We start from the raw sequence: 55799 nt of genomic DNA, 5'->3' as shown, positions 1-55799 counted from the left end.
CGGCGCCTGCCGCGAAGAACTCGCGGTGGGCCCGCTCGATCGCGGCCGGGTCGTCGCGCAGCAGGCGTGCCGACCAGAGGTCGCTCGACAGGTCGTGGCCGTGCTCCTCGAGCAGGGTGGCGAGGCCACCGTCGAGGACGACAGGACGTTCGGCGATGCTCTCGCGCAGGTCGCGTGGACTCATGGCTCCATGCTCGCAGGTGCGAGCACACCCGTGCGGGCGGCGCCGTGGTTGGAGGGGTCGGCGACGATCGGGGCGTGCCAGAGGGTCACACCATCCACCGCCTCGCCCGCCGCCACGCGCGCCTGCTCGTCGGCGAGCCCGTGTCCGCCGACAGCCCGCAGGGCCGCTTCGAGGACGGTGCCCGTCTCCTCGACGGTCGTGTGCTCGCTTCCACGGACGCGTGGGGCAAGCACCTCTTCCACCGCTACGACGACCTGTGGCTGCACGTGCACCTCGGTCTCTACGGCAAATTCCGCGACGGCACCCTGCCGGCGCCGGAGGCCCGCGGAGCGCTGCGGCTGCGCCTCGTGGGCGCCGGACACTGGCTGGAGCTGCGCGGTCCGACCGCCTGCGAGGTGCTGACCGAGGCGGAGCGCACGGCTGTCCTGGCGCGGCTGGGCCCGGACCCGCTGCGGCGGCGCCCAGACGGGGAGGCGTTCGTGGCCCGCGTGCTGCGCAGCCGCGCGCCGATCGCGACGCTCCTCATGGACCAGGCGGTAGTCGCCGGTGTCGGCAACGTCTACCGCGCCGAGGTGCTGTTCCGGCAGCGGCTCGACCCGTTGCGCCCGGGCCGCCTCCACGACGCGCCCGCGATGCACGCCCTGTGGGACGACCTCGTGGTGCTGCTGCGCGCCGGGGTCCGCGCGGGGCGCATCGTCACGACGCTCCCCGAGGACCGGGAGCGCCCGGCGGGCCGGCCGCGCCGGGTGGACGCCCACTACGTCTACGGCCGGGCCGGTCTGCCGTGCCGGATCTGCGGGACCGCCGTCCAGGACACGCAGATCGCTGCCCGGCGGCTGTTCTGGTGCCCGGTCTGCCAGGCCTGACCCTCAACCGCTGACGTACGCCGCGAGGTGCTTGCCGGTCAGCGTGGGCTCCTTCGCCGCCACCATGGCGGCCGGCGGACCCTCGAACACGACGGTGCCGCCGTCGTGGCCGGCGCCGGGACCGAGGTCGATGATCCAGTCGGCGTGCGCCATCACGGCCTGGTGGTGCTCGATGACGATGACCGACTTGCCCGCGTCGACGAGGCGGTCGAGCAGGCCGAGCAGGTTGGCCACGTCGGCGAGGTGGAGGCCGGTCGTGGGCTCGTCGAGGATGTAGACGTCGCCCTTGTCCCCCATCTGCGTGGCGAGCTTGAGTCGCTGGCGCTCACCGCCGGACAGCGTGGTGAGCGGCTGGCCAAGCGACAGGTAGCCCAGACCGACGTCGACCAGCCGGTCGAGGATCTTCACCGCAGCAGGGATCTTCGCCTCGCCGTCGCTGAAGAGCGCGAGGGCGTCGACGACCGACATCTCGTGCACCTCGGCGATGTCCTTGCCGCCCAGCGTGTGCTCGAGGACCTCGGCCTTGAAGCGTCGGCCCTCGCACTCCTCGCACGGCGACTCCACCGTCGCCATCGGGCCGAGCTCGGTGAAGATCACCCCGGCGCCGTTGCACGTCGGGCAGGCGCCCTCGGAGTTGGAGCTGAAGAGTGCGGGCTTGACGCCGTTGGCCTTGGCGAACGCCTTTCGGATCGGCTCGAGCAGCCCGGTGTAGGTCGCCGGGTTGCTGCGCCGGGAGCCCTTGATGGCGCCCTGGTCGATCACGACGACCTCGTCGCGCCCGGCCAGCGAGCCGTGGATGAGCGAGCTCTTGCCCGACCCTGCCACGCCGGTGACGACGGTGAGGAGCCCGAGCGGCACGTCGACGTCGACGTCGCGGAGGTTGTGGGTCGAGGCGCCGCGCACCTCCATCGCGCCGGTCGCCTCGCGCACCGTCTCCTTGAGCCGCGCGCGGTCGTCGAGGTGCCTGCCGGTGATGGTGTCGCTCGTGCGGAGGCCGTCGACGTCGCCCTCGAAGCAGATGGTGCCGCCCGCGGCCCCGGCGTCCGGACCGATGTCGACCACGTGGTCGGCGATGCCGATCGTCTCCGGCTTGTGCTCCACCACCAGCACGGTGTTGCCCTTGTCGCGCAGCTGGAGCAGGAGGTTGTTCATCCGCTCGATGTCGTGGGGGTGCAGCCCGATCGTGGGCTCGTCGAAGACGTAGGTCACGTCGGTGAGCGAGGACCCGAGGTGGCGGATCATCTTGGTGCGCTGCGCCTCACCGCCGGACAGCGTGCCGGCCGGCCGGTCGAGCGAGAGGTAGCCCAGGCCGATCTCGCTGAACGAGTCGAGCAGGTGCTGCAGGCCCTTGAGCAGCGGCGCCACCGACGGCTCGTCGAGGTCTCGGACCCAGTCCGCGAGGTCGCTGATCTGCATCTCGCACAGGTCGGCGATGGACTTGTCGGCGATCGTCGACTTCCGGGCCTCGGGCGTGAGCCGCGTGCCGTCGCAGTCGGGGCAGGTCTGGAAGGTGACGGCCCGTTCGACGAAGCGCCGGATGTGCGGCTGCATGGCCTCGGGGTCCTTGGACAGCATCGACTTCTGGATCTGGGGGATGATCCCGTTGAAGGTGAGGTTGACCCCCTCGACCTTGATCTTGGTCGGCTCGGCCCACAGCATCGTCTCGAGCTGCTTCTTGGTGAACGACCGGATCGGCTTGTCCATCGGCAGTCCCATGCCTTCGAACAACCGGCCGTACCACCCGTCCATCGAGTAGCCGGGCACCGTCAGCGCACCCTCGGAGAGCGACTTGTCCTCGTCGTAGAGAGCGGTCCGGTCGATGTCGTTGACCTTGCCCATGCCCTCACAGCGCGGACACATGCCGCCGAGGTAGACCTCCTGCTTGGCGATCCGGCGCTCGGTGTGACCACCCTTCTCCGTGGTCATCATCCCGCTCGCCTTGCGGGTCGGGACGTTGAAGGAGTACGCCGTCGGCGGGCCGACGTACGGGTCCCCGAGCCGGCTGAAGAGGATCCGCAGCATCGCGTTGGCGTCGGTGGCCGTGCCGACGGTGGACCGCGGGTTGGCACCCATGCGCTCCTGGTCGACGATGATCGCCGTCGTCAGGCCCTCGAGGTGGTCCACGTCGGGTCGCGCCAGGGTGGGCATGAAGCCCTGCACGAACGCGCTGTAGGTCTCGTTGATCATCCGCTGCGACTCCGCCGCGATCGTCGCGAAGACGAGCGAGCTCTTCCCCGAGCCCGACACCCCCGTGAAGACCGTCAGGCGGCGCTTGGGCAGCTCGACGCTGACGTTCTTGAGGTTGTTCTCCCGCGCGCCCTCGACGCGGATCAGTGCGTGGTCGTCGGCCGGGTGTGTGGTGGTCACGTGTGCGTCTCCCCTGTCGTGGCGGGTGCAATCCTGCCAGTACGACGCCCCGCGCGCCGCTGTCGTGACCGACTCCGCCCCTCGGGTGGGGTGCCGGGTTTGTCCACCGTGCCAGTGTCGAGGCATGAGCACCCACGACGAACGGACCGCGCCCGTTGCCGAGATCATGGAGGCGACCGACATCGCCGTGCTGACCTACGTGTCGCTCGACGGCCGCCTGGTCTCCACGCCGATGGGCACCCAGGACTTCGAGGACCCGGGCACCACCTGGTTCCTCACCGAGCGCAGCAGCGACAAGGTGCGCGCGATCGAAGCCGACCCGCGGGTCAACGTGTCGTACGCCAGCAAGGCCGGCTGGGTCTCGCTGACCGGCACCGCCCACGTCAGCGACGACCGGGCCAAGCTCCGCGAGCTGTGGGACGCGTCCGCCGGTGCCTTCATGTCCGGAGGTCCCGACGACCCCGACAACGTGCTGCTGCGCATCGACGGCGACACCGCGGAGTACTGGGAGTCCCCGGGCAAGGTCGCCGTCGCCGTCCAGATGGCCAAGGGGCTGCTCAGCGACGACAAGCCCGACCTCGGCGACAACGACACCGTCCGGCTCTGAGCGGGTCTTCTCGTGCTCGTCGACGCCCACGGTCCCGCCACCGCCGACGAGGCGTGGCGGCGCTTCACCACGCCCGCGACCTGGTCGTCGTGGGCCCCGCTGATCCGTGACGTCGAGGCGACCGACGACGTGCTCGCCGTCGGCACCACCGGCCGGGTGCACGGCCCGGCAGGCGTGGCCGTGGACTTCGAGGTCACCGGGGTTGACCCCGCGCTGCGGTCGTGGACCTGGCGGGCCGGTCGCGGACCGGCCGCGGTGACCATGGACCACCACGTCCTGCCCGCGCCGGGCGGCGGCAGCCGCGCCCTGCTCCGCGTGCCTGCCCCGACGGCCGCCGTGCTGCAGCCCTACCGCGTCCCTGCCGGCGCGGCGCTGCGGGGTCTGGTGCGCGAGCCCGGCGGCGAGGGCGCTCCGCAGGCGGTGGAGTCCTTTGACTTCGCCTTCGCGCCGACGTACGTCCCTCCGGCGCGTGCCTTCGGCATCACTCCCGCCACGACCACGGTCGAGGTCGGCCCGGAGTGGCTGTTCGTGCGGTACGGGCCGTGGCGCCTGGTCACGCCCCGCTCCAACATCGCCTCGGCCGAGCTCACGGGTGGCTTCGCGTGGCACCGGACCGCCGGTCCCCCGCACCTGTCGTTGACCGACCGCGGCGTCTCGTTCACGACGAACGGCGACCGCGCCCTCTGCCTGACCTTCCACGAGCCCGTCCCGGCGATCGACCCCACTGGGACGATCACCCACCCCGGCGTCACGCTCGCCGTCGCCGACCCGCGCCGGCTCGCCGCGTCGCTCGGCCTCGAGCTGGGCTGACGCCGTCGCGGGTCAGGGCCGGGCGACCTCGAGCCCGAGCCACTCCCCCAGCGCGTCGAGCTCAGCGTGCACGCGCCGGCGTCGCGCCGCGGACCAGTCACCGTCCTCGTGCACCGCGTCGACCACGAGCACGGCCGCCTCTCGGTCGGCCGTCGCGTCGACCTTCCCGACCAGCTCGTCGCCGTCGAGCACCGGCATCGCCCAGTAGCCCCACTGCCGCTTCGCTGCGGGCTTGTACATCTCCAGCTGGTAGTCGAAGCCGAACACGTCCTCCATCCGCTTCCGGTCGAAGACCAGCCGGTCCAGGGGCGAGAGGATCGCGGTGCGCCCCTCGAAGGCGTCGAGGTCGGCCAGCCGGTCGGGGTCCACCCGCCACACCCCGCGTACGCCCTCGACGCGGGCGGCCGCACCGGTGCCGCGGACGTCGTACCTCTCGTCCCAGGCCTCCAGCGCCCGTGGTCGGGCGATGCCGAGCGCCCGCAGGCGCCGCGCGGCGAGGACGTGGTGGGCCTCCTCGGCGGGCACCGCCGGGTCACCGGGGTGGACGCGCTCGGCGAGGTCCCAGCGTCTCTCCCTGCCCTCGCGCGAGGCGACCGCCACCTCGCCGCGCGCCTCGAGGCACTCGAGCAGCTTCATCACGTTCTTGTCGTTGGTCCACCCCGTCGAGCGCCACGGCACGTCGCACGTGTCCGGCAGGTCGCGGGCGGCGGTCGGTCCCTCCGCGCGCAGCAGCGCGAGCACGTCGCGGCGACAGCCGTGGTTGGCAGCCACCCAGTCGGCGAGGTCCTCCTGCCACTCCTTGAGCGGCGGCTCGCCGGGCCAGGCGTCCATGTCGGCGCGGTGCAGCGCGACATCCTCGCTGGGCAGCAGCATGGCCCGGAGCTCGACCAGGGCGCCGTCGCCCACCAGCTCCTCGAGGTCCTCCGGCGCGTAGGCCGCCCCGAGCCGGGTCCACAGGGCGAGGTCGGCATGCTGCGCCACGACGCGGGTGAGGTCGACCTGGAGGAACCCGAGGTGTCGGACCACCTCCAGCACGTCGGTGGGGCGCGGCGCGGCGAGCAGCTGGGCGCGTACGGCGATGCGCCGGGCCTGCCTCGGTGTGAGCTCCAGGCTCGGTGGGGCGCCCATGGCGCGATCCTAGGACCCGAGCCCGGTGTGTCGGGGTCACGTCGGCATGACCCGAACGGGTCATTCCTGCCCCAGATCGGTCATTCCCGGCGGGTTCGCGCCCGTCGGGCGCGTTCCGGTGGGACCGTGGACGGCATGTGGGACACCGTCGAGACCAGCTCGGTCCACCTCTCTCACGACCTGCCGTGCAGCGCGTGCGGCCACGGTCGTCACACCTACCTGCCGTGCTCGGACACGTGCAGCTGCGCCCACGGGCGCGACCGCGTGCTCAGCAACGCCTGAGACCCCGGCGCCGCTCTCCTCAGCGCTCGCGGACCGAGTCGTCCTTCGCGCGCCGCGTGACCCTGCGGCGCACCTTGGACACGAAGTGCTCGCGCGGGGGCGGGTTGCCGTCCTCGTCGAGCTCGTAGGACTCCACCTTCGCCAGCCGCGGCCGGTCGTGGTCGTCGACGACCTCGCCGGTGACCCACCACATGCGCAGGCTCGGGCCGGCCAGCCGGAGGAAGGCCAGGTTGTTGTCGAACCACGGCCCCTCGGCGTAGGTCCAGGTGAGCGGCGCGTCAGGCACGTGAGCCGACTTCGACGCGAGGCGTCCCATCGGGCCGGCGACGCCGTAGGAGAGCGCGGCGGTCGCGAAGCGCATGTTGCGCGAGAGCGGGTTGCGGATCGGTGAGCACACGGCCTGGAGGACCGTCGAGCGCAGGACCGGCCCGCCGTGTGTCGTACGCGCCTCGCTGACGTAGCTGTGGTGCACGTCGCCCGAGAGGAACGTGACGGTGGACGGGGCTCGTCCCCGCTCCCCCGCCGCGACCGCCATGACCTGACGCGCGACCTGCTGGAAGCTGTTCTGGAAGGCGCCCCAGTGCTCGAGGTCGACCAGCTGGCGCAGCTTCTCCCCCATCCGGCCGCCACGCTCGCCCCACGCTCCCTGGGCGAGCGCCTCGCTGAACGCCTCGAGGTGGTGCAGCCCGCGCGCGAGCAGGAAGGGCAGGGACGTGCCGACCAGCAGGTGGTCGACGTCGCCGCGCAGCTGCTCGTCGAGCCAGGCGGCCTCGTCGTCGTCGAGCATCGCCCGGTCGTCCGGGTCGAGCTTGCGGGCCGCGCGCGAGTCGACCACCACCAGCCGAGCCTGGGTGTCGAAGTCGCGGGTGTAGCTCCAGCGGTAGGTCTGTGGCTCCTGGTCGACCCTGGCGGCGAACTCGTCGAGGAACGGACCGAGGTCCTGCTCGGCGTCACCCCGGTGCGCGCGCACCTTCGCGTAGACCTCATCCTGCTCCCGCTCGGCGGGCGACATGTTGCCCAGGTGCTGGTAGACCCAGTAGGACGCCAGCCCGGCGACGATGCGTCCGTGCCACCACGAGGTGGCCTCCATCTCCCGACGCCAGTCCATCGACGTGTTCCAGTCGTCGCGGATGTCGTGGTCGTCGAAGATCATCGCGCTCGGCACGGTCGACAGCAGCCACCGGTTCGCGGGATCGGACCACGCGAGCTTGTAGAGGTGGGCGTACTCCTCGTAGTCCTGGAGCTCGGTCCACGGCGGCTGCTCGATGTCGCGGCGGGACTCGATGAACTCGCGCATCGCGTCGGTGGTCTCGTCGGCGTAGACCTGGTCGCCCAGGAACAGCACCAGGTCGGGGAGACGGTCCGGGTCGAGGTCGGCATCGTCCGGGTCGGCGGCCTCGACCTGTCCGGCGACACGCAGTGCCCACGCGCGCAGGGCGTCGACGCCGTGGGTCCTGTTGCCCTTCTCGTCGTGGGAGACCGACGTGCGGCACGAGCCGAACGCCAGGTGCAGTGGCCGGCCCGCCTCGAGGGTGGCGATGACGGGGTCGGGGAACGGCGACCCGACCGGCGGCCACACCCGGTCGCCGTCGATCGTGACCGAGTAGGGCTCCGCGGTGCCCGGAGCGAGCCCGTCGAGCTCGACGAGGGCGTAGTGGTGGTCGTGGACGACGAACGTCGACGCGCTGGCGCTCGCCGTCCCCCGGGCCACCGTGACGCGACCGGGGCCGTCCGTCTCGACCCAGACCGACGCCGAGGTCTCGTCGACGTAGCGGAGCAGCGGACCGAGCAGCAGCTTGTCCTCGGGTGACGTCATGGGCGGAGGAGCACCTTGATCGCGCGACGCTCGTCCATGGCCCGGTAGCCCTCGGCCGCCTCGGCCATCGGGAGCGTCAGGTCGAAGACCCTGCCCGGGTCGATCGCACCCGACAGCACCCGGTCGAGCAGGTCAGGCAGGTAGCGGCGGACCGGGGCCATCCCGCCGGCGAGGCCGACGTTCTTCTGGAACATCCGGCGCACCGGCAGCTCGACGCCGTGCGGCACGCCCACGAAGCCGACCGTCGAGCCCGGGCGCGCGACGGTGAACGCCGTCTTCATGGCGCCGTCGGTGCCGACGCACTCGAGGACGGCGTCGGCGCCGATGCCGTCGGTGAGGTCGGCGATGCGGGCCTCCCCCTCCTTGCCGCGCTCGGCGACGACGTCGGTCGCGCCGAAGGACCGGGCGATCTCCTGACGGGGCTCGTGGCGCGACATCGCGATCACGCGCTCGGCGCCCATCTGAGAGGCCGCGAGCACCCCGCTGAGGCCGACCGCGCCGTCGCCGACCACGACGACGGTGTGCCCGGGCTGCACGCCGGCGGCGACCGCCGCGTGCCAGCCGGTGGCCATCACGTCGGTGAGCGCCAGCAGCGACGGGACCAGGTGCTCGTCAGGCATCCCGTCGGTCGCGACGAGGCTGCCGTCGGCCTGGGTCACCCGGGCGTACTCGCCCTGCCCGCTCTGGGTCATGCCGAGGTTGACGCACGCCGACTGCACCCCCGCGCGGCAGTGCGCGCAGGTGTTGTCGCAGTGGCAGAACGGGACGATCACGAAGTCGCCGACCTTGGTGGCGGAGACCTCCGAGCCCACCTCCTCCACGACGCCGATGCACTCGTGGCCGATCGTCGACCCGGCGCTCACGTCGTTCTCACCGCGGTAGGGCCAGAGGTCGGAGCCGCAGATGCAGCCGGCGACCACCTTGACGATCGCGTCGGTGGGCAGCTCGATCCGCGGGTCGGCGACCTCCTCGACGCGGATGTCACCGGGCGCATGGATGGTGGTGGCACGCATGGGCCGATCCTGCCATGCACGTGTGCACGCCATCCCTCCCTACGGGCGTCCCTCCCGCCGTCGTCGAAGGACGCCCGGGAGCGGCGAACTAGCGTTATCTCATATCTGAGATACCGTTGTCGCATGGCTGACTACAAGGGTCGCATCGGCAACCTCATCCGCGACGCCCGCAAGCACCGCGGGCTCACCCAGCACCAGCTGGCCGAGCTGCTCGGCACGAGCCAGAGTGCGATCAACCGCATCGAGAAGGGCCACCAGAACCTCTCCCTCGAGATGCTGGCCCGCATCGGCGCGGCACTCGACTCCGAGATCGTGGCCCTGGGCGCCGGACCCACGCACCTGCGCGTCGACGGTCCCACCACGCTGTCCGGCTCGATCGACGTCAAGACCTCGAAGAACGCCGGCGTCGCGCTGCTGTGTGCCTCGCTGCTCAACAAGGGTCGTACGACGTTGCGCAAGGTCGCGCGCATCGAGGAGGTCAACCGCCTGCTCGAGGTGCTCAACTCGCTCGGCGTGGCCACCCGCTGGGTCGGTGACGACAACGACCTGGAGATCATCCCGCCCGCGGACCTCAACCTCGCGGCCATCGACGAGACGGCAGCGCGACGTACGCGCTCCGTGATCATGTTCCTCGGCCCGCTGCTGCACCGCTACGACGAGTTCGACCTCCCCTACGCCGGTGGCTGCAACCTCGGCGAGCGCACGGTCGAGCCGCACATGTCGGCGCTGCGTCCCTTCGGCCTCGAGGTGAAGGCGAGCGACGGCAGCTACCACGCCAGCGTCAACCGCACCATCGAGCCGTCCCGGCCGATCGTGCTGACCGAGCGCGGCGACACGGTCACCGAGAACGCCCTCATGGCCGCGGCGCTCCACCCGGGTACGACCGTGATCCGCAACGCCTCGTCCAACTACATGGTCCAGGACCTGTGCTTCTACCTCCAGCGCCTGGGCGTGGAGGTCGAGGGCATCGGCACCACGACGCTCAAGGTCACCGGCCGGTCGTCCATCGACGTCGACGTCGACTACGCCCCCGCCGAGGACCCGATCGAGGCGATGTCGCTCCTCGCGGCCGCCATCGTGACCAAGTCGTCCATCACCATCCGTCGGGTGCCGATCGAGTTCCTCGAGATCGAGCTCGCGACGCTGGAGGAGATGGGATTCCGCTACGACCGCTCCCCCGAGTACGCCGCCCTCAACGGCGAGACCCGGCTGGTGGACATCACCACCCACCCCTCCGAGCTGCGGGCGCCGCTCGACAAGATCCACCCGATGCCGTTCCCCGGCCTCAACATCGACAACCTGCCGTTCTTCGCCGTCATCGCCGCGGTCGCCGAGGGCCAGACGCTCCTCCACGACTGGGTCTACGAGAACCGCGCGATCTACCTCACCGAGCTCAACAAGCTCGGTGCCCAGGTCAAGCTCCTCGACCCGCACCGCGTGCTGATCGAGGGCCCGACGCACTTCTCGGGCGCGGAGATCGTCTGCCCGCCCGCCCTGCGCCCGGCCGTCGTGCTGCTGATCGCGATGCTCGCCTCGAAGGGCCGCAGCGTGCTGCGCTCGACGTACGTCATCCACCGCGGCTACGAGGACCTCGCCGAGCGCCTCAACGAGCTCGGCGCCAACATCGAGACCTTCCGCGACATCTGAGACGGGCAGCCGGCGACGAGGGACGAGTCGCCGGTCGCGGTGTGACCCAGCGCAACCCTGCGGCCTCTCCATCACCCGGCGCAGGGCCATCGCCAAGAACTTGACCCCGACGAACTGCCGCGCTGCCCCGCCGGGGTAGCGATGACCTCAGCACACCTGCCGCGCTGCTCCCCATGACGTCATGAACAATGCCGGTTCGCACCGCGAGAACTCATGACGTCCTGCAAGGCCACACGTGCAGGGCGAACTCAGTCGCCCCGTGCTGATGCAGAGGTCATCCTGGAGCGGCGCAGGTGGTCCGCTCCTTCGCTACCAGCCGGCGCTGCGAGCGCCCTTGTTGACCCGTCGCTGAGCGTCACGCTGTTCATGTGCGTCCAAGCGGCGCTGCCCGTCGGGGTCCAGAGGTTCACCGTTCCTGCTGCGCACGTCACTGACGACCAGGACGAGATAGGCGACGATGACGGCAACCATGAACAGCACGGCTACGACAGCGAAGATGAACTGCAGCACTATGGGGCTCCCCTCGGTCGTCCGCGCACAGGTACGTTTCGATCAAAGCACGGCACGACGGTGCAGTCGAGGTCCGGGGGCGACGGCGTTCCGCTCATCGTCATGAGCGTGCGCTTCCCCGGGACCGATTCAGCCGGGAAGTGGGACACACCCAGTAAGGCACGCAGCGGCGACCGCTCAGCTGAACAACGTCTCGACCCAGGCCCGCGACACCTTGCCGGTCGTCGGTGGGGCGGTCATGTCGGCGGTGATGCGCGGCAGGGGTGCGGTGTGCTGGCCGGCGTTGCGGTGCCAGTCGTTCTCCGCCTCGACCAGCATCCCCAGGTCGGCGCGCGCGAGGAACACCCCGTGCCCCTCAGGGCACGAGCTGACCGTCGCCTCACCGTGGGTCCGCTGGTCCATCTCCACACCACACCGGGGACACGTCATGCTCTCCATCCCCCGACGGTACCGCTGACGTCCATACTTCTGACGTGACGTCGCCCCAACGGTCCGTACCTGCCTACCTCGACAGCGGACGGCCCCTTGCCTTCGCCCACCGTGGTGGCGCCTACCACCCCGACATCGAGGGCCTCGAGAACACGCTGGCCGCGTTCGCGCACGCGGTCGAGCTCGGCTACACCTACCTCGAGACCGACGTCCACGTCACCCGCGACGGCGTCCTGCTGGCGTTCCACGACACCGTCCTGGACCGGGTGACCGACCGCACCGGCAGCATCGCGGACTCGACGTACGCCGAGGTGCAGCAGGCCCTGATCGGCGGTCGCGAGCGGGTGCCGACCCTCGCCGACCTCTTCGACGCCTTCCCGCGGGCTCGCTTCAACATCGACCTCAAGTCCGAGGGCGCGGTCGAGGCGCTCGCGCGCTTCATCGAGGAGCGTCAGGCGTGGGACCGGGTGCTGGTCGGCTCGTTCTCCGGACGCCGGATGAACGCGTTCCGCCGGCGCACGGGTGGCCGGGTGGCCACCTCGGCCCACCCGCTGGAGGTGGTCGCCTTCGTGCTGTCCCCCAGCGCCCGGCTCGCCCGGTGGCTCACCCGCGGGCGTCCGGTGGCGCTGCAGGTCCCCCACCGGCGGGGCCGCGTCCTCGTGGTCTCGCGCGGGCTCGTACGACGGGCCCGCGCGGCCGGCGTCCAGGTGCACGTCTGGACCATCGACGATCCAATTGAGATGAACGCCCTCCTGGACCGTGGTGTCGACGGCATCATGACCGATCGCACGGACATACTCAGGGACGTGCTCCGCGCCCGCGGACAGTGGAACGGCCCCGACCAGCCATGGCAGGGGGACGGCATGGAGGGGGACGCATGACGGACGTGGAGGGCGGGATCGCCAACCTCGCGCCGCTCGAGCAGGCGCGCGAGCAGAAGGCCTGGTACTGGTACGACTGGGCCAACAGCGCCTACACGACCACCATCGGCACCGTCTTCTTCGGCCCCTACTTCATCAACCTGGCCGAGAACGCGGTCGGCGGCGAGGACGGCCGTTTCGAGGTCGGCGGGATCTCCCTGCCGCCCGACTCGCTGTTCTTCTGGCTGATCACGGTCTCCACGATCCTGTCCGCACTGGTCCTGCCCCCGCTGGGGGCCTACGCCGACCGCGTGGCCAACAAGAAGCGCCTGCTCGCGACCCTGGCCTGGATCGGCGCGTTCTTCGCCTCACTGATCTTCTTCGCGACGGGCGACAACTGGCAGCTCGCCGCGGTCGGCATCGTGCTGGGCAACCTGTTCTTCGGCGCGGCCGGCGTGGTCAACGACTCGATCCTGCCGCTCATCTCCGACGAGGACGACCGGGACCGGGTCTCCTCCCGCGGCTGGGCCTTCGGCTACCTCGGCGGCGGCCTCCTCCTCGTGCTCAACCTGGCCGTCTACCTCGGGCACGAGGCCCTCGGGCTCGACGAGGGACTCGCCGCCCGCCTGTGCATGCTGTCGGCAGCCGTGTGGTGGGCCGGGTTCACCCTGATCCCCTTCCTCAAGCTCAACGACCACCCGCCGGTCGCGGTCGAGCAGGTGGAGGGCAACGCGATCCGCCGGAGCTTCGGCCAGCTCGCGGCCACGCTGCGCGACATGCGGCAGTACCCCATGGCCCTGACGTTCCTGATCGCCTACCTGTTCTTCAACGACGGCATCCAGACCGTCATCGCGTCCGCGTCGGTCTACGGCTCGGAGGAGCTCGGCCACGGCCAGACGGTCCTCATCGCCACGATCCTGATGGTGCAGTTCGTGGCCTTCGGCGGTGCGCTGCTGTTCGGCCGGCTCGCCGGCCGGGTGGGCGCCAAGCGGACCATCCTGATGGGACTGGCCATCTGGTGCGTGATCGTCACGGCGGGCCTGTTCCTGCCGGCCGGCAACGTGGCCCTCTTCCTGGTGATGGGCGTGGCCATCGGCATCGTGCTGGGTGGCACGCAGGCCCTCGCCCGGTCCTACTTCTCCCTCCTCATCCCCCGGGGCAAGGAGGCGGAGTACTTCAGCTTCTACCACGCGATGGACCGCGGCACCTCCTGGTTCGGCACGGCCACGTTCGGCATCGTGCTCGCCCTCACCGACTCCTACCGGCCGGCGCTGTTCGCCCTGATCGCCTTCTTCGTGATCGGCGGCCTGCTGCTCACCCGGGTCGACACCGAGCGCGGCATCCGCGAGGCGGGCAACGACGTACCCGCCGTGATCTGAGCCTGCTCGGGGCCAGGTCCACCCCTGGGGGTGAAGTTCGTCTCGCCTGAGCGTGGCCGCCGGCACCATGAATCCGCGGAATTGTGCGGTCCCCGCTACCGTTGAAGATCGTAGAAGTTCCGGTGCGGTCGAGCCGCGTCGCCACGAGCGGCGTCACGAACCATTGTCTGGCTCGTTGCACTGGAAGACCCGAACAACACAACGGGTGTCAGCAACCCAATGGAGGTGGGCACGGTGGCGGAGCGCACACTACGTGGCGCACGGCTCGGCGGCCAGAGTTTCGAGGACGAGCGCGGCATCGAGTTCGCCGCTCGGCAGCAGGTCGGTTACCGGTGCAAGCAGGGGCACGACTTCGAGGTCACGATGTCGGTCGAGGCCGACATCCCGGCCAAGTGGGAGTGCCCGCGATGTGGCGAGGAGGCCCTGAGCACGGCGGGCATCCTCCCCGAGGAGAAGGTCGAGAAGCCGGTGCGCACGCACTGGGACATGCTCCTGGAGCGTCGCTCCGAGAAGGAGCTCGAGGACATCCTCAAGGAGCGGCTGGAGCTGCTGCGCGGCGGCGAGATCGGCCCCGCGCACCTGCACCGCGCCAACAAGAAGAAGCGCGTCAGCTGATCAGCTGATCAGGCTGTCGCTTCACTCGACGACGTCGCCCCGGACCACCGGGCCTCCGGGCCCAGGTCCGGGGCGTTCGTCGTCCCGGGGTCCGGGGCCCGGACCGAAGCCGGTGCCGAAACCGCTCCCGAAGCCGGGAGGGCCGAACGGGCCGCCGAGGCCGGGCGCGACCACCAGTCGCCGCTCGACCACCCGGGTGAGCAGCCGGCGCGCGAGGGGCCGGGTGAACGGCAGGATCAGCACGATGCCCGCGATGTCGAGCACGAATCCCGGGCTGAGCATCAACGTGCCGCCGATGAGGATCAGCGCGCCGTCGGCGATCTCGCGGGCCGGCATCCGACCGAGCTGCAGTGCCTCGCGCAGCGCGGTCCAGGCGCGGCCACCCTCGCGCTTGATCAGCCACGCCCCGAGCAGGCTGTCGAGCACGAGCAGCACGATCGTCCACCAGGGGCCCACGAGCTGGCCGACCTGCAGGATGGCCCAGATCTCGACCAGCGGCACCACGACGAAGGCGGCCGCGAGGACCGGGCGCACCCACCGGCGCCGACGGCGCTGTCCCGCGGCCGGGGTCGGCGTCGTCATGACCGGCCCCTGCTCCCCCGCAGTCGCCGCCGTCGCTCCGAGAGCCCCCAGCGGGTGATCTTCCGCAGCGACTCGGTCGCGACCTGGCCGCTCATCTTGGAGTCGCCCCGCTCGCGCTCGACGAACTCGATCGGGACCTCGGTCAGGCGGAGCCCGCGGCTGAGCGTGCGGTAGGCGAGATCGGTCTGGAACACGTATCCAGTAGACCTCACCGAGCCAAGGTCGATCGCCTCCAGGGTCGTGCGCCGGAACAGGCGGTAGCCGGCGGTGGCGTCCTTGACCCGGATGCCGAGCAGCAGACGGACGTAGAGGTTGCCGCCCCGCGAGAGCAGGAGCCGCTGCAGGGGCCAGTTGACCACCGAGCCGCCGGGGACGTAGCGCGAGCCGATGACGAGGTCGGCCGTGTGGAGCGCGTCGAGGAGCCGCTGGAGCTGCTCGGGCTGGTGCGACCCGTCGGCGTCCATCTCGCCGATGACGTCGTATCCCGATCGGAGCGCGACGTCGAAGCCGTGGAGGTAGGCAGCGCCCAGCCCGGCCTTCTCCGTGCGGTGCACGACGGTGACGGCGGGATCGGCGGCGGCGATCTTGTCGGCGATGTCACCGGTGCCGTCCGGGCTGTTGTCGTCGACGACCAGCACGTCCACGCCCGGCTGGGCGGCGCGCAACCGCCCCACGATCCACTCGAGGTTGTCGGCCTCGTCGTAGGTCGGGATGACCATCACGCACCGGCCGAGACCGTCGACACTCACGCGGGCGTACCTCGCTCCAGGGGCTGCAGCGGCCGGGGCGGCTGCAGGTCGTCATCGGCGGCGCGGTCGCGCCGCCGGCGACGACGATAGGTGATGAGCACGACCGCCGTGTGCACGACGAGGAAGATCAGTGCGAGTCGTCCGGGCCAGACGCCGAGACGGACGGCGAGGGTCTGGCTGGAGCTGAGACCGACGCTCTCCACCAGCACCTCCTGCCCGCGTGCGGGGACCGACGCGACCACCGTGCCGTCAGGTCGTACGACGCCGGAGATCCCGTTGATCGCGGCCACCACCACCCACCGGCCGGTCTCCTGGGCCCGCAGGCGGCTGATCTCGAACTGCTGGGCGAGCTGGCCGGTGCGGCTGAACATCGCGTTGCTCGTCTGCACCGTGACGAGCTCGGCGCCGCGGGCCACCTGGCCGGCGATCCCCTCGTCGTAGGCGACGTCGAAGCAGATCGCGTCGGCGACGAGCAGGTCGCCGATCCGGATCGGCTCCAGGCTGGTGCCGCGGACCATGTCGCGCGGCACCTCGGTGAGCCTGCCGTAGGTGGACGGCATCCAGCTGCTGCCGCGGAAGGGGATGTACTCGCCGTAGGGCACCGGGTGCCGCTTGGTGTAGCGGTCGCCGCTGCCGAGGCCGGGCTGGAAGACGATCCCCTGGTTGAGCACCTGGGTGTCGTCGAGCGGGTTGCTGTTGGTGCCGCCGACCAGGATCGGGACCCCGATGGCGTCGGACGCCGCGACGATGCCGGCGTGGACCTCGGTGTCGAGGAAGGGGTCGACCGCGGTCGAGTTCTCCGGCCACACCACGAAGTCGGGCCGTGGCTGCTCCCCCGCTGCCACCGCGTCGGCGAGCTCCTCGGTCAGCCGCACGTGGTCGGCCGTCACCTCACGGTGCACTGCGGGCACGTTGAGCCCGGTGCCCGGGACGTCTCCCTGCACCGCCGCGACCGTGGCCGTGCCGCTGCGCTCGAGCGGGAACGGCACCAGCGCGGGCGCGAGGGTGACGACGGCCAGCCCCGCCACGACGGCGTACGTCGCACGGGCCGGCGAGCGCAGCTGCAGCAGCACCCACGCGAGCGTCGTACCGGTGAGGGCCACCAGGAAGCTGACGCCCGTCATGCCGATCCACGGCAGGGCGTCGGCCCACGGGGTGTCGGCGGTGGCGAACACGAGCCGGCCGAACGGCATGCCGCTGAAGGGGAAGCCGCTGCGCAGGGTCTCGATGCCGACCCACCACAGCGCGGCGAGGACGGGCCACGCGCGCGACCGCATGCTCCACGAGATCCCGATGCCGAGCGGGACGAAGAAGGCCGCCTCCATGGCGCACATCGCCAGCCAGGCGTCGGTGCCGACCGCGCGCATCCAGACCATCACCGCGTAGACGAACGCCACCCCGAAGAGGAGGCTGGGCAGCCACGCACGACGCGGCTCGAGCCCACGCACGGACAGCACGAGGGCCGCGATCGCGGGAGGCATCACCCAGGAGTGGCCGACCGGCTCGAAAGCGGCTGCCAGCACGAGGCCGCCGACGAGGGCGAGGAGGCAGCGGAGCGGCACGCACAGACCGTAGCCGACGGGTCGGCACGGCGGAGCGCCTGCAGCGGTGCGGGAGGAACCGGGGGGCTTCGGACCAACGCGCACCCGTCTGGCTGACGAGCACGCGGAGTTGTCTACGGCCCCGGGGTCCCTCCCGCATCCAGCCCCCGCGGGGCACCGTCGACCGGTCGACGGACGGTGGGCACCGCTGGCTCCGCGTGCCCCACGTTCGTCTCCGCTCTGCCGAAGGCGCCACCCGCGAGCTGCACAGGCGGACCCGGGAACCCTCCCTCCCCGCGAGACCGGTGTCAACACGTCCCTGACCTGCGACGACGCACGTTGTCGCAGGTCAACGGCATGCACCCCGGACGAAACTCCCCGGACAAATCTCGCGTCGCTCGGCGTGTCGACGCATGACACGCCGAGGTGGCGGGTATCAGCCGCGCGGCGCGGGAGGTACGACGACCGTGCCCGTGGCGGTCGTGGCCACGACCGGCGGGTCCAGCACCTCGGCGCGGCCGGGCGCCTCGTCGCTCGGAGCGCCTCGCCCGACGACGTTCACGGCGAAGTCCATCACCCGGCTGCGGGTGCCCTCCTTGACCAGCGTCGCGGTGATCTCGAGGACGTCACCGGCGCGGACGGGGGCCCGGAACTGCACGTCGGAGTAGGAGGCGAAGAGCCCTTCGTCGCCGTCGAGCACGATGCACATCTCGGTGGCGACGTCGCCGAACAGGCCGAGGCTGTAGGCCCCGTCGACGAGGTTGCCGGCGTAGTGGGCGTGGGAGTAGGGGACGTAGCGGCGGTGGGTCACCACCGTGCCGACCCGGCTGCTGTCACTCATCGGGGTGCTCATGACGCGATCTCCTCGGCGCTCGGACGGGGGCCGGTGAGCCGGTGGACGATGAAGGACGCGACCTCGCCCGGCGTCGTACCCCTGCTGAAGACGCGGTCGACACCGAGCTCGTCGGCCATCGTCTCGTCGAAGCGGGGGCCGCCGACGACCAGGAGCGGGCGCCTGGCGGCCGGGTAGGCCTCGCGGAAGGCCGCGGACATCTCGCGGGTGTTGAGCAGGTGGGCGTCGCGCTGGGTGACGACCTGCGAGACGAGGACGGCGTCGGCCTTCTCCTCACGGGCCGCCTCGACGAGCTGCGGCACCGAGACCTGGGCGCCGAGGTTGACCACCTTGAGCTCGCGGTAGTACTCCAGCCCCTTCTCCCCCGCGAACCCCTTGATGTTGAGGATCGCGTCGATGCCGACGGTGTGGGCGTCGGTGCCGATGCAGCCGCCCACGACGACCAGTCGCCGCCGCATCGACCGCTTGATCGCCGCGTTGGCCTCCTTCGGCGTCAGCAGCGGGTAGTCGCGCTCGACGACCTCGACCGTGCTGGGGTCGACGAGGTGGTTGACCCGGCCGTAGACGACGAAGAACGTGAACCCCTCCCCCATCGGCTTCGCGTGCACGACGAGGGCCGGGTCCATGCCCATCTTGTTCGCGAGCTGCACCGCGGCGCCCTCGGCGACCTTGGAGTGCTCGATCGGGAGGGTGAAGGACAGCTGCACCATGCCGTCGCCGGTGGTGTCGCCGTACGGGCGGATCAGGCTCATGTGCGTACTCGCTTCGCTCCGTGCGCCCACGAGGCACGTGGGGCGCTGTGCTGACTGGTGAGCTCGCTGCGCTCGCTCACTTCTCCTCCAGGATCTCGGTCGCGGGGTTGTAGTAGTCGGCCGCCTTGCGGGCCACGCCCTCGAGCCCCTTGCCCTTGTCGGCGGGACGCTTCATCAGGCCGAAGGTGCCGTCGGCGATGGCGGAGAGCAGCGGCGGCTCACCGGGGACGCTGCGGTCGGCCTTGATCTCCTCGAGCAGGCCGATCGCCTCGCCGAGCACCTCGCGGGCGCGGCCGGCGATGAAGCCGTCGGGCGCGGGGCGGAAGTCCTCGTGGAGCTTGCCGGCGGCGTTCATGACGTAGCGGACGTTCTGCAGGGCCAGGTCCCGGTCGGAGATCCACGGCGTCACGACCGCCTCGGTCATCATGCCGACCAGCAGGATGCCCTGACCGGTGAGGGCGCCGACCAGGTTGAAGAAGCCGTCGAGGAGGTAGCCCTTGAAGATGTCGCCGGTCATGTGGCGCGTCGGCGGCATCCACTTGAGCGGCGCGTCGGGGAAGAGCTCGCGCGCCAGCATCGCGTGCGCCAGCTCGAGGCGGAACGAGTCGGGCACCTCGGGGTCGATCTCGAAGGCGTGGCCCAGGCCGAGCTGCCAGTCCTCGAGCCCGGCCTCCTTGGCGAAGTACTCGTTGAGGAGCTGGCTGGTGGTGACGGTGTGCGCGGCCTCGATCGCGTCGGCGGTGGTGAGGTAGTTGTCCTCGCCGGTGTTGATGATGATGCCTGCGCGGGCGTGGACCTGGCGGCTGAAGCGCTGGTCCACGAAGGTGCGGATCGGGTTGATGTCGCGGAAGAGGATGCCGTACATCGAGTCGTTGAGCATCATGTCGAGCCGCTCGAGTCCGGCGAGCGCTGCGATCTCCGGCATGCAGAGGCCGGAGGCGTAGTTGGTGAGCCGGACGTAGCGGCCGAGCTCCCTCGACGTCTCGTCGAGGGCGGCGCGCATCAGGCGGAAGTTCTCCTGGGTGGCGTAGGTGCCTGCGAAGCCCTCGCGGGTCGCACCCTCGGGCACGAAGTCGAGCAACGACTGGCCGGTCGAACGAATGACGGCGATGACGTCGGCGCCCTCGCGGGCGGCGGCCTGCGCCTGCGGGATGTCCTCGTGGATGTCGCCCGTGGCGACGATGAGGTAGATCCACGGCTTGCTGGGGGCGTCCCCGACCTTGGCGATCATCTTCTCGCGAGCGACGCGCTGGCGGTCGATCTGCTTGATGCCGGCGCCGACGGCCTTGCGGGCGGCAGCGCTCGCACGCTTCGCGTCCCTGCCCTCGGGCACCCGGAAGGTGATCGAGCCGGCCGCTGCCTTCTGCGCGAGGGTGAGCAGGTCGTCACCTTCACCGCGGGCGAGGGCGTCCCACACCGGCAGGCTGACGCCGTGCTCGAGACCGACGTCGGCGCGTACGACGTCGGCGAGCCGGTTCACCCACGGCGTGCCGTCGGGGTCGGCCCCGCCGAGGCCGGCGAGGCGCAGCGTGGCCCGCTCGACGCTGACGGTGGTGTGGTGCTGGGCGAGGTCGACGATCGGCTTGCCGACCTGGCGGGCCAACGTGCGCGCACGGCGTACGTCGGCGCGGTCGATGCCGAGGGAGCTGGTCGTGCGGGCCATGTCAGTGCCTCCGCTCGAAGAGGGCGCGGACGCCGGCGTCGCCGCGCAGCAGCTCCATCGCGTAGGCGGCGTGGCCGGGGACGTAGCCGTTGCCGACGAGCATCCGCACGTCGGCGGCCAGGCCCTCCGCGCCGAGCGCGGCGGCGCTGAAGCTGGTGGCCATGGAGAAGAAGATCACGGTGCCGCCCTCGGCGGTGGCGAGGATCGCCCCGCCCTCGCACCCCGGGACGTCGACGCACACCACGGTGACGTCTGCGGGGCCGCCGGCGGTGGTGACGGCGTCGCGCAGCGCGATCGGGTCGCGGGCGTCGGCGATCGCCACCGCGTCGGCGAGACCCGCGTCGTCGAGCAGGTCGTGCTCGTCCTGGCGGGGAACGATCCCGATCGTGCGTGCGGCACCTGCCTGCCGGGCCGCGGCCAGGCTGAGGGAGCCGGACTTCCCGGCTCCGCCGATCACGGCGACGGTCGGGGCGTGCCCGCGGGCGACGTACTCCTCCACGACGCGGGCCGTGAGCGCCGGGGCGCCGCAGACGTCCATCACGCTCAGCGAGAGGGCCGGGTCGAGGTCGTCGGGGATGACGGCTGCGATGGAGCGGCCGAAGAGCACGGCGTAGCCGTCGCACGGCACCTGCTCGCTGTCACCGTCCCAGCGCGCCAGGCCGTCCTCGATGACGAGCGGGGTCAGGGTCAGGCTGACGAGCGTCGCGACGCGGTCCCCCACGGTCAGGCCGAGAGGCGACTCGGGGCCGACCTCCTCGACGGTGCCGACGAGCATCCCGCCGGAGCCGGTCTCGGGGTTCTGCATCTTGCCCCGGGTGGCGACGATGTCGAGCACCTCCGCGCGTACGGCGTCGGGGTGCCGCTCGCCGTACTTGGTGTGCTTGCGCTCGAGCTGGCGGAACGACGCGGCGTCGAGGTTGAGCCGCTCGACGCGGATCCGCACCTCGTCGGGCCACAGCTCCGCGCGGGTGTCGAGGCGCTGGGCGGCCTGCGGCAGCACCGCGCGGTCGTCGAGGACGCGGTGCAGGCCGGTCGGGTCGCTGGTGCGGACGTCCGACCGGATGTCCGAGGAGGTGTTCATGCAGTGCATCCTTCTAGGTTTTGCATCCAGAACCGGAAATCTTGCGGCGTGGCATTGGACTGGCCGCACGTTCTCCACGTACTCTCCCAGATGTGTCGCCGCACACACAACCGGCGCGCCGTCAGTCCTGACCCGGGTGTGCCCGGGCCACTGCTAGGAGATCGCATGAGCATCGAGACCGCCACCGCGCTGGAAGGGGCACTCGCCACCGGCCAGCCCTACCCCTACCAGCGGGTCGAGCTCGTCGAGCCCGACTGGACCCGGTTCCCGGGCTGGGCCGACGTGAGCGCCGCGGACTGGGCCTCGGTGCAGTGGCAGCGCGCCCACTGCATCAAGAACCTCAAGCAGCTGCGCGAGCTGATGGGCGACCTGCTCGACGAGCGGTTCTACGCCGACCTCGAGCGCGACCAGGCCGAGCGGGCCACGATGTCGATGCTCGTGCCGCCGCAGATGATGAACACGATGGTGCCGCACGTGTCGCCGGCGGGCCCGGGCTCGCTGACCGAGGCGTTCTACACCGACCCGGTGCGCCACTACATGCTGCCGGTCTTCAGCGACCGCCGCACCGACTGGCCCTCCCACCCCCACGCCGCGCGCGACTCGCTCCACGAGCACGACATGTGGGCGACCGAGGGGCTCACCCACCGCTACCCGACCAAGGTGCTCGCCGAGCTGCTCCCGACGTGCCCGCAGTACTGCGGCCACTGCACCCGCATGGACCTCGTCGGCAACTCCACCCCGGTCATCGAGAAGCTGAAGTTCGCCGGCAAGCCCAACGACCGCCTCGGCGACATGCTCGACTACCTCCGGCGTACGCCGTCGGTGCGCGACGTCGTGGTCTCCGGCGGCGACGTCGCCAACATGCCGTGGCCCCGCCTCGAGGCGTTCCTCACCTCCGTGCTGGAGGTCGAGAACATCCGCGACATCCGGCTCGCCACCAAGGCCCTCATCGGCCTGCCGCAGCACTGGCTGCAGCCCGACGTGGTCGAGGGCGTCGGTCGCGTCGCCCAGCTCGCCCGCTCTCGCGGCGTCTCGCTGGCGATGCACACCCACGCGAACCACGCGAACTCCGTGACACCGATCGTCGCCGAGGCGACCCGGGCGATGCTCGACGCCGGCCTGCGCGACGTACGCAACCAGGGGGTGCTGCTCAACGGCGTCAACGCCGACCCGCACGCCCTTCTCGACCTGTGCTTCCGCCTGCTCGACGGCGCGCAGATCATGCCCTACTACTTCTACATGTGCGACATGATCCCGTTCTCGGAGCACTGGCGGGTCTCGCTCGCCGACGCGCAGCGCCTCCAGCACCACATCATGGGCTACCTGCCGGGCTTCGCGACGCCGCGCATCGTGTGCGACGTGCCCTTCGTCGGCAAGCGCTGGGTGCACCAGAACGCCGACTACGACACCGAGCACGGCATCTCCTACTGGACGAAGAACTACCGCACGTCCATCGAGGCCGACGACGTCGAGGCCCTCTCCCGCTACTACGAGTACTACGACCCGATCCACACCCTCCCCGAGTCCGGTCAGCAGTGGTGGGAGCAGCACGGTCGCCTCGACGAGGCCTCGCTCAAGGCTGCCGAGATGGCCGAGGCGTCCCGCCGTACCGCCGCCCTCCAGGCCTACTGACCCGCCCTCCAGCTTCTGCGCGCAGCGCGAGAACTACCTAACATCTTCAGGAATCCCCGGCCGCCCGGGGATTCCTGAAGATGTCGGCCCTTGCACGGCCTGACAGGTTCAGGAACTGACGGCGGCGGCTTGCCGAACCTGACCGCTCGCCGTCCACAGAGGGCCCGCGCCGCCCCTTCTCCACACGCAAGCGCCCGACGGTCAGCGCGGTGTGGGAGGTCACCAGCAGGCTCTCGCGTCATGGAAGCCCGACTTCGTGCCCTCGTCGACGCCAATGGCGTGTTCACCCGCAAAGAGGCCGTCGCGCTCGGCTACCACGACCACGCAATCGCGATGCTGGTGAAGGCAGGTGACTGGGTGCGCGTACGCCGCGGGGCCTATGTGCTCGGCGCCCAGTGGGCCGCGATGAGCGAGAGCCAGCGGTACGCCGCGCTGTGCCGCGCTGCCGTTCTCCAGGCCCGCACCGAGGTCGTCGTCAGCCATCTCAGCTCCGCGAACGAGTACGGCTGCCCGCTGTGGGAGTGCGACCTGACGCGCGTTCACCTGACCCGGGTCGACGCGCGTGCTGGGCGAGCCGAGTCCGGAATCGTCCAGCATCGAGGTGTCATCGCCGAGGGTGACGTGGCGGTCCAGGAGGACGGCCTTCACCTGATGTCGGCGACGCGCACTGCGCTCGAGCTGACGACGTTGCTCGACGTGGAGCATGCGCTCGTGGAGATCGACTTCCTCCTCCACGAGGGCCACACCACGATCGAGGACCTTCAACAGCGCTACGCGGCCATGATGCGCTGGCCGCGCACGCTGGCGACCGACCTGGTCCTGCGGTTGGCCGATGGCCGAAGCGAGTCGGTCGGCGAGACCCGGGCGCGTTTCCTCTGCTGGAGCCAGCACCTGCCGGCACCGGTTCCCAACTTCCCCATCCTCAACGCTCTCGGCGTCGAGATAGCGCGCGTCGACCTGGCGTGGCCCGAACTGCGCGTCTTCCTCGAGTTCGACGGCAGGGTGAAGTACGAGAGCCGGCGCCGTGAGGGCGAGTCCGTGCTTGATTGCGTGCTCCGCGAGAAGCAGCGTGAGTCGCTCATCTGCGAAGTCACCGGGTGGCGCTGCATCCGGATCACGTGGGCCGACCTCTATCGACCCGCTGAGGTCGCAGCTCGGATCCGCGCGCTCTTCGCGCCTGCTGCGGCCTGACCGTAGTCGCGGCAACCGATCCGTCCGGCTGACACGGACTTGCGCCCGACTCACCTGAACTTGTCGGCCCGTGCACGGCCTGACACCTGCAGGAAGAGCCGGCCGCCCGGGGATTCCCGAACATGTCAGGCACTCCTGCGGGCGGGGTGAAGCGGTTCCCGGGTCAGCCGCGGCCGAGGCGGGGCACGAGCGTGTCCACCCCCGGCCCGGAGAGGTCGGCGGGGGTGACGGGGCGGCCGTAGAGGAGGAGCAGCAGCACCTCGGCGGACGCCAGCACGTCGGGTCCGGTGCCGTGGGTCCAGTCGGTGTCGGTCGCCACGAGTCGTACGCCGGCCACCCGGCGTCGCGCGCTGCCCCCGACGACGGCGTTCAACGGCCACGGCGTGCCGAGGGTGAAGTCGGCGAGCGGGGCGAGCGCCTCGACCGGCACCGCACCGGGCAGGCCCAGCGGGCGGCGTACGTCGAGCCCGTGCACGACGGCGTCCGCGAGCGCGGCGACCGGAGGCATGCCGATCGGCGTCGCACCGGTGCGGGCGTTCTCACGCAGCTGCGCGAGGATCGCGTCCCGCCCGCGCTCGGACCAGGCCACCGCCGAGCGGGCGATCATCCGGTTCATCGAGAAGCCGTGCCGGACCATGGCCGCCGCTCCGGCGCCCGCACCCATCACGGGCGCCCACGCGAGGTGCGCGGCGACGTCGATGACCCGCCACTGCGAGCACAGGGACGGGGCCCACCACTGCTCCGGGTCGAGACTCTTCAGGGTCTCGATGAAGCCCTGGCGGTGCGCCCGCGTCAGCTCGGGCGCCGTCGCGGAGCCCTTCACGACGCGCCCCCGCGGAGCGCGCCGAGCATCCCGGCGGGGCGATACGCCATGCCTCACCAGTACGCCTGTCGCGAGCGCGGGTCAAGACCTCGGGCGGTGCGATCCCCGGGTGCCGACCCGCTCGTGCGCCGCGTCGGACTGCCGGGTCAGTCGACCGGGCGGTTCTCGAAGGGCGTCGAGAGGACGATCGTGGTGCGTGTGGAGACGCTGGCCGCACCGCGGATCCGGGCGAGGAGCTCCTCGAGCGCGAGGGGCGTCGCCACGCGGATCTTGAGGATGTAGGACTCCTCGCCGGCCACCGACCAGCACGACTCGATCTCCGCGATGCCCCGCAGCCGGTCGGGGTAGTCGTCGGGCTGCGACGGGTCGATCGGCGTGATGGAGATGAAGGCGGTCAGCGGTCGACCGAGCTGGTCGTGGTCGACGGTGGCGCCGTAGCCCGTGATCAACCCACGCTGCTCGAGCCGCTTGACCCGCTGGTGCACCGCGGACGTCGACAGGTCCGTCGCCTTGCCCAGGTCGGTGAACGACATGCGTCCGTCGGCGGCCAGCAGCGCGAGGATCTGCCGGTCCTTGGACTCGACCTCGGAGGAGCTCACGCGCGACACCCTAGTGGGAGCCGGACAGCGCCTCCACCAGGCGCACGGCAGACGAGCCGAGGCCCCACTTCGCGTCGAGGGCGACGACGGCCTCGTGGTCGGCAGGCGTGCGCGGACGACTCAGGTCGCGCCCGCCGAGGTCGAGGTCGCGGCGTACGGCGACCACGCGGGGTGCGACGGCCAGGTAGTCGGCGGCGGCCTTGATCTTGCCGCGCGGTCCTGGACCCATGTCGGAGTCGGGGTCGCCCGCTGCGGTGATGATCGCGTCGATGGTGCCGAATCGCTCGAGCAGCGTCGCCGCGGTCTTGTCGCCAACCCCGGCCACGCCCGGGAGCCCGTCGGAGGCGTCGCCGCGCAGCGTGGCGAGGTCGGCGTACTGGTGGGCGTCGACGCCGTACTTGCCCCGCACCCAGGCGTTGTCGACGCGCTCGTGCTTGCTGACGCCGCGGGCGACGTAGAGCACGCGGACCTCGGCGTCGTCGTCGACGAGCTGGAACAGGTCGCGGTCGCCGGTGACGATGTCGACCGGCATGCCGGCACCCGTGGCGAGGGTGCCGATCACGTCGTCGGCCTCCATCTCGGCGTGGCCGACGACGGGGATGCCGTAGGCCTCCAGCACCGACTGGATGATCGGGACCTGCGTCTCCAGCGGGTCCGGCACCTCCTCGACGTCGGGACGGGGGCCCGGGACCTCACGCACCACCCGGTGGGCCTTGTAGGACGGGAGCAGGTCGACGCGCCACTGCGGTCGCCAGTCGTCGTCCCAGCAGCACGCCAGGTGCGTCGGGTCGTACTCCCCCACCAGCCGGCTGATGAAGTCCATCAGGCCCCGCACGGCGTTCACCGGGGTGCCGTCGGGCGCCTTCACGGAGTCGGGCACGCCGAAGAACGCCCGGAAGTAGAGCGAGGCGGTGTCGAGCAGCAGGAGGCGCTGGCCGGTGTCGGCGGGCTCGGCAGTCATGGGGGTCAGCCTCTCACTCGGCGAGGACGCTGTAGGCGATCACGCCGCGCTTGAGCAGCCGGGCGGTCGCCCGCGCCGTGTCGCGCAGGTCCCGCTCCCCCGCCGCGTCGGCCACCTGGCCGCACAGGTCGAGCAGCTGCTTCATCCAGCGCACGAAGTCGCCGGCCGAGAGCCCGGTCACCATGAGCACGTCGTCGAGGTCGTCGCCCTCGGCCCAGCGCCATGCGGCCCAGGCGAAGCCCATGTCGGGCTCGCGGAGGAAGTCGAGGCGGTGGTCGCGCTCGAGCGCGTCGAGCTGGCCCCACAGACGTACGAGCTCGGCGAGCACGGGTCGCACCTGTCCGCCGGGCATCTTGGGCGACGAGGCGTCGTCGGCGCGTCGGGCCTCGAACACCAGCGCGGAGAGCACGGCGGCGAGCTCGGACGGCGCGAGGCCGTCGAACAGGCCGGCCCGGATCGCCTCGGCGGCGACGAGGTCCATGTCGGTGTAGATCCGCCGCAGGTGGGAGCCCTTCTCGGTGACCGAGTCGCCCTCGAGGTAGCCGAGCGCGGTCAGCACGTCGCAGACGCGGTCGAAGGTGCGCGCGACGGTGTTGGTGCGGTTGTCCACCCGCCGCTTGAGGGTCTCGGTGTCGCGCTCGAGCTTGAAGTAGCGCTCGGCCCACCGGGCGTGGTCCTCGCGCTCGGGGCACTGGTGGCAGGGGTGTGCCTTGAGGTCGGCGCGCAGACGCCCGATCTCGCGGTCGGTGGGGGTGTCGCTGAAGGAGTCGCGCTGCTTCGTACGCCGTTCGCCGGGGGCGTCGAGCCCGTGGGCCTTGGCGCGCAGCGCGGTCGCGAGGTCTCGGCGCATCGCGGGGTTGCGCCCGTTGAACGACTTCGGGATCCGCAGCCGGCCGACGGCCTCCACGGGGGTCGGGAAGTCCATCGGGGCGAGGCGCCGGGCCTGCCGGTCGGCGGTCAGGACGTAGGGGCGCGGCTCGTCGCCGGAGTGGCCCGGGTCGATCACGACCGCGAGGCCACTGAACTTGCCCGCCGGTACGTGGATCACGTCGCCCGGTCGGAGCTTGCCGAGCGACCGCATCGCCTCCTCGCGCCGGTCGTGCCGGCGCTCGCGCGCGGCACCCTTCTCGAGGTCGGAGATCCGGCGCCGGAGGCCGGCGTACTCCATGAAGTCGCCGACGTGGCACGTCGCGGCCTCGCGGTAGCCCTCGAGGGCCTCCTCGGCCTTGTGCACCTGTCGGGCCAGCCCGACGACGGCCTTGTCGGCCTGGAACTGGGCGAAGGACTGCTCGAGCAGCTCGCGCGAGGTGGCGCGACCGAACTGGTGGACCAGGTTGACGGCCATGTTGTAGGAGGGCCGGAACGACGAGCGGAGCGGGTAGGTGCGGGTGGAGGCGAGGCCGGCGACCTCGCGCGGGTTCATCCCGGGCTGGTAGAGCACGACGCCGTGGCCCTCGATGTCGAGACCGCGCCGACCGGCCCGCCCGGTGAGCTGGGTGTACTCCCCCGGGGTCAGGTCGGCGTGGGTCTCGCCGTTCCACTTCGACAGCTTCTCGATCACGACGGTGCGGGCCGGCATGTTGATGCCGAGGGCCAGCGTCTCGGTCGCGAAGACGACCTTGACCAGGCCCTCCTGGAACAACTCCTCCACCACCTGCTTGAACGCCGGCAGCAGCCCGGCGTGGTGCGCGGCGACGCCGCGGGTGAGGCCGTCGAGGAACTCGTGGTAGCCCAGGACGTGCAGGTCCTCCTCGGGCAGCGTGCGGGAGGCCTCCTCGACCCGCGCGAAGATCTCGTCGCGCTCCGCAGCGGTCGTCAGGCGGGTGTTGGCCTGGACGAGCTGGGTGACCGCGGCGTCGCAGCCGGCCCGGCTGAAGATGAACACGATCGCCGGCAGCAGGCCCTCGCGGTCGAGCCGCTCCACGACGTCGACGCGGCTCGGGATCCACACGCGCCGGCCGTTGCCGACGGCGCGGGGGTTCTTCGACGACCCGGGCTTGCCCTTGCGCGGCGAGCGCCGGTCGCGCATCAGCCGCGAGCTGGCCCAGTCGTCGCGGGCGATGCGGGTCAGCTCGTCGTTGACCGGCGCGCCCTCCTTGACGAAGCCCGCGCTGGCGTCGACGTCGGAGGAGGCGAACAGGTCGAGCAGGCGGCGCCCGACCATGACGTGCTGGAACAGTGGTACGGGGCGCTTCTCCTCGAGGATCGTGGTGGTCTCGCCCCGGACGGTGGCCAGCCACTCGCCGAACTCCTCGGCGTTGGAGACCGTCGCGGACAGGGACACGAGCGTCACGGACTCCGGGAGGTGGATGATGACCTCCTCCCACACCGCGCCACGCATCCGGTCGGCGAGGTAGTGCACCTCGTCCATCACCACGAAGCCGAGGCCGAGCAGCGTGCGCGAGCCGGCGTAGAGCATGTTGCGCAGGACCTCGGTGGTCATCACGACCACGGGTGCCTCGCCGTTGACGACGTTGTCGCCGGTCAGCAGGCCGACGTTGTCGGCGCCGTAGCGCTTCACCAGGTCGTGGTACTTCTGGTTGGACAGCGCCTTGATCGGCGTGGTGTAGAACGCCTTGCGCCCGGTCTGCAGGGCGAGGTGGATGGCGAACTCGCCGACGACGGTCTTGCCCGAACCCGTCGGGGCCGCGACCAGCACGCCGCGGCCGTCCTCGATCTCGCGGCACGCGCGCAGCTGGAAGTCGTCGAGCTCGAAGCCGTAGAGGCCCTCGAAGTCCTTGAGCATCGGGTAGGGCTTCTCGCGCTGGAAGGCCGCGTAGCGCTCGGCGGGCGTGGGCTGGTCGTCGGGGGTGCTCATGCGGGGTCCCTGCGGCGTTGTTCGGAGGAGCGGAGCGGAGGAGAAGAACGTCGTGGGGTGCTCATCAGGTCCTCATGCAATCACGTCGAGGGCGCCGGGGACGCACTCGATGGTCAGGGGCAGGGGTCCGAATCGTTCACCGTCGGCGTACGACACGATGCCGGGCGCCGCGACGGTCACGGTGCGGACCCGACGGTGGACGTACTCCGCCACACCGTCGATGCGGCCGGTGAACAACCGCGGGTAGGAGCGGACCAGCTTGGACTTGCTCATCCGGGTGATCACCACGACGTCGAGCAGGCCGTCGTCGAGGAGCGCGCCCTCGGTGATCCGCAGGCCGCCGCCGAACGACGGGCCGTTGCCAACGGCGACGAGCATCGCCTCGCGCTCCATCGTCTCGTCGTCGAGCTGGAGCACGTAGGGGATCGGACGGAAGGTGCGCAGCTCGGCCAGCGTGGCCAGGTTGTAACGCATCTGGCCGCGGGGCCAGGTCATCGTGTTGGCGCGTTCGTTGACGATCGCGTCGAAGCCCGCCGCCAGGACGGTGACGAACCACCGCTCGCCGCTGCGGGCGAGGTCGATCGTGCGCAGCCGGGAGGCGATGATCCGGTCGGCGGCCGCGACCGGGTCGGTGCGCGGGATGCCGAGGTAGCGGGCCACGTCGTTGCCGGTGCCGCTGGGGATGAGGCCGAGGGGCGTGCCGGTGCCGGCGACGGCCTGCACGCCGAGGTGGACCAGCCCGTCGCCGCCGCACACGACGAGGGCCTCGACCCCGTCCGTGACGCACGCGCGGGCCAGGTCGGCGGCCTCGTCTGCGTCACGGCCCTGCAGGTTGCGTACGACGAAGCCGCTCTCACGCAGCCGGGTCAGGGCGGCGTCGCGGTGGCGCGCGCCCCGGCCGCGGCCGGCCGTCGGGTTGGTCAGCAGGGCGATCTCGCGCCCCCGCACGGGGCGGTCGGGCACAGCCGGGTCGTGCATGGCGCGACCATCCCCGGCACCGACCGCGCAGCGCCGTTCGACGGCGCCGCGACGTCGGTGCCGGCCGCGGGTCAACCCAGCCGCAGCAGGGCGGCGTAGCGCTCGGCCCGAGCGCCCACCGCGCGGGCGAGCCTCGACAGCGCCTCCAGGACCAGCTCGGGTCCGAACCGGGTCCCGGGGACGGCCAGGACCATCCGCGAGTCGTGCTCTCCGATGACGACCTGGCCGTGGCGCCATGCCTGGTGCACCCGCAGCCGGGTCGCGTCGTCGACGACCGGAGCGGGGTAGGCCTCGTCGACGGCCAGCAGGTCGCAGACGATCTCCTCGGACGCGGTCGAACCGTCGGGCACCGTCTCTGCGGTCAGCCGGCCGCGGACGAGGTGGCCGGTCTGCAGACCGGCGTCGGCGCGCCACACCACGTCGCCGGTGCCGAGCCACTCCGGCAGGTCGAACGGGTCGATGTCGGTGAGGGTGGCCTGCATGGGTCCACCCTGTCAGAGCCGGTGCGTGGCCTGTCGAGGGCCGACGCCAGGGCCGACGTCAGATGGAGGACAGCTCGTCGGGCGAGAGTCCGGCGTTGGGGGCCCGGCGGGCGCGACGCCTGTCGTTGAACCGCGCGATCGCCTCGGAGGCGAAGAACAGCAGCACCATCGGCACGGCCATCAGGGTCATCGTGAAGGGGTCGGCCGAGGGGGTCGCGATCGCGGCGAAGATGAAGGTACCGATCACGATCCACGGACGGTAGGCCTTGAGGGAGGACCCCTTGACGACGCCGGCGAAGTTGAGCAGCACCACGAAGACCGGGATGTTGAAGGCCAGTCCGAACACGAATAGCGTGCGGGTGAAGAACTGGAGGTAGTCGTTGAAGTCGATGAGGTTGGTGACGCCGTCGGGGTTGAACCCGATCAGCACCTCCAGCGCGATCGGCAGCGTGACGTAACCCAGCACGATGCCGGTGAGGAAGAGCGGACCGGCCACGGCCACGAAGACGCGGCTCATCTTGCGCTCCTGGGCGTAGAGCCCCGGCAGCACGAAGGCCCAGATCTGGTAGAGCCAGTAGGGCGCGGTCACGATGGCCGCGGCGAAGCCGCACAGGGTCAACCAGAGCAGCAGGCCCGCGCCCGCGCCGCTGGTCGTGGCGATCGACGTGCCTTCGGCGAGGGTCTCCTGCGCGTCCTGGTAGGGGCCGTAGACCGCGTCGTAGATGGCGTGCCGGAACACGAACGCCACCGCCAGGGCGAGGGAGAACACCAGCAGGCAGCGCAACAGGCGCGCCCGGAACTCACGGAAGTGGTCGGCGAGCGCCATCCGGCCGTCCGGGCCCACGGCGTCGGGCGACGGCCCCTTGAACAGGCCGACGAGACCGGCGATCCTCACGCTCTTCTGGACTCCGGCGATCAGGCGGTGGTGTCGTCGCGCCGCTCGCGCAGCACCTCGCCCGAGGCCTCGTTGCGCACCTCGCCACCCTGGGCGGGGTCGTGGGCCTGGTTGCGGGCCTCGATCTCGCGCTGCTCAGGGGTCTTGTCGGCGTCCTTGTCATCGTCGCGCATGCCCTTGGTCTCGGTCTTGAAGATGCGCAGCGCCTGGCCGGAGCTGCGGGCGAGGTCGGGAAGCTTGGCGGCACCGAACACCAGCACCACGATCGCCAGGATCACGAGCCACTCGAGGCCCTGCGGCATGCCGATCATCGGGATCATCTTGGTCACTCCGTCATTGGTGGTGTGGTGGATCACGTTCAGGACGTCATTCGGAGTCTACGCCGTCGTGGTCGTAGAGGTGGAGCGCCGCCCGGGCAGCGGTCCGGAACGCCTCGGCGTACGCCGCCGGGGCGAGCAGCTCGGCGTGCGGCGCCAGGCGCAGCAGCAGGGACTTCACCCACTCCTCGCTGGCCACCTCGAGCTCGACGTCGATCGTGCCGTCGGGCCCGGGACGCCGACCGGTCACCGGGTAGTACTCGACCACCCACCGCGCGGGCGGCGCCAGGCGCAGGGTGACCGTCGTGGTCTCGGCGTCGGTGAACCAGCCGCCGGTGAGGTCGCGGGCGCGCGCGCCCGGGTCGGCCACCGGGCTGTCGAGCTCGGTGGCGGCCACGATGCGGTCCACCCGGAAGGCCCGGTCACCGCCCGCGGTGTGGCACCAGGCGTCGAGGTAGAGCAGGTCCTCGACCCGGGCGAGGCCCCGCGGGTCGACGACCCGTCGCGACTCCTGGTCGCGCGAGGGCACGTGGTAGGTGATCTCGACCTGGTGGCCGTGGGCGAGGGCCGACTCCAGCACGGGGACGACGGCGCTGCTCTCGAGCGGCGTGGGGGTCACGTGCAGGCGGAGCAGACCCTCCCCGTCCTGGCCGGCGGCCTCCTCGAGCTTGGCCAGGGTCCGCTCGATGACCTCGCGGGCCTCGGCAGGCGCGGTGTCGACCATCGTCCGGAGCGCGACGACCAGCGAGGTGGCCTCGGCGGGTGAGAAGCGCACGGGCCGGGCGAGGTAGTCGGCGTTGTCGACCCGGATGATCCGGTCGCCCTCGAGCGCCTCGAGGTCGACCTCGATCAGGTCGCCCGGCAGCCCCGGCGACACGCCGGTCATGAAGAGCAGACGCAGGTCGCGCTCGATCTGGTCGGCGTCGGTGCCGAAGTGGGCGGCGGCGTCCTCGAGCCGCACCTCGCCCCGGGCGAGCAGGTAGGGCACGAGCGCGAGCAGCCGTGCCACCTGGTCGGGGGCGGTGTCCCCCGTCTGGACCGTCACGGCGCCTCCCCCGTCGCTGCGACGGCGCGGAGCCGGGCGACCACGTCGTCGCGCAGCGACCGCGGCTCGTCCACGACCACGTCGGCGCCGTAGGTCAGGACCTCGTCGGACAGCTCGTGCACCGGCCCCTCGACGACCAGGGCGTCCCACCCGGGACTGTCCGCGATCGGGGTCACCGACTCGGCACGCCGTCGCAGGCCCACCCCGGTGCCCTGCCGCACCCGGACCTGCGCCCGGACGGAGGGGTACGACGGCGAGAGCCGCCGGGCGGTCTCGCGCACGTCGGTGCCGGCAGGGACGTCGTACGCCCCCGACCTGCCGGTCGCGCGAACGGTGCCGACGATGCGCGAGAGCCGGAAGACGCGCTCGGCGCCGCGGTCGACGTCGAAGCCGACGACGTACCACCGCCCGGAGGAGCGTGCGAGGCCCCACGGCTGGACCCGACGCGTGGTCGGCTGCGTCTCGTCGGCGCGCTGGTAGGGGAAGCTGACCTGGCGGCGCTTGCCGATGGCGTCCCACAGGGGCTCGAACGCCGGCTCGTCGGCGGTGATGGCCGGGGCGACGACCTCGAGGCGGGAGGGGTCGATCTCGACGCCCTGGCCCTTGAGCTTGGCGAGCGCGCGGCCGGTCGCCTTGGCGAGGGTCGCGTGCTGCCAGACCTGGGCCGCCAGGCCGAGCACGGCCGCCTCGTCGGACTCGAAGCGGATCTCGGGGAGCGAGGTCTGCTCGGTCGGGATGCGGTAGCCGATCTCGTCGTCGAAGAAGGCGTCAGCGCTGCCGACCTCGATGACGGCGCCGATCTGTCGCAGCGCGTCCTTGTCCCGCTCGAAGGCGCGCTCGAACGCCTCGTCGCCGGCCGGTCCGCGGGCGTGCTCGGGGTAGCACGCCTCGCGGATCGCGTCCTTGCCGATGAAGCGCTTGGCGCCGAGCAGCAGGATGTGGAGGTTCATCAGCCGCTCTGCTCGTGGCTGCACCATGCCTGCCCCCTCCCCTGCTCGTGTCGTGCGACGTCCGGTCGGCTCAGGAAGCGGCGAGGATGTCGACGACGAAGAACAGCGTGTCGGTGCCCTTGATGCCGGCCTGCTCGTTGCCCTGCTCGCCGTAGCCCTCGGCGGGCGGGATCTCCAGGATCACCCGCGAGCCGACGGTGCGACCCACGAGCCGCTCGTCCCAGCCCGCGATGACCTGGCCGACGCCGATCGGGAACTCGGCCGGCTCCCCGCTGTAGGACTCGTCGAACGGCTCGTCGGCGTTGTAGACCTGGCCGAGGTAGTCGACGGTCAGGGTCTGACCGGACTGCACCTTGGCGCCGTCGCCCTTCACCAGGGTGGTGGCGATCAGCTTGCCGGTGGGCTTGTGGGCGGTGCTGAAGTCGAGGCCGGTGATCACGCCGTCCTCCTCGATCAGCTCCGGGGCCCAGCCGGCGGGCTTCTTCTCCTCGCCCTGCGGACCGTCGAGCGGCGGCACGGTCTCCGAGCGGTCGAGGATGTCGACGACTGCGAGCACGGCGTCGCGGTTGCCGATGCCGATGTCGGGGCGACCGCCCTCGCCGAAGGCGTCCTCGGCGCTGGTGAGCAGCACGACGCGGTCGCCGACCTGGTTGCCGACGAGGGTGTCGCGCAGGAACGGCAGGATCTCCTCGGAGACCTCGAGCGACTGGGGCGCGCCGTCCTTGGTCCAGGTGCTCTGGGCCTTCTTCTCGGTGAAGCCGTTGCCGATCCACCAGTTGGCCTTGACGGTGTCGCCAGCGGCGACCTCCTCGCCGTCGCCCTCGACCAGGACCTCGGTCTCCTCCTGCGAGGCGTCGAGGCGGCCGTCGAAGGTGACCTTCGGCTCCGATCCCTGCTCGCCCTCGATGGTCACCGAGCTGAGGGACGCGCCGCCCTCCTCGGCGTCGCTCGACCCGGAGCCGCAGGCGGCCAGTCCGAGCATGCTGAGGGAGAGGACACCGCTGAGGGCAGCGGAACGTACACGAGACACGGATTCACCTGTTCGATCGGGTCGGCGTTGCCGGGACACCCTATCCAGCCCACCCACGCCGCCCGCCGCGACACTGCCGGAGGACCGGGCGGCGCCGGTCGTGGCCGGGGTCACATGCCGTCGATGAGCCGCTGCACGCGCTCGTCGTAGGCCTTGAAGGGGTCCTTGCACAGCACGGTGCGCTGCGCCTGGTCGTTGAGCTTGAGGTGCACCCAGTCGACGGTGAAGTCGCGACGGCGCTCCTGCGCCCGGCGGATGAACTCGCCCCGCAGGCGCGCCCGGGTGTTCTGCGGCGGGACGCTCTTGGCCTCGAAGATCTTGAGGTCGCTGCTGACCCGGGCCACGGCGCCGCGCTTCTCGAGGAGGTAGTAGAGCCCGCGGCCGCGGTGGATGTCGTGGTAGGCGAGGTCGAGCTGGGCGATGCGGGCGTCACCGAGGGAGAGGCCGTGCTTGGCGCGGTAGCGCTCGATGAGCTTGAGCTTGATGACCCAGTCGATCTCCCGGTCCACGAGGCCGAGGTCGTCGGACTCGACGGCCTTGAGGCCACGCTCCCACAGGTCGAGCGCCCGCTCGATCGTCGGTGTGGAGATCTGTCGGCGGTCCACGAAGTCGCGCGCCTTCGCGAGGTACTCACCCTGGATCTCGAGGGCGCTCGCCTCGCGTCCGTTGGCCAGGCGCACCTTGCGACGACCGGTGGGGTCGTGGCTGATCTCCCGGATGGCGCGGATCGGGTTCTCCATCGTGAGGTCGCGCATCACCACGCCCTCCTCGATCATCCGCAGCACGAGGTCGCAGGAGGCCACCTTGAGCAGGGTCGTGGTCTCGCTCATGTTGGAGTCGCCGACGATCACGTGGAGGCGGCGGAACCGCTCGGCGTCGGCGTGCGGCTCGTCGCGGGTGTTGATGATGGGCCGGCTCCGGGTGGTGGCGCTGCTGACGCCCTCCCAGATGTGCTCGGCGCGCTGGCTCACGCTGTACGACGCCCCGCGCGGGGTCATCACGACCTTGCCCGCACCGACCACGATCTGTCGCGTGACCAGGAAGGGGATCAGGATGTCGGCGAGCCGGCTGAACTCCCCCGCCCGGCCGACGAGGTAGTTCTCGTGGCATCCGTAGGAGTTGCCGGCGGAGTCGGTGTTGTTCTTGAACAGGTAGATGTCGCCGGCGATCCCCTCCTCGTGCAGCCGCTCCTCGGCGTCGAGCAGCAGACCTTCGAGGATCCGCTCGCCCGCCTTGTCGTGCGTGACGAGGTCGACGATGTCGTCGCACTCCGGGGTGGCGTACTCCGGGTGGCTGCCCACATCGAGGTAGAGGCGGGCACCGTTGCGGAGGAACACGTTGGAGGAGCGTCCCCAGCTGACCACCTTGCGGAAGAGGTAGCGGGCGACCTCGTCGGGGCTGAGCCGGCGCTGCCCCTTGAACGTGCACGTGACGCCGTACTCGTTCTCGATGCCGAAGATCCGACGGTCCATGGGCCCACACTAGGTGTGCGGACCACGCGTCGTACGGCAGTGCGCCCGGAATTCGTGTCCGGCGAGCCGCGCCCGGCTTGGCGCGGACGCCTAGGTTGCGGGCATGGACGACACCTCTGCCGCCCCACGCCCGCCCGCTCCGGCCGTCCCACAGCGCTCCGAGTCGACGCTGGTGGGGTCGTGGCCGTTCCACCTGCTGACGGCGGCGGTGACCGGCGTGGTCACCGCGCGGATGCCGATGCACCGCTGGTCGCGGCCGACGCGATGGGCGCTGCACGGCGGGACGGGTGCCCTCGTCGCCGCCGGCACGGCCTGGGTGGCCCGTCACCCCGGGCAGCTCGGCGGGGAGGACCAGCCGGAGGACCAGGCGGACCAGCAGGCCGAGCCGGCCGAACGGCCGCGCCCCCTCGGGGCCGCGTCGACGACGGCCCTCGCCCTGGCCGCCGGTGCGCTCGTCGCCGGGGTGAGCCGGGGCGGGCAGGCGGCGGACGGGTGGGCCGAGGGCTGGTTGCTCCGGCGCGGCGTACGCCGTCCCCGGGTGTGGTTGGGGGTGGCCGCAGCGGGTGCCTCGCTGGGGATGAGCCTGGTCGAGCGCCGGCAGGACGCCCGGTCTCGCGAAGCACGACACCACCTTGACGGTCCGGTGCTGCGCGGGTGAGCGTTCCCCCATGGGAGCCCGCCACCTCGTCGCGACCGTGCTGGCCGCGCCGGCCGTCGTCGAGGACCTCGAGCTGCGGGTGATGACCGACGACATGTGGCTGTGGCCCGTGCGCACCGCGCCCGTCGTCGTGGACGGCGCCCGGATGGAGTTCCAGCTCCGCCGGCGCCTGGTGGAGCAGCGTCAGGGCGCGTGGGACGACGCCGCCGGGTGGACGCCAGCCTGGATCGGCTTCGGCGACGCCTGGCACGAGTTCGGTCCGGACGGGAACGTGCGTCCCTCGGGTCCGCTCCCCTGGGCCGCACACCAGCGGCTGTGGACCGCCCTCGCTGAGTTCGGCCCGCTGGTGCGCTACCGCCGACGACTCAGCGGCATCCCGACCGAGCCCACGGCGGAGTGGCCGGGACTCCACCTGCCCTGACGGCCCCGGAGCGGGCGCGCAGCCGCTCAGACCTGGCCGGGCTCCGTCGGAGGCGGCGGGGTGCCGGGGGTCGGAGGTTGACCCGGCTCTCCCTGACCGGGCGCCGGCGCGGGCGGGGCGACCGGGGGTGCGACGGGCGGTGCCACCGGCGGCTCCCCCGTGACCGGGTCCTCGAGGGGCGGCGTGGCGCCGGAGACCTGGTCGGTGGGGTCGGTGGGGTCGTCCTGACCGGAGTGCCGCGGGCCGGAGCCGGCGAGGGCGTCCTCGGGAGCGGGCGCGTCGGCCTCCTCGCTGCCGCGGCCACCGAGGACCTCCGCGAGCCGCGCTGCGCGCAGGCGCAGGAACTTGCGCGGCTGGGTCCGGGTGCGGTCGAGGGCCGCGACCTCGAGGTCGCCGACCGGTATCACCCGGTCCTCGGTCTCGCTGTGTCCCAGGGCCGCCACCGCCACGCGCAGCGTCTCCTCGAGGGAGGACCCGGCGACGTAGTGCTCGGCGAGGTGGCCCGCGACGACGTCAGCGGCGCCCCCCATCACGGCATAGCCGTGCTCGTCGGCCACCTGGCCGTCGTAGGTGAGCCGGTAGAGCTGGTCGTCCTCGGGCGTGTCGCCGACCTCGGCGACGAAGATCTCGACCTCGTAGGGCTTCTCGCCGCCGGAGGAGAAGATCGTGCCGAGCGTCTGGGCGTAGGCGTTGGCCAGGCCGCGGCCGGTCACGTCGCGACGGTCGTAGGCGTAGCCGCGCATGTCGGCGAGGCGGACGCCGGCGATGCGGAGGTTCTCGAACTCGTTGTAGCGACCGACGGCCGCGAAGGCGATGCGGTCGTAGATCTCGCTGACCTTGTGCAGCGCCTGGGACGGGTTCTCCGAGACGAACAGGACGCCGTCGGCGTACTGCACGGCGATGACGGAGCGACCTCGGGCGATGCCCTTGCGGGCGAAGTCGGCCCGGTCCTTCATCAGCTGCTCGGGCGAGACGTAGAACGGCATACTCATGGGAACTGGCTCCTACGTCAGGTGAGGGGGGCGACCGGGCCGTCGGGTCGCTGCATCCGGGCGGCGATCATCCGGTCGGCGATGGCCGACACCTCGTCGTCGGGCAGCCGCCGGCCGCCGTCGGGCGTGATCACGTGGACGACCGGGAAGATGCGACGCGTCAGGTCGGGACCTCCGGTGGCCGAGTCGTCGTCGGCGGCGTCGTAGAGCGCCTGCACCAGGGCCGTGACCGCTCCCTCGGCGTCGAGGTCGTCGCGGTAGAGCTTCTTCAACGACCCGCGCGCGAACAGCGAGCCCGAGCCCACCGAGTGGAAGGCCGTCTCCTCGTAGCGCCCGCCGGTCACGTCATAGCTGAAGATCCGGCCCTGGCCGGCCGCGAGGTCGTAGCCGGCGAACAGCGGGACGACGGCGAGGCCCTGCATCGCGAGGCCGAGGTTGGCACGGATCAGCGCGGCGAGGCGGTTGGCCTTGCCGTCCATCGACAGCGTGGTGCCCTCGATCTTCTCGTAGTGCTCGAGCTCGGTCTGGAACAGCCGCACCATCTCCACGGCCAGCCCCGCGGTGCCGGCGATGCCGACCACGGAGAACTCATCGGCCGGGAAGACCTTCTCGATGTCGCGCTGGGCGATGATGTTGCCCATCGTGGCGCGGCGGTCGCCGGCCATCACGACGCCGCCCTCGAAGGTGGCCGCGACGATCGTGGTGCCGTGGGGCGCGAGCTCACCGGCGCTGCCGGTGGGGACCGCGCGCCTCGACGGCAGCAGGTCGGGGGCCTCGGCGCCGAGGAAGTCGGCGAAGCTCGAGGTGCCGGGGGTCATGAACGACGTGGGCAGGCGGGAGTCGCCCATGCGGCTCACTCGCCGCCCTTCTGGATGAACGACTTCACGAAGTCCTCGGCGTTGGTCTCGAGGACCTCGTCGATCTCGTCGAGAATCGCGTCGACGTCCTCGTCGATCATCTCCTTGCGCTCGGCGACGTCGGTCTCCACGACCTCCTCGGTCGCCGTCTCCTCCTGGGAGGACTTGCGCGGCTGCTTCTGCTCCTGGGCCATGTCCCGACCCTATCCACTCCCACCGACGCCACAAGGAGGTTCGCGGTGGGCGGACGGCTCGCGTCGTACCCCGGGACAGCGATCGACGCGGCGCCCCGCCCGGCTGCGCGGGTCCCGGGAGCCGACCTGGCGGGGAAGTCCGACACTTCGAGGGGGTTGCAACGGCCACCAGGTGCTGGAGTCCCCGCTCGAGCGGGGAGTCCCCGGACAGGCCCGGGACCGACCGCGTCAGCGGGTGATGGCGGCGACGAGCGCCTGGGCGGAGTCGCTGCGGTCGATCAGCTCCCCGACGTGGGCCCTGGTGCCGCGGAGCGGGTCGATGGTCGGCACCCGCTGGAGCGACTCGCGCCCGGGCAGGTCGAAGATGACCGAGTCCCACGACGCGGCGGCGACCGAGTCGGCGTACTTGTCGAGGCACCGGCCGCGGAAGTAGGCGCGAGTGTCTGCCGGCGGGTCGTGCATGGCCGCCTCGATGGTGGCGTCGTCGAGCAGCCGCTCGATGCGGCCGGCCGCGGCGAGGCGGTGGTAGAGCCCCTTGTCGGGACGTACGTCGGCGTACTGCAGGTCGATGAGGTGCAGCTTGGCGTCGTCCCAGTCGAGGTCGTCGCGGTCGCGGTACTGGTTGAGCAGCTTGAGCTTGGCGACCCAGTCGAGCTCGGTGGCGCACTCCATCGGGTCGCGCTCGAGGCGGGTCAGCACCGACTCCCACCGGGCGAGGACGTCGACCGTCTGCTCGTCGGCGTCGGCGCCGTAGCGGTCCTCGACGTACTTCCGGGCCAGGTCGAGGTACTCCAGCTGCAGCTGCACGGCGGTGAGCCGTCGCCCGTCGCGCAGGGTGACGAGGTGGCGCAGTGTCGGGTCGTGCGAGACGTCGCGCAGCGCCTTGACGGCCCCCTCGACGCTCAGGTCGCGGTCGACGAAGCCGTCCTCGATCATCGCGAGCACCAACGCGGTGGTGCCAGACTTGAGGTAGATGGAGACCTCGGCGAGGTTGGCGTCGCCGAGGATGACGTGAAGGCGGCGGTAGAGCGCCGGGTCGGCGTGCGGCTCGTCGCGGGTGTTGATGATCGGCCGCTTGAGGGTCGTCTCCAGACCCACCTCGACCTCGAAGTAGTCCGCGCGCTGGCTGATCTGGAAGCCGCGCTCCGGGGTGGTGTCGCGGCCGTCCTGCCCGATGCCGACCCGTCCGGCTCCGGTGACCACCTGCCGGGACACGAAGAACGGGGTGAGGTGCCGCACGATCTCGGCGAACGGCGTCGAGCGCCGCATCAGGTAGTTCTCGTGGGCGCCGTAGGACGCGCCCTTGTTGTCGGTGTTGTTCTTGTAGAGCACGATCGGCGTGCTGCCGGGCACCTGCGCCGCCATCCGCGACGCGTCGAGCATCACCTGCTCCCCCGCCTTCTCCCAGCGGACCACGTCGAGCGGTGTCGTCACCTCCGGCGAGGAGTACTCGGGATGGGCGTGGTCGACGTACAGCCGCGCGCCGTTGGTCAGGATGACGTTGGCGAGGCCGAGGTCCTCGTCGGTGAGCTGGCTCGGGTCGGCCACCTGGCGAGCCATGTCGAAGCCGCGTGCGTCACGCAGCGGGGACTCCTCCTCGAAGTCCCACCGCGCCCGCCTGGCCTTCACCGTCGAGCTGGCATAGGCGTTGACGATCTGCGAGGACGCGACCATCGGGTTGGCCGACGGCTGCCCCTGCACCGAGATGCCGTACTCGACCTCCGTGCCCATCACGCGTCGTACGCTCATGCGGTGAGCCTACGGGTGTGGGACGAGCGAGTGCTGCCGCGACTGACCGACCGGGCGCTGCGTGGGCACGAGGTGGGCGAGCTGCGCGCGGCCGCCTGCGCCGGGCTGACCGGCCGCGTGCTCGAGATCGGCTTCGGCAGCGGGCTCAACGTCCGCTGGTATCCCCCGGACGTCACGTCCGTGACGGCGATCGAGCCCTCGGACGTCGGCTGGGAGCTGTCCGAGCCGCGACGTTCGCGCAGCGACGTACACGTCCAGCGCGCCGGGCTGGACGGACAGCGTCTCGACCTGCCGGACGACTCGCACGACAGCGCGCTGGTGACGTTCAGCCTGTGCACGATCCCCGACCCGCTGGAGGCCCTGCGTGAGGCCAGGCGGGTGGTGCGTCAGGGCGGTCGGCTGCACGCGCTCGAGCACGGCATCGCGCCCGAGGAGTCCGTACGTCGCTGGCAGCGGCGCATCGAACCTCCGTGGGGCGCCGTCGCCGGCGGGTGTCACCTCACGCGCGACATGCCTGCCCTGCTGGAGTCAGCGGGGTGGCGCGTGGAGCACCGGGAGCAGGAGTACCTGGCCGGACCGGCCCTCGCCCGCCCGTGGACGTACGTCTACCGGCTGGTCGCCGGCTGACGCGACGAGCAGGCGGGGCGTCGAGAGCGGTCAGCGCCCGCGGCGGAGGAACCCGGCGAGGAACAGCACGATGACGACGATGACGACGATGATCAGAATGGTTCGCATCCGGCCAACCTAGTGCTCGAGCCGTGCCGGCAACTCCTCCGGAGGGGTGTCGCGCGCGTCAGTCGTGTCGGCGCGGACCGTTGACCGCCGAGGCGTGGGCGGCGTTGACGCCGGCGATGCCCAACCACGCCACGATGACGGCAGGAAGGCCGTTGTCCGTGGCGACCATCGGCACGATCGTGATCGGGACCCCGACGCCGACCGAGATCACGGCCAGGACGAACTGCCGGATTCGTCCGCCCTCGGTGCCAGCCGTACGACGCTGCTGCAACTCGCCGCGTTCGGCGGCCCGCCGCTCCACCGCCCGCTCGATCCTCTCGGCGAAGCCGTCCACGAGCTCGGCGTCGTAGCGGGCGCCGAGCTCGCGGCGGGCGGCGAGGGCGGCCTCGATGTCGCCGTGGCCGAGGTCGTCCTCGCGTCCCATCGCGCGCTCCGGTCCGGTCACAGGTATTGGCCGGTGTTGGCGACCGTGTCGATCGACCGCCCCGGCTCGGTGCCCTGCTTGCCCGTGATCAGCGTGCGGATGAAGACGATGCGCTCACCCTTCTTGCCCGAGATCCGCGCCCAGTCGTCGGGGTTGGTGGTGTTGGGCAGGTCCTCGTTCTCCTTGAACTCGTCCACGCACGCCTGGAGCATGTGCTGGACCCGCAGTCCACGCTGCGCCGGGTTGAGGTCGCTGTCGAGGAAGTCCTTGATCGCCATCTTCTTGGCGCGGTCGACGATGTTCTGGATCATCGCGCCGGAGTTGAAGTCCTTGAAGTAGAGGACTTCCTTGTCACCGTTGGCGTAGGTCACCTCGAGGAAGCGGTTCTCCTCCGACTCGGTGTACATCCGCTCCACGGTCGCGCGGATCATCGCGTTGACGGTGGCAGTGCGGTCCTGGCCGAACTCGGCCAGGTCCTCTGCGTGCAGGGGCAGGGTCGGGGTGAGGTACTTGGAGAAGATGTCGCGCGCCGACTCGGCGTCGGGGCGCTCGATCTTGATCTTCACGTCGAGGCGACCCGGACGCAGGATGGCGGGGTCGATCATGTCCTCGCGGTTGGACGCACCGATCACGAGGACGTTCTCGAGCGCCTCGACACCGTCGATCTCGCTCAGCAGCTGGGGCACGATCGTGTTCTCCACGTCGGAGGAGACGCCGGACCCGCGCGTGCGGAAGAGCGAGTCCATCTCGTCGAAGAACACGATGACCGGGGTGCCGAGCGACGCCTTCTCGCGCGCCCGCTGGAAGACCAGGCGGATGTGGCGCTCGGTCTCGCCGACGTACTTGTTGAGCAGCTCGGGGCCCTTGATGTTGAGGAAGTAGGACTTCCCCGACGCGCCGGTGCGCTCGGCGACCTTCTTGGCCAGCGAGTTCGCGACGGCCTTGGCGATCAGCGTCTTGCCGCACCCGGGCGGACCGTAGAGCAGCACGCCCTTGGGCGGCTTCAGCTCGTGGTCCTTGAACAGGTCGGGGTGCAGGTAGGGCAGCTCGACGGCGTCGCGGATGGCGTCGATCTGGGTGGTGAGGCCGCCGATCTGCGTGTAGTCGATGTCGGGCACCTCCTCCAGCACCAGCTCCTCGACCTCCGACTTCGGCACGACCTCGTAGACGTAGCCGGCGCGGGTGTCGAGCAGCAGCGAGTCGCCGGCCCGGATCGTGACGTCCTCGGCGCACAGCGGCTCCGCGAGGCGTACGACGCGCTCCTCGTCGGCGTTGGCGATCACCAGCGCCCGCTCGCCGTCGGCGAGGATCTCCTTGAGCATGACGACCTCGCCGACCTGCTCGAAGTCGAGGGCGGCGACCACGTTGAGCGCCTCGTTGAGCATGACCTCCTGCCCGCGGACGAGGCCGTCGAGCTCCACGGCCGGGCTCACGCTGACGCGCAGCTTGCGACCGCCGGTGAAGACGTCGACGGAGTCGTCGTCGTTGCGCCCGAGGAACGTGCCGAACCCGGCCGGCGGCTGCGCCAGGCGGTCGACCTCCTCCTTGAGCGTCGTGATCTGGTCACGGGCGTCGCGCAGCGTCTGGGCGAGCCGCTCGTTCTGGCTCGAGACGGCAGCGAGGGATCGTTGCGCGTCGGCCAGGCGGGTCTCCAGCCCCCGCGACTGACCGGGCAGGTCCTCGAGACGGCGGCGCAGGTCGGTGACCTCGGCCTCCAGGTAGCGCACCTGGGTGGCAAGTTGCTCACGTGTCGGCTCAGACATCTCGCACCTCCTGCCACATGACACTACTCATGGATCCATGGGACGGAAGTGGATATCTCGCTGTGTTGGTCACCGTTTCGCAACTCTGGCGTCGGCTCCGCGCCATGTCCCGCGCCATGTCCCGGGCCACGTCCCGCGTCAGGCGCCGTTGAGCCGCCGGATCGCGTCGAGCTCGGCCTGGGTGAGCTCGCCCGACGCCTCGAGCACCTGCTGCAGCACCGCGGACTTCCCGGCGAGGTAGGTGTCGATGTCCATGGCGGGGTCGGCCGCCAGCGCGCGCTTCACCGCGGCGTACGCCTCACGCAGGTCGTCGCGCGACCTCAGCACGTCCCGTACGGCGAGGTGGTTGCGCACGTTCGCGGTGCCGGCCACGCACACGTAGACGTTGCGTCGCGGCCCGTCGGGGGCGTGGAACGCCTCCCGACCGGTGACCCCGAGGTCGCCACGATGGACGTAGCCGACCCCCTCCAGGGCCGCGATCGCCTGGGGGACGTCGTGCGCGTCGACGATGACGTCGACGTCGAGGACCGGCTTGGCCGCCAGCCCCGGCACCGACGTCGAGCCGACGTGCTCGACCCTGGCCGAGGCCACGTCGGCGAGCGCGGTGCGCAGCACGGTCGCCACCTCGTCGAACTGCTCGGCCCAGCGCGGGGACCAGTCGACGACCTCGATGCTCACCCGTCGGTCTGGTCGAGCTCGGCGGGCTCCGGTGCAGGTACGTCGGCCGGGCGGGGGCCCGTGTAGTCGGGACCGTAGGCGCCGGGAGCGGGGCGTCGGGTCTTGCGCGGCGGCTTCTCCCCCGGCGCCATCCGCCGCGCGGTGACGAGGAAGGCGGTGTGGCCGATCATCTTGTGGCCCGGGCGCACCGCGAGGCCCTCGACGTGCCAGTCGCGCACCAGCGACTCCCACGGCTGGGGCTCGGTGAAGCCGCCGTGCACCCGCAGGGTCTCCACGACCCGGGACAGCTGCGTCGTGGTGGCGACGTAGGCGCAGACGATGCCGCCGGGCACGAGCGCGTCGGCGACCGCGTCGATGCAGTTCCACGGGTCCAGCATGTCGAGGATGACGCGATCGACCTGACCCTCGAGCGCGGGCAGGCCCTCCTTGAGGTCGCCGAGCCGCAGGTCCCAGGCCGGGTGGGTCTGGCCCTCGGGGGCGGAGAAGAACTGGTGCACGTTGCGCCGGGCGACGTCCGCGAACTCCTCACGGAGCTCGAAAGAGGTCACCCGGCCCCACGGGCCGACGGCGCGCAGCAGCGAGCAGGTCAGCGCACCCGAGCCGGCACCGGCCTCGACGACCCGTGCACCGGGGTAGATGTCGGCCAGCGCCACGATCTGGGCGGCATCCTTCGGGTAGACCACGGCCGCTCCGCGCGGCATGGAGACCACGAACTCGTTGAGCAGCGGCCGGAAGACGAGGTACTGGCCGCCCGCCGAGGAGACGAGCGTGAAGCCCTCCTCGCGGCCGATCATGTCGTCGTGGTCGAGGTGACCCTTGTTGGAGAAGAACCGCTTGCCCGCGACGAGCTCGAAGTTGTGCTTGCGCCCCTTGTTGTCGACCAGGCGGACCCACTCGCCCTCACGCAGGGGGCCGCGGTGGACGCCGGACCAGGCCTCGGCGGGGACGTCGGGAGAAGGCTCGGACATGGCGCGAACCCTAGTATCGCGACCCGCGATTTCCCTCAGCGGCGAGCGTTGTCGCGGAAGGCCCGGTCGACGTCAGCGGTCGACAGGACGCCGTAGATCCGGCCGTCGGCCTCGACCAGGAGGTACTCCTCCGCCGGACGTCGGCTGATGGCGAGGATGAGGTCCTCCCCCGCGACCGTGGCGGGCAGCGTCAGACCCTCCTCCATCGTGCGCGCGACCGCCGAGACGGCCACCCACGGACGACGCTCCGCCGGCATGGCGGTCACGGCCGCCTCGCTGACGATGCCCACAGGAGTGCCGTCGGGGGTCACGGTGACGATGCTGCCGGCCTGTGCCTCCTGCGCGCGGCGTACGGCCTCGGCCAGCGGCAGGTCCTCGGGGACGGTGAGCGTACGCCGGGCGAGGGGCCGCGCGACCAGGGTGGGGAGCCGTTGCCGGAGCCTGGCGTGGGCCATCGCCGCCGTCGCCCCGCTCCACAGGAACAGCCCGAGGATGAAGACGAGGACGAGGTCGAGGATCGTCGGCGGCTCGCCGATGACGCGCTCCTGGACGAGCGGCCAGGCGAGCAGCGCCAGGGCGGTGATCCGGCCGCCCCAGCCGGCGACGATGCTGCCGCGGTGCTGGTCGCCGGAGGCGCCCCAGACCAGCGCCTTGAGCACGCGTCCGCCGTCGAGCGGCAGGCCCGGGACGAGGTTGAGCACGCCGATGAGCAGGTTGGCCCCGGCCAGGAGGATCATCGCCTCGCGGACGAGACCGTCGGACATCACGTAGGCCACGGCACCGGCTGCAGCACCGACCGCGATCGAGGTGAGCGGGCCGACGACGGCGATCCAGAACTCGTGCCGCGGTCGCTTGGACTGCCCGTCGACCTCCGTCATGCCGCCGAGGAAGTGCAGCGTGATCGAGTTGACGCCGTAGCCGAGCCGCTTGGCGACGACGGCGTGCGAGGCCTCGTGGAGCAGCACCGACAGGTAGAGCACGACGGCGAAGGCGAAGCCGGCGACGTACTTCCAGAACCCGAGACCCGGCTGTGCGGCCTCGATGCGCGGACCGAAGATCAGCGAGATCAGGGCGGCGACGACGAACCACGAGGTGGTGATGAGCACGTCGATGCCGACGATCGACCCGATCCGGATCGTCCCCCGGGCGCGCGGCGCCGACCGACGCGGTCCGTCGGCATCGGCTGGATCGGTCGGGTCGGCCACCTGCCAAGCCTAGCCAAGGGTCCCGACGGCGACGGCGTGGGCCGAGGCGCTGTCGTACGCCTCGCCTAGGGTGAACCGCGCCATGACGACCTCCCTTCCCGCACCCGTTCCCGCACCGCCCGAGTCCCCCGCTGAGCGGGTCTCGACGGCGGTGGACGGCGTCGACGTGCTGGGGGCGATCTCCCCGAGCCGTGCCGGTGACTTCATGGCCTGCCCCCTGATGTACCGCTTCCGCACGATCGACCGACTGCCCGAGCCGCCGTCACCCGACGCCGTCCGCGGCACGGTGGTGCACAAGGTGCTGGAGGACCTCTTCGACGCGCCGGCCGTCGACCGCACGCCGCAGCGCGCCCGCGACATGCTCGTGCCCACCTGGGAGGGGCTGCTCGAGACCGAGCCGGCCCTGGCCGAGATGTTCGGCGACGAGGGTCCCGACCTCGCCGCGTGGCTCGCCTCGTGCCGCACCGTCCTCGACCGCTACTTCGACCTCGAGGACCCGCGCCGGCTCGAGCCGGCCGAGCGCGAGCTCTACGTCGAGGCGCTGCTCGAGTCCAAGCTCCTGCTGCGGGGGTTCGTCGACCGGGTCGACGTCGCGCCCGACGGGCGGATCAGGGTGGTCGACTACAAGAGCGGCAAGGCCCCGGGTGTGGGCTACGAGGCCAAGGCGCTCTTCCAGATGAAGTTCTACGCGCTCGTCCTCTGGCGCCTGCGCGGCGTCGTGCCGTCGGTGCTCCAGCTGGTCTACCTCGGCAACGGCGAGATCCTCCGCTACGAGCCTGACGAGGACGACCTCCGCGCCACCGAGCGCAAGGTCGAGGCCGTGTGGCGTGCCATCGAGCTCGCGCGCGAGACCGGCGACTGGCGCCCGAGCCCCTCGCGCCTGTGCGACTGGTGCTCCTTCCACCAGCACTGCCCGACCAAGGGCGGCACGATCCCACCGCTGCCCGATCCGGCGCCCCGGTCAGGCTCGTCCCAGCACCCCTAGACCGGTGAACGTGAGCCGGGCCACACCGACACGGTCACGATCCGGTCATGGGTGTACGGCGCCGACGTCCTGGGCGGCGCGGCCGCCCACGAGGCGTGCCAGGCCGGCAGCGTCGAGGCCCTCGAGCGTGTCGGCGAAGACGCGCCGCTCCCCCTCGAGGATCGGCACGTGGTTGGGCACGCACAGGACGGTGCAGCCGGCGGCGACGGCCGACGTGGCGCCGGTGTTGGAGTCCTCGATCGCGAGGCAGTCGGCCGGGTCGTGGCCCAGCTCGGCGGCTGCGGTGAGGTAGGGCTCGGGGTGTGGCTTGCCCAGCTCGACGCGGTCACCGGTCACGACGGACGCGAACGCCCCCTCGGGGAGCTGCGCCAGGATGGGGTCGACGAAGCGCTGCCACGACATGGTCACCAGCGCACAGGGCACCCCCGCCTGGTGCAGGTGGGTGAGCAGCTCACGGGCGCCGGGGCGCCACGGCACCTCGACCTCGACGCGGGCGACCACGCCGTCGAGCAGCTCGTCGACGATCTGCTGCGGCGTGCGGTCGATGCCCATGTGGACGCGGATGTAGTCACCGGACTCGAGCAGGGCGTTGCCGACGAGGTTGAGGGCGCGCTCCTGCGACCAGGTGCCGCCGTACTTCTCCGCCATCGCGAACTCGGTGGCGATCCAGTAGGGCTCGGTGTCGACGAGGGTGCCGTCCATGTCCCACAGGACCGCGGCTGGCAGGGACGGCGGCACCGGAGAGGTCACGTGCCTGACCCTATCGAGAGGGGTCCGGCCCGGTGTCCAGCAGGCTCCGCACGCCGGACCGCGCGAGCAGGAGGCAGACGATGAGGAGCGTCACCGAGAAGAATCCGCCCAGGCTGACCGCGTCCCCGAACACGAGGTCGATCAGGAGCAGGACGACGAACTTGCTCCCGGCCGCCACGACCCACAGGGTGACGCCGAGGGCCAGCCTCACCGGCCACCTGCTGGCGCCACGCAGACCGCGCACGACATGGCCCTTGAGCCAGATGACCACCTCGAGCGACAGCTTGAGCACCACGGCCGTGAGGAGGGACAGCGTGAACCCCTCGCTGATCACGGCCGGCACGTACTCCACGGCCAGGTTGAGGACGACGACGTAGACGAAGACGTCGACGAGATCCGCCGGGCGTGCGCGCAGCCGGTCGCGCACGGGTCGTGGAGCCACCCCACCCTCCTATCCGGGAGCGGGGTCCGGCGACCTCCCCCGATATGTGGGAGGCCGTGGGGAGCGCCCGCCCGTAGCGTGCGGGGCACCAGGACCACCCGCTCCCGGGTCCCTGGAGGTGGACTGCCTCCGGGGCGCGCGTCCGGTCCGGTCCGTGCGAGGAGGAAACCGGTGGCGAGGATGATGATCCGTGTCGATGCCGAGCTGTCGCCGGACGCCCTCACGGCGTTCCCGCACCTCGTCGCGGTCCCGCAGCGTCCGCAGACCGTGCTGTCGGGCGAGGTGGCCGACCAGGAGGAGCTCCAGGGCGTCATCAGCCTCCTCGTCAGTCTCGGCGTCGAGGTCGTGGACGTGTTGACGGTGCCGGAGTCCGCTGGTCTACGCTCCCAGTGACCTCACCCGAACGGGTGGGGTGCGCGGACCACCTGCGGTCGCCGGTTTTCAGCGCTTGGGAGGGTGCGAGGGCGATCGGCACGATGTCCACGCACGCTGCTGCGGGAGGCGCCACGCCATGGGTGAGCCAGCATCGACGGGGCCGGTCCGCCCCGCGGGTCAGCACGACGAGGCGGGTGTTCCCCGCCTGCCGCGGACCTACGTCGCCCGCCAGGAGCTGTGGCGACGCCTCGACGCGGCCGGCGACTCGTCGGTGGTCACGCTGGTCGCACCGGCCGGGGCAGGCAAGACCCTCGGCGTCGCGGGCTGGCTGCGCGACGGCCGGGGACCCACGGCGCCCGGTGCGGTGGTGTGGCTCGACGCGGGCCGTGGCGTGGACCACGCCGCCGTCGACGCCGCGCTCGCGGAGGCAGCCGCGTACGGCGGTACGCCGCGCCTGCTGGTCGTCGACGACGCGCACGCCCTGCCCCCCTCGGCCGTCCGGCTCATCGACGCTCGGCTCGACGAGGCGCCCCAGTCCATCCGGGTCCTGCTGCTGAGCCGGTGGGACCTGCCGCTGACCCGTCTCGCCCCGCAGCTGCTGGGCCACCTCACCGAGCTGCGGGGCGACGTGCTCCGCCTCACGAGCACCGAGAGCTCGCAGCTGATCGCGAGCCACGTCGGAGCGGCGGCGCCCGCGATCGTGTCGGCGATCGCCAGCCACGCCGAGGGCTGGTGTGCGGTCGTGGTGCTGGCCTCGCGGCTGGTGGCAGCGTCACCGGACCAGGACGGCGCCGTCCACCGGATGTCGCAGGGTGGCACGACGGTCGCGGACCAGGTGGTGAACGAGGTGTTCTCGACGCTCACGTCGAGGGAGCGACATCTCCTGCTCTGCACGGCGAGCGAGCACGAGGTGTCCGCGGAGACCGCCGCGCACCTGACCCAGGACCGGGGCGCCGGGCTCGTCCTCGACGGGCTCGAGTCGACCGGCCTGCTGGTCACGCGGTCCGAGCGCGGCCCCCTCGACGCCGCGGGGCCGCAGGGGGCCACCGGAGCGGGCGAGGCCCGCTTCCGGATCCACCCGCTCCTCGCCGAGGTCGTACGTCGTCGCATCCGCGCCGGCGGGGTGGACGTCGAGCGTGCGCGATCGACGGTCCTGCGTGCCGTGCAGCACGACACCAGCGTCGGGGCCGTCGACGACTCCTTCGCGCGCCTGGTCGACCTCGGTCTCGCCGAGGCGGCGGCGCGCCAGCTGGTGGCCGAGGGCACGCGGCTCCTGGCGCGCGATCGCGGCAAGGACGTGGTCGCGTTCTCACAGCGGTGGCCCGAGGTCGTCGACCAGCATCCCGGTTGCTGGTTCGTCCTCGCGGTCGAGCGCTGGATCCACGGGGACCTGGTGGCGGCGATGCACTGGATCGACCGGCTGCTCGCATCCAGCACCGAGGAGGACCGGGACACGGCCCGGTGGAGGGCACAGGTGCTGGGTGCGCGCCTGATGCGCGCGCGGGCCGGTTTCGCACCCCTGACCGGGGTGGTCGAGGAGACCCAGCGGCTGGTGGACTCCAGCGCCTTCTCCGCCACCCCGTCCGACCTGCAGCCTCACATCCTGGCGGAGCTCGGCATCGCCCAGCTCACGCTCGGTATGGCGGTCCCGGCCGAGGCCAACCTGCTCCGCGCGGCTCGCCTCGGGGATCAGCTGGGGATGCCTGCGCACGCCGCGGCCGCGCTCACCCACCTCGCGGGTCTCTACTACACGCGCGGGCGGGAGCACGTCGCCCAAGGACTGGCCGCACGCAGTCTGCACGCGATGGAGCACCTGGTCACCGTGCTCCCGGTGACCCGCCACCGGGCCGAGCTCTACGGTCGACTGGCCGCGATGTCGACGGTGCCGCTCGCAGCCGATCCCGGACGACCGATCGAGGGGCGGGCCCCGGCCGCGCTCCACCCGGCCGACACGACCACGCGGTTCTGGCAGCAGGTCCACGACGCGCGCGTGCACCTGGCGCGAGGCTCGGTGATCCGTGCCGAGCAGACCCTCCAGGCGATCATGGACGTCCCCGGTCTCCCCCACCACCTCCGCGCCACCGTGCTCATCGAGCGGGCCTTCCTCGCGTCCCTGTCCGACGACCGGGCGACCCTCAGGAGCCTCGGCGACGAGCTCCACGACCTCGGCTCGCCCGGAGAGGCCGAGCTGCTGCGTGGCGTCGAGGCCGACCTCGTCGGTGAGGTGCGCACCGCGGTCGAGCACTTCGCCGCTGCTGTGGAGCACCGGGTCCTCGACCAGCCGCCGTGCCGCGCCCTGGCGCTCGTGTGTCGCGGTCAGCTCCTCCACGCCCTCGGCGACCACGAGTCGGCCCGCGAGGTGGTGCTCGAAGCCGTCCGGGCGACGGAGACCAGGGGCAACTACGTGCCCTTCCTCGGCTGGACCCGCCACGGCACGCCGGTCCACACGTTGCTCGTCGAGCTGGAGGGAGCCGGTCCCGCGACCTGGTTGGCGACCCTCCGCGACCTGACCGGGGCGCACGCCGACATCACCGCCGCCCTCGCGCCGTCCACGGCCATGAGCCGGGAGCGCTCGTCAGCCGCCGATCCGCCCGTCACCACGCACCTGAGCCCGCGCGAGCGCGACGTGCTGCGCGAGCTCGCGCGGGGCGCGACCTACGCCGACATCGCCGACGGCCTGTTCGTCTCCGAGAACACCGTCAAGACCCACGTGTCCAGCCTCTACAGCAAGCTCGGAGCGAGCCGGCGGAGCGAGGCACTCTCCGTCGCCCGCCGGCTGCAGCTGCTCTGATCCGACCGCACCGCCGGCGACGTCACGCCTCCTCGGCGAAGACCTCGCGGATGGCGTTCTCCTGCTCGGTGCTCAGGTTGGTGAAGATCAGCTCGGGCCGGTGCGAGGAGAAGGCGTCCTTGACCTTGTCCACCACGGCGTCGGAGCTCATCACGAACAGCGCCGAGGTCCCGGGCGTCACCTCGTCGCGGACCCGGTTGATGAAGCCGTCGTCGATGCCGACGTCCCTCAGCGACCCGGCCAGTGCCCCCGATGCCGCGCCGATGGCGGCTCCGAGCAGCGGCACGAAGAAGATCAGGCCGAACAGCATGCCCCAGAACGCGCCACCCAGGGCACCCGCACCGGCCAGGTTGGCCAGCTGCCTCGTCTTCGGCTTCTTCTTCCCCTCGTCCCACCGGACGGTGGCTGCGTCGTGGATGGTGATCAGGTGCTGTGCGGAGAGCTCACGCAGCGTCTCCGTGGCGTCGTCGGCGCCCGAGGCGGTGTCGAACTTCCAGACCGTCAGCGTTCCCATGGGTCGATCCCTTTCGTCGATGGCGTACGACGATGCTGCGTGCGCGGCGGCGGGCAGGGGCTCCCCCGATCCGGGTGACTGGCGGGCAGCTGGTCGACGTACGGACCTCTCACCCGATTCAGGGGGTGCTCAGCGGCGCCGGCGGCGTCACGGTGGCGTGTGCCCGGCGAGACGACCGGCGAGGGACGGAGGGCCTGCGTGACCGACTCTCTGCCCGCACGGTCGAGGGGGCCGGTCGGTCGCAGGCTCCTGACGGTCGCGCTGTGCGTCGTCGTGATCTGGTTGGCATTGCGCTTCGTGGGCGACATCGACTGGGGTGCCGTGCGCTCGTCGCTCGGCAAGCTGTCCTGGAAGGAGCTCGGCGTCCTCGCCGGGCTGCTGGTGGTGCGCAACACCCTCAACGCGCTCCCCCTTGCCCTCTTCATCCCGGGCATCGGGATGGTGCGGGCGCTCGTCAACGACCTCGCCGCGCACCTGCTCGCCGTCGTCGCGCCGCCGCCCGGCGACCTCGTGCTGCGGCTGAAGATGTTCGCGTCGTGGGGCGTCCCGCACGCCGTCGCCCTCGCCGGCACGGTGGCGAACATGGTCGCCTTCTACACGGTCCGCTTCGCCGTGCCGATCGTGGGGACGATGCTCCTCGTGGCGACCCGGTGGGAGGTGGGACCGATCGGGAGCGTGCTGCTGAGCAGCCTGGTGGCCGTCACGATCCTGGTCCTCGCGCTGGCCGCCGTACGTCACGACTCGACCGCTGCCCGGGTCGGCGAGGCTGCGGGTCGCGTCGCCGCGCGCGTCCGCCGGTCGACGGACCCCGAGGAGTGGGGCCGCTGGGCCGTCACCTTCCGGCACCACGCCGCGTCCGGCTTCCGGTCCCACCTCGCCGTGTCGATGCTCGGCCTGGTCGCGATGGTGCTCGTCGACGCCAGCATCGTCGTCCTCGCGCTGCGCTTCGTGGGTGTCGAGGCGGCGTCGGTGCCCGCCCTGGACGTCTACGTCACCTTCTGCCTGGTCTACCCCTTCACCCTGTTCCCCTTCATGGGCCTGGGGATCGTCGACGGGCTCCTCCTCGCCGAGTTCGTGGACCTCGGCGGGGAAGGTGTCGAGGCAGCTGCCGTGGCCGGCCTCGTGGTGTGGCGCACCGTCACCCTCGGCGGGCCGATCGTCCTGGGCGCCTTCATGCTCGTGGCGTGGCGCCTCGGGCTGGTGCCGCCGCGGGCCGAACGCTCCGCCGTCGCGGACGGTCCCCACGACGGGAGGTCGTCGACGTGAGCGAGGAACCGCGCCACGTCTCGACCGGGCTGCTGCCGGCCCGCGAGACGACCCAGGCCTGCCTCGACGAGGCGTACGAGCTGTTCCGAGCCGTCCCGGACGGGGCGGTCTCCACGGTCTACCCCGCGCTCGTCGCCGCCGAGCCGCACCGGTTCGGCCTGGCCCTCGTCGCGGTGACCGGCGCCGTGGCCACCGCCGGGGACGCCGCGCACTCCTTCTCGATCATGAGTGTCGCCAAGCCGTTCGTCTTCGCCCTGGCCTGCGAGCTCCACGGGGTCGAGCGGGTACGACGCCTGGTGGGCGTCAACGCCACCGGGATGGCCTTCGACTCCACCGTCCCGCTCGAGCGCGACCCGCACGGCCGCACCAACCCCATGGTCAACGCGGGCGCCATCGCGACCACGAGCCTCGTCACCGGCCGGGGGGTCGAGGAGCGGTGGGAGGCACTGCGCGACGCGCTCTCGCAGTTCGCCGGACGCCGGCTCGAGCTGGACGAGGACGTCCTCCGCTCGGCGCGCGCGACCAACCACCGCAACCGGGCGCTGGCCAACATGCTGGCCGCTGCCGGCGCCCTGGACGGGCAGGCCATGGACGCCGTCGAGGTCTACACCCGGCAGAGCTGCCTGTCGGTGACGACCACCGACCTGGCGGTCATGGGAGCGACCCTCGCCGACGGTGGCACCAACCCCCTCACCGGGCGACGCGTCGTCGACCCCGAGACCGCCCACGCCACGCTGGCGGTGATGACGATCGCGGGCATGTACGAGACGTCCGGCGACTGGTTGTTCGACGTCGGCATGCCCGGCAAGAGCGGCATCGCCGGGGGGCTCGTCACGGTGTCCCCGGGCAAGGGCGCCCTCGCCACCTTCTCCCCGCTCCTCGACGGCGCCGGCAACAGCGTGCGGGGGCAGCTCGCGACCAGGCACCTCGCCCGCCGGCTCGGACTCGACATCCTCGCCTCCGAGGCGGCGCCGTCATCCCCTGAATCGCCCGTTTCGGGGGAGCCGTCGGCCTCGGGCACCTGACCATCCTCGACGGACGCCCAGCCCCGCCAGGAGGTCCACCGTGAGCAGCCGAGCGACGCGCGAGATCGACCCCGTCCCGT

At 71.6% G+C, this 55799-nt stretch carries 57 protein-coding genes (2 of these 57 only partly in view); 19 read left to right on the top strand and 38 right to left on the bottom strand.

Features of this window, described 5'->3' with window-relative positions:
* Window positions 1-184 carry the start of a homocysteine S-methyltransferase gene (gene mmuM, locus ACNKF0_RS11685; protein WP_416952306.1) on the bottom strand. Its footprint begins 719 nt before the window's first position, so the window shows 184 of its 903 coding nt (coding positions 1-184); the start codon lies at window positions 182-184; the stop codon falls past the left edge of the window.
* A 74-nt stretch (window positions 185-258) separates the two neighbouring features.
* Here mmuM and ACNKF0_RS11680 point away from each other — a divergent pair, with 74 nt between their 5' ends.
* Window positions 259-1050: an Fpg/Nei family DNA glycosylase gene (locus ACNKF0_RS11680; protein WP_416952304.1), complete on the top strand. Its 792-nt coding sequence runs from the start codon at window positions 259-261 to the stop codon at window positions 1048-1050.
* Window positions 1051-1053: 3 nt separating this feature from the next.
* Here ACNKF0_RS11680 and ACNKF0_RS11675 read toward each other — a convergent pair whose 3' ends face one another.
* Window positions 1054-3417 (bottom strand): ATP-binding cassette domain-containing protein, encoded by a 2364-nt coding sequence (locus ACNKF0_RS11675; RefSeq protein ID WP_416952302.1) that lies wholly within the window; start codon window positions 3415-3417, stop codon window positions 1054-1056.
* Between the two features lie 124 nt (window positions 3418-3541).
* Between ACNKF0_RS11675 and ACNKF0_RS11670 the strand changes: the two genes are divergently transcribed.
* Window positions 3542-4024, top strand: coding sequence for a pyridoxamine 5'-phosphate oxidase family protein (locus tag ACNKF0_RS11670; protein WP_416952300.1), 483 nt, complete (start codon window positions 3542-3544; stop codon window positions 4022-4024).
* A 12-nt stretch (window positions 4025-4036) separates the two neighbouring features.
* Window positions 4037-4834 (top strand): SRPBCC family protein, encoded by a 798-nt coding sequence (locus ACNKF0_RS11665; protein WP_416952298.1) that lies wholly within the window; start codon window positions 4037-4039, stop codon window positions 4832-4834.
* Between the two features lie 12 nt (window positions 4835-4846).
* Here the strand turns inward: ACNKF0_RS11665 and ACNKF0_RS11660 are convergent, their stop codons facing one another.
* Window positions 4847-5962, bottom strand: coding sequence for a DNA glycosylase AlkZ-like family protein (locus ACNKF0_RS11660; protein ID WP_416952296.1), 1116 nt, complete (start codon window positions 5960-5962; stop codon window positions 4847-4849).
* 135 nt (window positions 5963-6097) lie between these two features.
* Between ACNKF0_RS11660 and ACNKF0_RS11655 the strand changes: the two genes are divergently transcribed.
* Window positions 6098-6244 (top strand): hypothetical protein, encoded by a 147-nt coding sequence (locus tag ACNKF0_RS11655; RefSeq protein ID WP_416952294.1) that lies wholly within the window; start codon window positions 6098-6100, stop codon window positions 6242-6244.
* Between the two features lie 19 nt (window positions 6245-6263).
* On the opposite strand, the gene ACNKF0_RS11650 is transcribed toward ACNKF0_RS11655, so the two are convergent.
* The gene (locus ACNKF0_RS11650; RefSeq protein WP_416952292.1) at window positions 6264-8060 is read right to left on the bottom strand and encodes an alkaline phosphatase D family protein; all 1797 of its coding nucleotides are present in this window, start codon (window positions 8058-8060) and stop codon (window positions 6264-6266) included.
* Window positions 8057-9073 (bottom strand): zinc-dependent alcohol dehydrogenase family protein, encoded by a 1017-nt coding sequence (locus tag ACNKF0_RS11645; RefSeq protein WP_416952289.1) that lies wholly within the window; start codon window positions 9071-9073, stop codon window positions 8057-8059. Before ACNKF0_RS11645 ends, ACNKF0_RS11650 begins: the two co-directional genes overlap by 4 nt.
* 123 nt (window positions 9074-9196) lie before the next feature.
* Here ACNKF0_RS11645 and ACNKF0_RS11640 point away from each other — a divergent pair, with 123 nt between their 5' ends.
* Complete coding sequence (locus tag ACNKF0_RS11640; protein WP_299928411.1) at window positions 9197-10720, top strand: helix-turn-helix domain-containing protein; 1524 nt, start codon at window positions 9197-9199, stop codon at window positions 10718-10720.
* Between the two features lie 309 nt (window positions 10721-11029).
* Here the strand turns inward: ACNKF0_RS11640 and ACNKF0_RS11635 are convergent, their stop codons facing one another.
* Window positions 11030-11230: a hypothetical protein gene (locus ACNKF0_RS11635; protein WP_416952286.1), complete on the bottom strand. Its 201-nt coding sequence runs from the start codon at window positions 11228-11230 to the stop codon at window positions 11030-11032.
* A 177-nt stretch (window positions 11231-11407) separates the two neighbouring features.
* Window positions 11408-11632: a hypothetical protein gene (locus ACNKF0_RS11630; protein WP_416952284.1), complete on the bottom strand. Its 225-nt coding sequence runs from the start codon at window positions 11630-11632 to the stop codon at window positions 11408-11410.
* A gap of 71 nt (window positions 11633-11703) precedes the next feature.
* Here ACNKF0_RS11630 and ACNKF0_RS11625 point away from each other — a divergent pair, with 71 nt between their 5' ends.
* The 3 genes from ACNKF0_RS11625 (at window position 11704) to ACNKF0_RS11615 (ending at window position 14513) form a co-directional block, all read left to right on the top strand.
* Window positions 11704-12540, top strand: coding sequence for a glycerophosphodiester phosphodiesterase (locus ACNKF0_RS11625; RefSeq protein WP_416952282.1), 837 nt, complete (start codon window positions 11704-11706; stop codon window positions 12538-12540).
* Window positions 12537-13898, top strand: a complete 1362-nt coding sequence (locus ACNKF0_RS11620; protein ID WP_299928423.1) for an MFS transporter — start codon at window positions 12537-12539, stop codon at window positions 13896-13898. The genes ACNKF0_RS11625 and ACNKF0_RS11620 overlap by 4 nt, the downstream gene beginning before the upstream one ends.
* A 234-nt stretch (window positions 13899-14132) precedes the next feature.
* Window positions 14133-14513, top strand: a complete 381-nt coding sequence (locus ACNKF0_RS11615) for an RNA polymerase-binding protein RbpA (protein ID WP_056907751.1) — start codon at window positions 14133-14135, stop codon at window positions 14511-14513.
* A gap of 21 nt (window positions 14514-14534) precedes the next feature.
* Here ACNKF0_RS11615 and ACNKF0_RS11610 read toward each other — a convergent pair whose 3' ends face one another.
* From ACNKF0_RS11610 to ACNKF0_RS11580, 7 genes are all read right to left on the bottom strand, one after another.
* Window positions 14535-15095 (bottom strand): FxsA family protein, encoded by a 561-nt coding sequence (locus ACNKF0_RS11610; protein WP_416952279.1) that lies wholly within the window; start codon window positions 15093-15095, stop codon window positions 14535-14537.
* Complete coding sequence (locus tag ACNKF0_RS11605) at window positions 15092-15844, bottom strand: polyprenol monophosphomannose synthase (protein ID WP_416952277.1); 753 nt, start codon at window positions 15842-15844, stop codon at window positions 15092-15094. The genes ACNKF0_RS11610 and ACNKF0_RS11605 overlap by 4 nt, the downstream gene beginning before the upstream one ends.
* Window positions 15841-17406, bottom strand: a complete 1566-nt coding sequence (gene lnt / locus ACNKF0_RS11600) for an apolipoprotein N-acyltransferase (protein ID WP_416952275.1) — start codon at window positions 17404-17406, stop codon at window positions 15841-15843. The genes ACNKF0_RS11605 and lnt overlap by 4 nt, the downstream gene beginning before the upstream one ends.
* A gap of 415 nt (window positions 17407-17821) precedes the next feature.
* Entirely contained in the window at window positions 17822-18238 is a 417-nt protein-coding gene (locus ACNKF0_RS11595; RefSeq protein WP_416952273.1) for a hotdog domain-containing protein, read from the bottom strand.
* Window positions 18235-18990, bottom strand: coding sequence for an OAM dimerization domain-containing protein (locus ACNKF0_RS11590; RefSeq protein ID WP_416952271.1), 756 nt, complete (start codon window positions 18988-18990; stop codon window positions 18235-18237). The genes ACNKF0_RS11595 and ACNKF0_RS11590 overlap by 4 nt, the downstream gene beginning before the upstream one ends.
* A 76-nt stretch (window positions 18991-19066) precedes the next feature.
* Window positions 19067-20653, bottom strand: coding sequence for a lysine 5,6-aminomutase subunit alpha (locus ACNKF0_RS11585; protein WP_416952269.1), 1587 nt, complete (start codon window positions 20651-20653; stop codon window positions 19067-19069).
* 1 nt (window position 20654) lies between these two features.
* The gene (locus tag ACNKF0_RS11580) at window positions 20655-21734 is read right to left on the bottom strand and encodes an L-erythro-3,5-diaminohexanoate dehydrogenase (RefSeq protein WP_416952267.1); all 1080 of its coding nucleotides are present in this window, start codon (window positions 21732-21734) and stop codon (window positions 20655-20657) included.
* A 165-nt stretch (window positions 21735-21899) separates the two neighbouring features.
* On the opposite strand from ACNKF0_RS11580, the gene ACNKF0_RS11575 reads away from it, so the two are divergent.
* Together ACNKF0_RS11575 and ACNKF0_RS11570 are read left to right on the top strand one after the other, a co-directional pair.
* Window positions 21900-23366: a KamA family radical SAM protein gene (locus ACNKF0_RS11575; RefSeq protein ID WP_416952265.1), complete on the top strand. Its 1467-nt coding sequence runs from the start codon at window positions 21900-21902 to the stop codon at window positions 23364-23366.
* Window positions 23367-23606: 240 nt separating this feature from the next.
* Window positions 23607-24557 carry a type IV toxin-antitoxin system AbiEi family antitoxin domain-containing protein gene (locus ACNKF0_RS11570; RefSeq protein ID WP_416952263.1) on the top strand — a complete coding sequence of 317 codons (951 nt, stop codon included), beginning with the start codon at window positions 23607-23609 and terminating at the stop codon, window positions 24555-24557.
* A gap of 163 nt (window positions 24558-24720) precedes the next feature.
* Here the strand turns inward: ACNKF0_RS11570 and ACNKF0_RS11565 are convergent, their stop codons facing one another.
* From ACNKF0_RS11565 to pafA, 12 genes are all read right to left on the bottom strand, one after another.
* Window positions 24721-25380, bottom strand: coding sequence for a maleylpyruvate isomerase family mycothiol-dependent enzyme (locus ACNKF0_RS11565; RefSeq protein ID WP_416952261.1), 660 nt, complete (start codon window positions 25378-25380; stop codon window positions 24721-24723).
* 146 nt (window positions 25381-25526) lie between these two features.
* Complete coding sequence (locus ACNKF0_RS11560) at window positions 25527-25913, bottom strand: Lrp/AsnC family transcriptional regulator (protein WP_416958487.1); 387 nt, start codon at window positions 25911-25913, stop codon at window positions 25527-25529.
* Window positions 25914-25989: 76 nt separating this feature from the next.
* A complete protein-coding gene (locus ACNKF0_RS11555) occupies window positions 25990-26940 on the bottom strand; it encodes a 5'-3' exonuclease (protein ID WP_416952259.1) in 951 nt (316 codons plus the stop codon).
* A gap of 13 nt (window positions 26941-26953) precedes the next feature.
* Window positions 26954-29758, bottom strand: a complete 2805-nt coding sequence (locus ACNKF0_RS11550; RefSeq protein ID WP_416952257.1) for a DEAD/DEAH box helicase — start codon at window positions 29756-29758, stop codon at window positions 26954-26956.
* A gap of 72 nt (window positions 29759-29830) precedes the next feature.
* On the bottom strand, window positions 29831-30736 hold the full coding sequence (locus tag ACNKF0_RS11545; protein ID WP_416952255.1) for a diacylglycerol kinase: 906 nt from the start codon (window positions 30734-30736) through the stop codon (window positions 29831-29833).
* Between the two features lie 71 nt (window positions 30737-30807).
* Window positions 30808-31218, bottom strand: coding sequence for a hypothetical protein (locus ACNKF0_RS11540; RefSeq protein ID WP_416952253.1), 411 nt, complete (start codon window positions 31216-31218; stop codon window positions 30808-30810).
* 58 nt (window positions 31219-31276) lie between these two features.
* The gene (tatC, locus tag ACNKF0_RS11535) at window positions 31277-32113 is read right to left on the bottom strand and encodes a twin-arginine translocase subunit TatC (RefSeq protein WP_416952251.1); all 837 of its coding nucleotides are present in this window, start codon (window positions 32111-32113) and stop codon (window positions 31277-31279) included.
* Between the two features lie 20 nt (window positions 32114-32133).
* Window positions 32134-32433, bottom strand: coding sequence for a Sec-independent protein translocase subunit TatA (gene tatA, locus ACNKF0_RS11530; RefSeq protein ID WP_416958485.1), 300 nt, complete (start codon window positions 32431-32433; stop codon window positions 32134-32136).
* A 46-nt stretch (window positions 32434-32479) separates the two neighbouring features.
* Window positions 32480-33475: a helix-turn-helix transcriptional regulator gene (locus ACNKF0_RS11525; RefSeq protein ID WP_416952249.1), complete on the bottom strand. Its 996-nt coding sequence runs from the start codon at window positions 33473-33475 to the stop codon at window positions 32480-32482.
* The gene (locus ACNKF0_RS11520; RefSeq protein WP_416952247.1) at window positions 33472-34452 is read right to left on the bottom strand and encodes a helix-turn-helix transcriptional regulator; all 981 of its coding nucleotides are present in this window, start codon (window positions 34450-34452) and stop codon (window positions 33472-33474) included. Before ACNKF0_RS11520 ends, ACNKF0_RS11525 begins: the two co-directional genes overlap by 4 nt.
* A 43-nt stretch (window positions 34453-34495) precedes the next feature.
* Window positions 34496-35455 carry an FKBP-type peptidyl-prolyl cis-trans isomerase gene (locus ACNKF0_RS11515; RefSeq protein ID WP_416952245.1) on the bottom strand — a complete coding sequence of 320 codons (960 nt, stop codon included), beginning with the start codon at window positions 35453-35455 and terminating at the stop codon, window positions 34496-34498.
* Between the two features lie 110 nt (window positions 35456-35565).
* A complete protein-coding gene (gene pafA / locus ACNKF0_RS11510) occupies window positions 35566-36927 on the bottom strand; it encodes a Pup--protein ligase (RefSeq protein ID WP_299928488.1) in 1362 nt (453 codons plus the stop codon).
* Between the two features lie 103 nt (window positions 36928-37030).
* On the opposite strand from pafA, the gene ACNKF0_RS11505 reads away from it, so the two are divergent.
* Window positions 37031-37585 (top strand): hypothetical protein, encoded by a 555-nt coding sequence (locus ACNKF0_RS11505; protein WP_416952243.1) that lies wholly within the window; start codon window positions 37031-37033, stop codon window positions 37583-37585.
* A 10-nt stretch (window positions 37586-37595) separates the two neighbouring features.
* Window positions 37596-38006, top strand: a complete 411-nt coding sequence (locus ACNKF0_RS11500; protein ID WP_416952241.1) for a hypothetical protein — start codon at window positions 37596-37598, stop codon at window positions 38004-38006.
* A 26-nt stretch (window positions 38007-38032) separates the two neighbouring features.
* Here the strand turns inward: ACNKF0_RS11500 and prcA are convergent, their stop codons facing one another.
* From prcA to dop, 4 genes are all read right to left on the bottom strand, one after another.
* Window positions 38033-38998, bottom strand: a complete 966-nt coding sequence (gene prcA / locus ACNKF0_RS11495) for a proteasome subunit alpha (protein ID WP_416952239.1) — start codon at window positions 38996-38998, stop codon at window positions 38033-38035.
* A 17-nt stretch (window positions 38999-39015) separates the two neighbouring features.
* Window positions 39016-39846 carry a proteasome subunit beta gene (gene prcB / locus ACNKF0_RS11490; RefSeq protein ID WP_416952236.1) on the bottom strand — a complete coding sequence of 277 codons (831 nt, stop codon included), beginning with the start codon at window positions 39844-39846 and terminating at the stop codon, window positions 39016-39018.
* Between the two features lie 5 nt (window positions 39847-39851).
* Window positions 39852-40049 carry a ubiquitin-like protein Pup gene (locus ACNKF0_RS11485; RefSeq protein WP_129453979.1) on the bottom strand — a complete coding sequence of 66 codons (198 nt, stop codon included), beginning with the start codon at window positions 40047-40049 and terminating at the stop codon, window positions 39852-39854.
* A gap of 228 nt (window positions 40050-40277) precedes the next feature.
* A complete protein-coding gene (gene dop, locus ACNKF0_RS11480) occupies window positions 40278-41798 on the bottom strand; it encodes a depupylase/deamidase Dop (protein WP_299928506.1) in 1521 nt (506 codons plus the stop codon).
* A 3-nt stretch (window positions 41799-41801) separates the two neighbouring features.
* On the opposite strand from dop, the gene ACNKF0_RS11475 reads away from it, so the two are divergent.
* Window positions 41802-42425: a class I SAM-dependent methyltransferase gene (locus ACNKF0_RS11475; RefSeq protein ID WP_416952233.1), complete on the top strand. Its 624-nt coding sequence runs from the start codon at window positions 41802-41804 to the stop codon at window positions 42423-42425.
* 166 nt (window positions 42426-42591) lie between these two features.
* Here ACNKF0_RS11475 and ACNKF0_RS11470 read toward each other — a convergent pair whose 3' ends face one another.
* The 5 genes from ACNKF0_RS11470 to ACNKF0_RS11450 form a co-directional block, all read right to left on the bottom strand.
* On the bottom strand, window positions 42592-42957 hold the full coding sequence (locus ACNKF0_RS11470) for a hypothetical protein (RefSeq protein ID WP_416952231.1): 366 nt from the start codon (window positions 42955-42957) through the stop codon (window positions 42592-42594).
* Between the two features lie 17 nt (window positions 42958-42974).
* Window positions 42975-44720, bottom strand: coding sequence for a proteasome ATPase (gene arc / locus ACNKF0_RS11465; protein ID WP_416952229.1), 1746 nt, complete (start codon window positions 44718-44720; stop codon window positions 42975-42977).
* 138 nt (window positions 44721-44858) lie between these two features.
* On the bottom strand, window positions 44859-45398 hold the full coding sequence (locus ACNKF0_RS11460; RefSeq protein WP_416952226.1) for a GrpB family protein: 540 nt from the start codon (window positions 45396-45398) through the stop codon (window positions 44859-44861).
* Entirely contained in the window at window positions 45395-46366 is a 972-nt protein-coding gene (locus ACNKF0_RS11455) for a tRNA (adenine-N1)-methyltransferase (protein ID WP_299928522.1), read from the bottom strand. The genes ACNKF0_RS11460 and ACNKF0_RS11455 overlap by 4 nt, the downstream gene beginning before the upstream one ends.
* Window positions 46367-46401: 35 nt before the next feature.
* Window positions 46402-47571, bottom strand: coding sequence for a M50 family metallopeptidase (locus ACNKF0_RS11450; RefSeq protein ID WP_416952224.1), 1170 nt, complete (start codon window positions 47569-47571; stop codon window positions 46402-46404).
* Window positions 47572-47653: 82 nt separating this feature from the next.
* Between ACNKF0_RS11450 and ACNKF0_RS11445 the strand changes: the two genes are divergently transcribed.
* A complete protein-coding gene (locus ACNKF0_RS11445) occupies window positions 47654-48556 on the top strand; it encodes a PD-(D/E)XK nuclease family protein (protein ID WP_416952222.1) in 903 nt (300 codons plus the stop codon).
* Window positions 48557-48601: 45 nt separating this feature from the next.
* On the opposite strand, the gene ACNKF0_RS11440 is transcribed toward ACNKF0_RS11445, so the two are convergent.
* Window positions 48602-49306, bottom strand: a complete 705-nt coding sequence (locus ACNKF0_RS11440; protein ID WP_416952220.1) for an HAD family hydrolase — start codon at window positions 49304-49306, stop codon at window positions 48602-48604.
* 10 nt (window positions 49307-49316) lie between these two features.
* Entirely contained in the window at window positions 49317-49748 is a 432-nt protein-coding gene (locus ACNKF0_RS11435) for a hypothetical protein (RefSeq protein WP_416952218.1), read from the bottom strand.
* A gap of 171 nt (window positions 49749-49919) precedes the next feature.
* Here ACNKF0_RS11435 and ACNKF0_RS11430 point away from each other — a divergent pair, with 171 nt between their 5' ends.
* Window positions 49920-50141 carry a hypothetical protein gene (locus tag ACNKF0_RS11430; RefSeq protein ID WP_416952216.1) on the top strand — a complete coding sequence of 74 codons (222 nt, stop codon included), beginning with the start codon at window positions 49920-49922 and terminating at the stop codon, window positions 50139-50141.
* Between the two features lie 118 nt (window positions 50142-50259).
* Entirely contained in the window at window positions 50260-52914 is a 2655-nt protein-coding gene (locus ACNKF0_RS11425; protein WP_416952214.1) for a LuxR C-terminal-related transcriptional regulator, read from the top strand.
* Window positions 52915-52936: 22 nt separating this feature from the next.
* Here the strand turns inward: ACNKF0_RS11425 and ACNKF0_RS11420 are convergent, their stop codons facing one another.
* A complete protein-coding gene (locus ACNKF0_RS11420) occupies window positions 52937-53428 on the bottom strand; it encodes a DUF1269 domain-containing protein (RefSeq protein WP_299928556.1) in 492 nt (163 codons plus the stop codon).
* Between the two features lie 198 nt (window positions 53429-53626).
* Here ACNKF0_RS11420 and ACNKF0_RS11415 point away from each other — a divergent pair, with 198 nt between their 5' ends.
* The 3 genes in view from ACNKF0_RS11415 to ACNKF0_RS11405 are tightly spaced (at most 40 nt apart) and all read left to right on the top strand, a layout consistent with a single transcriptional unit that may run on beyond the window.
* Window positions 53627-54694 carry a hypothetical protein gene (locus tag ACNKF0_RS11415; protein ID WP_416952212.1) on the top strand — a complete coding sequence of 356 codons (1068 nt, stop codon included), beginning with the start codon at window positions 53627-53629 and terminating at the stop codon, window positions 54692-54694.
* Window positions 54691-55719, top strand: coding sequence for a glutaminase A (gene glsA, locus ACNKF0_RS11410; RefSeq protein WP_416952210.1), 1029 nt, complete (start codon window positions 54691-54693; stop codon window positions 55717-55719). The genes ACNKF0_RS11415 and glsA overlap by 4 nt, the downstream gene beginning before the upstream one ends.
* A gap of 40 nt (window positions 55720-55759) precedes the next feature.
* On the top strand, window positions 55760-55799 hold the start of the coding sequence (locus tag ACNKF0_RS11405) for a leucyl aminopeptidase family protein (RefSeq protein ID WP_416952208.1). 1475 nt of this gene lie beyond the right edge of the window; 40 of the gene's 1515 nt are visible here — the first part of the coding sequence; it begins with the start codon at window positions 55760-55762; its stop codon lies beyond the right edge, outside the window.

Source organism: Nocardioides sp. T5 (assembly GCF_048161455.1).
In the GTDB taxonomy this organism is placed as follows: domain Bacteria; phylum Actinomycetota; class Actinomycetes; order Propionibacteriales; family Nocardioidaceae; genus Nocardioides.
Note: the sequence above shows the minus strand (reverse complement) of the source record. Positions and strands in the feature narration are given on the sequence as shown.

Coding starts and splice junctions, on each gene's coding strand:
- ACNKF0_RS11670 (WP_416952300.1), top strand. CDS start 3,542: ATGAGCACCCACGACGAACGGACCGCGCCCGTTGCCGAGATCATGGAG.
- ACNKF0_RS11660 (WP_416952296.1), bottom strand. CDS start 5,962: ATGGGCGCCCCACCGAGCCTGGAGCTCACACCGAGGCAGGCCCGGCGC.
- ACNKF0_RS11655 (WP_416952294.1), top strand. CDS start 6,098: ATGTGGGACACCGTCGAGACCAGCTCGGTCCACCTCTCTCACGACCTG.
- ACNKF0_RS11650 (WP_416952292.1), bottom strand. CDS start 8,060: ATGACGTCACCCGAGGACAAGCTGCTGCTCGGTCCGCTGCTCCGCTAC.
- ACNKF0_RS11645 (WP_416952289.1), bottom strand. CDS start 9,073: ATGCGTGCCACCACCATCCATGCGCCCGGTGACATCCGCGTCGAGGAG.
- ACNKF0_RS11640 (WP_299928411.1), top strand. CDS start 9,197: ATGGCTGACTACAAGGGTCGCATCGGCAACCTCATCCGCGACGCCCGC.
- ACNKF0_RS11630 (WP_416952284.1), bottom strand. CDS start 11,632: ATGGACCAGCGGACCCACGGTGAGGCGACGGTCAGCTCGTGCCCTGAG.
- ACNKF0_RS11620 (WP_299928423.1), top strand. CDS start 12,537: ATGACGGACGTGGAGGGCGGGATCGCCAACCTCGCGCCGCTCGAGCAG.
- ACNKF0_RS11610 (WP_416952279.1), bottom strand. CDS start 15,095: ATGACGACGCCGACCCCGGCCGCGGGACAGCGCCGTCGGCGCCGGTGG.
- ACNKF0_RS11595 (WP_416952273.1), bottom strand. CDS start 18,238: ATGAGCACCCCGATGAGTGACAGCAGCCGGGTCGGCACGGTGGTGACC.
- ACNKF0_RS11590 (WP_416952271.1), bottom strand. CDS start 18,990: ATGAGCCTGATCCGCCCGTACGGCGACACCACCGGCGACGGCATGGTG.
- ACNKF0_RS11585 (WP_416952269.1), bottom strand. CDS start 20,653: ATGGCCCGCACGACCAGCTCCCTCGGCATCGACCGCGCCGACGTACGC.
- ACNKF0_RS11580 (WP_416952267.1), bottom strand. CDS start 21,734: ATGAACACCTCCTCGGACATCCGGTCGGACGTCCGCACCAGCGACCCG.
- ACNKF0_RS11575 (WP_416952265.1), top strand. CDS start 21,900: ATGAGCATCGAGACCGCCACCGCGCTGGAAGGGGCACTCGCCACCGGC.
- ACNKF0_RS11570 (WP_416952263.1), top strand. CDS start 23,607: ATGGAAGCCCGACTTCGTGCCCTCGTCGACGCCAATGGCGTGTTCACC.
- ACNKF0_RS11560 (WP_416958487.1), bottom strand. CDS start 25,913: ATGTCGTTCACCGACCTGGGCAAGGCGACGGACCTGTCGACGTCCGCG.
- ACNKF0_RS11555 (WP_416952259.1), bottom strand. CDS start 26,940: ATGACTGCCGAGCCCGCCGACACCGGCCAGCGCCTCCTGCTGCTCGAC.
- ACNKF0_RS11550 (WP_416952257.1), bottom strand. CDS start 29,758: ATGAGCACCCCCGACGACCAGCCCACGCCCGCCGAGCGCTACGCGGCC.
- ACNKF0_RS11545 (WP_416952255.1), bottom strand. CDS start 30,736: ATGCACGACCCGGCTGTGCCCGACCGCCCCGTGCGGGGGCGCGAGATC.
- ACNKF0_RS11540 (WP_416952253.1), bottom strand. CDS start 31,218: ATGCAGGCCACCCTCACCGACATCGACCCGTTCGACCTGCCGGAGTGG.
- tatA (WP_416958485.1), bottom strand. CDS start 32,433: ATGATCCCGATGATCGGCATGCCGCAGGGCCTCGAGTGGCTCGTGATC.
- ACNKF0_RS11520 (WP_416952247.1), bottom strand. CDS start 34,452: ATGGTGCAGCCACGAGCAGAGCGGCTGATGAACCTCCACATCCTGCTG.
- pafA (WP_299928488.1), bottom strand. CDS start 36,927: ATGGACCGTCGGATCTTCGGCATCGAGAACGAGTACGGCGTCACGTGC.
- ACNKF0_RS11505 (WP_416952243.1), top strand. CDS start 37,031: ATGGACGACACCTCTGCCGCCCCACGCCCGCCCGCTCCGGCCGTCCCA.
- ACNKF0_RS11500 (WP_416952241.1), top strand. CDS start 37,596: ATGGGAGCCCGCCACCTCGTCGCGACCGTGCTGGCCGCGCCGGCCGTC.
- prcA (WP_416952239.1), bottom strand. CDS start 38,998: ATGAGTATGCCGTTCTACGTCTCGCCCGAGCAGCTGATGAAGGACCGG.
- prcB (WP_416952236.1), bottom strand. CDS start 39,846: ATGGGCGACTCCCGCCTGCCCACGTCGTTCATGACCCCCGGCACCTCG.
- ACNKF0_RS11485 (WP_129453979.1), bottom strand. CDS start 40,049: ATGGCCCAGGAGCAGAAGCAGCCGCGCAAGTCCTCCCAGGAGGAGACG.
- dop (WP_299928506.1), bottom strand. CDS start 41,798: ATGAGCGTACGACGCGTGATGGGCACGGAGGTCGAGTACGGCATCTCG.
- ACNKF0_RS11470 (WP_416952231.1), bottom strand. CDS start 42,957: ATGGGACGCGAGGACGACCTCGGCCACGGCGACATCGAGGCCGCCCTC.
- arc (WP_416952229.1), bottom strand. CDS start 44,720: ATGTCTGAGCCGACACGTGAGCAACTTGCCACCCAGGTGCGCTACCTG.
- ACNKF0_RS11455 (WP_299928522.1), bottom strand. CDS start 46,366: ATGTCCGAGCCTTCTCCCGACGTCCCCGCCGAGGCCTGGTCCGGCGTC.
- ACNKF0_RS11445 (WP_416952222.1), top strand. CDS start 47,654: ATGACGACCTCCCTTCCCGCACCCGTTCCCGCACCGCCCGAGTCCCCC.
- ACNKF0_RS11425 (WP_416952214.1), top strand. CDS start 50,260: ATGGGTGAGCCAGCATCGACGGGGCCGGTCCGCCCCGCGGGTCAGCAC.
- ACNKF0_RS11420 (WP_299928556.1), bottom strand. CDS start 53,428: ATGGGAACGCTGACGGTCTGGAAGTTCGACACCGCCTCGGGCGCCGAC.